The following is a 57,197-nucleotide window of genomic DNA, read 5'->3' on the forward strand; positions in this document are numbered from 1 at the left end:
GAAATCGGTTTTTATCAAGGAGATGGGATATCGCACCTGCGAGTGCCACGCCCAGCCTGTTGTTGCCTCGGAGATGTTCAAGAGTTTCGATACGACACCTATCTGGCAGATCAACTACTCGTCGCCTGATCCTGTGATCAGAGCACGCGAGTACGTGGCTGATGTGTCGCAAGTCTTCGATCAGTTCGCGATATTGGCAACTCACTGGGGGGTATTTATCGAAGAAATCTCCCAAAGCCTGGATCGCCTGCGACTCGCACTGTCGAAAACCGATGACATGGAGACCCTGGGCAGATTGAATTTCAAACTGGCCACTGTTCGGGAGGATGCTGAAGGCGCTATGAGTAAGTTGACTCATCTCGAGACGTGGTTAAGGAAATAAAAAAAGGTCCATTTACATGGACCTTTTTTCTGGATCAGGGGGCTTAAACGTAGAACGATTTCAACGGCGGAAAGCCATTGAACTCAACCGCGCTGTAACTGGTGGTGTACGCACCGGTCGACAGCCAGTACAGGCGATCACCGATCGCCAGGTTCAGCGGCAGACCGTACTTGTAGTTCTCGTACATGATGTCGGCGCTGTCGCAGGTCGGGCCGGCGATGACCACTTCTTCCATCTCGCCTTTCTTCTCGGTCCAGATCGGGAACTTGATCGCTTCGTCCATGGTTTCGATCAGGCCGGAGAATTTGCCCACATCGGTGTACACCCAACGCTCGACCGCTGTGCGCGACTTGCGGGCAACCAGTACCACTTCGCTGACCAGAATGCCGGCGTTGGCGATCAATGAACGGCCCGGCTCGAGAATGATTTCCGGCAGGTCATCACCGAAGTCTTCTTTCAGGAAGCGGATGATTTCTTCGGCGTAGGTTTCCAGGCTGTTGGTGCGGGTGATGTAGTTGGCCGGGAAGCCACCGCCCATGTTGATCAGCTTCAGGTGGATGCCGTCTTCTTCTTTCAAACGCTCGAAGATCACTTTGACCTTGGCGATCGCCGCGTCCCAGACGCTGATGTCGCGCTGTTGCGAACCGACGTGGAACGAGATGCCATAAGGCACCAGGCCGAGGTCGCGAGCGAGGATCAGCAGGTCCATGGCCATGTCGGTCTGGCAGCCGAATTTGCGCGACAGTGGCCAGTCAGCCGTGGTCGAGCCTTCGGTGAGGATACGCACATAGACTTTCGAACCCGGTGCAGCCTTGGCGATGTTGCGCAGGTCGGCTTCGGAGTCGGTGGAGAACAGACGCACGCCCTTCTCGTAGAAGTAGCGGATGTCCTTGGATTTCTTGATGGTGTTGCCGTAGCTGATACGGTCGGCGCTGACGCCGCGATCCATCACCTTGTCCAGCTCGTAGATCGAGGCGATGTCGAAGCTCGAACCTTTCTCTTTGAGCAGGTCGATGATCTCGACGGCCGGGTTGGCCTTGACCGCGTAGTAGACCTTGGCGAATTCGAAACCGGCGCGCAGGTCGTCGTAGGCCTGGCTGATCATCGCGGTGTCGATCACCACGAACGGGGTTTCCTGTTTGTCGGCGAACGCCTTCATTTTGTCGAATGTAGCGCGCGCGAAATAGTCTTCGACCTGGATCGACATGCTGGGAACTCCTACTGGCAAACGTCGTTAATCAATGGGTGCAAATGAACGCCCTCCGTATCCCCACTTTGGTTCGCCTACTTCCCAAGGCATGTCGCCGAAAGCAAAAAGGCCATGGGCGGATTTGCCCTTGGCCTTGCTGTCTCGTCGTCAGTACTTGAGCCGGATGGATCGTTTCCAGCATGGACGTTCGGCGCGAACTTTAGGGCGTGAGGGGCCTGAGATCAACTAAAAATGTCGCGTTTTTGCACGCTTCTGACGTGCGTTGCTTTCAACTCTCTTTGTAGCCGACCGAGATGACGGACAGATGTTCCCCTGGAATTTCGCAGTGTTAAAAATACCTGCACGTTCGCCGCTGTTGTCAGCTAAGTCGTGGGTAAGTGTGATGGCGTCAACATCGGCGACGTTGGCGGCGAGAGGCGGGTGTGAAGGGGATTTTGGCTGTTTCGAGCAGCAGGTTCGGGAACAATTCAGAGGGGCGGGTGTTGAGATTCTTTTCCGCCTTGTAATGACGAAAATTCATACCCGGTTCTGTAGGAGTGAGCCTGCTCGCGATGACATTTTTTCAGTCAACATCTTCATCGACTGAAATTGCCAATCGCGAGCAGGCTCACTCCTACAGGGATTTGTGTTTCCTATCCGAAAATCAGGCGACCACAGCCTCAGCTGGCGAGACGATACTGGTCTTGCCGCCGCGAGATTTGCCGGAGCTCAGATACTCGGCAATCGACTCCTGCGTGACCTCGCCGAGGAACACCCGTTCGGCATCCATCACTGGCAGCCACGCGCGATTGAACTCGTACATGCGCGACAACAGAATGCGCAAATGCTCGTCATACGCGGCGGTGGCGTTGAACTCACGCAGGAACTGCGCGCAAGTGCCGGTCTGGCGGTGCAGGTCGCGGCGACGCACGTAACCCAGCGCCTTGTTATCAGCACAAGTGACGACGACATAACGACGGTCATGTTCGTCCATCAGCTCCAGCGCATCGGCCACCGGGGTTTCCGGACTGACCGACGGCGCGTTGTCCGCCGCGTCTTCTGCTTTTACCAACAGCAGGCGTTTGAGCGTGCTGTCCTGGCCGACGAAGTTGCTGACAAAGTCGTCCGCCGGGTGCGCCAGCAATGTGTCCGGATGATCGATCTGCAGCAGTTTGCCGGCGCGGAAAATTGCAATCTTGTCGCCGAGTTTGATCGCTTCGTCGATGTCGTGGCTGACCATGATCACAGTCTTGTTCAGCGCACGCTGCATCTCGAAGAACTCGTTCTGGATCATCTCGCGGTTGATCGGGTCGACCGCACCGAACGGTTCGTCCATCAGCAACAGCGGTGCGTCGGCGGCCAGTGCGCGGATCACGCCGATGCGCTGTTGCTGGCCACCGGACAATTCACGCGGATAACGATGCAGATACTGCTTGGGCTCCAGCTTGATCATGCTCATCAATTCGCGGGCGCGGTCGTGGCATTTCTGTTTGTCCCAGCCGAGCAGTTTCGGCACGACGACAATGTTTTCTTCGATGGTCATGTTGGGGAACAGACCGATCTGCTGGATCACGTAACCGATATTGCGACGCAGGGTCACTTCGTCGAGATCGGTGGTGTCTTCGCCGTTGATGAGGATCTTGCCCGAGGTCGGTTTGATCAGGCGGTTGATCATTTTCAGCGTGGTGCTTTTGCCGCAACCCGATGGCCCGAGGAACACACAGATTTCGCCTTCATTGACGGTCAGGCTCACCGAGTCCACGGCTTTGACATCTTTGCCGTTGCTTTGGAAAGTTTTGCTGAGGTTTTGAAGTTCGATCATTTGAGGAGTCCTTTTGGAGTCAACGAGCGTTGCAGCCATTGGAGAAACAGGTCAGCGAAAATGGCCAGAAGACTGACCAGCAGTGCACCGACGATCAGCATCGACATGTCACTGCGGCTGATGGAAGCGAGGATCAACACACCGAGGCCGCCAGCGCCGATGGTCGCGGCGATGGTCATCACGCCGATGTTCATCACCACGGCGGTGCGCACGCCAGCGAGGATCACCGGCACGGCGATCGGCAACTCGACCATGCGCAGACGCTGGCCGAAAGTCATGCCGATGCCGCGTGCCGCTTCACGGATGCCCGGCTCTACACCAGTCAAAGCGAGATAGGTGTTGCGCATGATCGGCAGCAGCGAATAAAGGAACACGGCGGTGATTGCCGGCATCGGGCCGAGGCCCTGGCCGAACTTGGAATAGAACGGCAGCAGCAGGCCGAAGAGGGCAATCGACGGCACGGTCAGCAGCACCGTGGCGCTGGCCTGCAAGGGACCGGCGAGGGTCGGGAAGCGCGTCATCAGGATGCCCAGCGGCACGCCGATGAGGATCGCCAACGTCACGGCGATGCCGACGAGGGTGATGTGCTGCCAGGTCAGGTGCATCACCTGCTGCCAGTCGAGATGGGAAAAGGCGTTGAAAAATTCCATGACTTTTCCTCCTTTAGTTCAGCGGATGTTGGCGCAGGAAATCGGCGGCAACGGACGATGGGCTTTCGTGATCGACATCGACCCGCGCGTTGAGCTGGCGCATGGTTTCGTCGTCGAACAGTTCGGCCAGCGGCTTGAGTTGCTCGGCCAGTTTCGGGTTGGCGTCCAGCGTTGCCTGACGCACCACCGGCGCGGCGGTGTAGTCGGGGAAGTAGTGCTTGTCGTCTTCCAGCAACTTCAGGCCGAAGGCGTTGAGGCGACCGTCGGTGGTGTAGACCAGACCGGCAAACACCTGACCGTTGCGTAGCGCCGTGTAGACCAGGCCCGCGTCCATCTGGCGGATGTTCTTGCGGCTCAGGTTCATGTCGTAGAGATCGACCATGCCGATCAGGCCGTCGGAACGGTTGGCAAACTCGGTGTCCAAAGCGACCAGATGATTGGTCTTGGCTTCAGCGCGCAGCACTTCATTGAGCTGGCTGATGTTGTTGATCTGCGGATATTCCTCGGCGACTTTTTTTGGCAGCGCGAGGGCGTAGGTGTTGCTGAACTTCGACGGGGTCAGCCAGATCAGGCCTTTTTTCGCGTCGAGCTCTTTCACTCGAGCGTAGGACTGGGCGCTGTCGAGTTTTTCCGTGACATGGTTGTAGGCCACCAGCGACACGCCGGTGTATTCCCAGAGCATGTCCAGTTGTCCGCTTTCGTGGGCGCTGCGGGCGAGGTTGCTGCCCAGACCGCCGGTGATCTGTGCGTCGTAACCTTTGCTGCGCAGGTATTGCGCGGTGATTTCCGCGAGCAGGGTTTGCTCGGTGAAGACCCGGGCGCCGAGGCGGATAACCGGTTTTTCAGCGGCTTGTGCGATACCTGCGAACAGCAGGGCACTGCTCAGCATCAGGCCTAAGATCAAGCTAAGTCGTTTCATATTCATTCCTTCGCAAAAGCCTTAAGACGGGCGCAAACCGCGTTCCAGCCAGAGACGGCTGGCGAGGGTGACGACGCCATCGAGCAGCAAGGCCAGCAGCGCGGTGCACGCGGCGCCGAGCAGCAGTTGCGGCTGATTGTTCAAGGCGATGCCAGGGAAGATCAGACTGCCGAGGCTGTTGGCGCCGATCAGGAACGCCAGCGGCGCGGTGCCGACGTTGATCGCCAACGCCACGCGCACACCACCGACGATGATCGGCACCGCGTTAGGCAATTCGACTTTCCACAGCACTTGGCGCGGGGTCATGCCAATGCCGACGGCCGCTTCTTTCAGCGAGCCCTGGACATTTTTCAGGCCTTCGTAGGTGTTGCGCACAATCGGCAACAAGGAAGCGAGGAACAAAGCGAAGATCGCCGGGCCACTGCCGATGCCGAGGATGCCCAGGGCAATCGCGAGCACGGCCAACGGAGGCACGGTGTTACCGATATTGAAGATCTGCATGAAGCGTTCGGCGCGTCCGACCATGGTCGGGCGACTGAGGAAGATGCCAGCGGGGATGCCCACGACAAGGGCGGCCAGCATTGAAGCGAGGACGAGAATCAGATGAGCTTGCAGGTAAAACAACAAATCGTCGCGGTAGTGTTCGATCGTGTTGATGCCGATCCAGTGGACCAGCAGGGCCAGGAGCGCGATCACCACCGCACCTCCCATCAGCCCTTTGCCATAGCGGATAGCCACAGGCGGACTCCTTTTTTGTAGTCGGCGAGCGCACTCCCGAGTGGCATGCCAAACCTTGGCCGCCGAGAGCGTCGTTCGCGAAAAGTAGCCGTTTTTCAGGACCGGAAAAGCGGTCTGAAAGCGAGCCATGAGCGCAGCCTCGTCAGGCTAACTTGCTGATTTTTCAGCCCCTGACGAAATGTCGTAACAGGGGATGGACGTCTCCGTGCTTTAAAAGGTTCCCATCTGAGGCAGCATTTGGCCACCCCTAATGTGCTCAACGGTTCGGTTATTGCATCGAGTTGGGCTATAATCGCGGCCCTTTTTTGAATCACCGCCAGGCGATTTCCCATGACCAACCAGGCCGCCGAAGTCGCGAAACGCCGCACTTTCGCCATTATTTCCCACCCCGATGCCGGTAAAACCACGATCACCGAAAAGCTCCTGTTGATGGGCAAGGCGATTGCAGTGGCCGGTACGGTGAAATCCCGTAAATCCGATCGCCATGCGACATCCGACTGGATGGAGATGGAGAAACAACGGGGTATTTCCATTACCACGTCGGTCATGCAGTTCCCGTATCGCGAACACATGATCAACCTGCTCGACACCCCGGGCCACGAAGACTTCTCCGAAGATACCTACCGCACCTTGACCGCGGTGGACTCGGCCTTGATGGTTCTCGACGGCGGTAAAGGTGTCGAGCCACGGACCATTGCACTGATGGACGTCTGCCGTCTGCGTGATACGCCGATCGTCAGCTTCATCAACAAACTCGACCGTGACATCCGCGACCCGATCGAACTGCTCGACGAAATCGAAGCCGTTCTGAAGATCAAGGCCGCGCCGATCACCTGGCCGATCGGTTGCTACCGCGACTTCAAGGGCGTGTACCACCTGGCTGACGACTACATCATTGTCTACACCGCCGGTCACGGTCACGAACGCACCGAAACCAAGATCATCGAGAAGCTCGACTCCGAGGAGGCGCGTGCGCACCTGGGCGACGAGTACGACCGCTTCATCGAGCAGCTGGAACTGGTTCAAGGCGCCTGCCACGAATTCAATCAGCAGGAATTCCTCGACGGTCAGCTGACCCCGGTGTTCTTCGGTACCGCGCTGGGCAACTTCGGTGTTGACCATGTCCTCGACGCTGTCGTTGATTGGGCGCCGCGTCCGCTGGCCCGTGTAGCCAACGAGCGTACTGTCGAGCCGGTGGAAGAAAAGTTCTCGGGCTTCATCTTCAAGATCCAGGCGAACATGGACCCGAAACACCGCGACCGCATCGCCTTCATGCGTATCTGCTCCGGCAAGTACGAAAAAGGCATGAAGATGCGCCACGTGCGTACCGGCAAGGACTTGCGTATCGGCGACGCCCTGACGTTCTTCTCCTCCGAGCGTGAGCAGCTGGAAGAAGCCTTTGCAGGCGACATCATCGGTCTGCACAACCATGGCACGATCCAGATCGGCGACACCTTCAGCGAAGGCGAAGTCCTTGGTTTCACCGGCATCCCGCACTTCGCCCCGGAACTGTTCCGTCGCGTGCGTCTGCGTGATCCGCTGAAGTCCAAGCAACTGCGTCAGGGCTTGCAGCAGTTGGCCGAAGAAGGCGCAACGCAGGTGTTCTTCCCGGAGCGCAGCAACGACATCATTCTCGGCGCCGTCGGTGTGCTGCAGTTCGATGTGGTCGCCAGCCGTTTGAAAGAGGAATACAAGGTTGAGTGCTCGTATGAGCCGATCACCGTGTATTCCGCGCGCTGGATTGAGTGCGCTGACAAGAAGAAGCTTGAGGAATTTTCCAACAAGGCTGTGGAGAACCTGGCGTTGGATGGCGGTGGGCACCTGACCTATCTTGCGCCGACGCGGGTTAACCTGGCGTTGATGGAAGAGCGTTGGCCGGATGTGAAATTCCGCGCGACGCGTGAGCATCATTAAGCGTTGAGCTTTGTGGTTCGAGAGCCCCCAAGGTTTTGGCCTTGGGGGTTTTTTCGAGGAGTTCCGGGTCAAGACTTTGGAGAACCTCGCGGTAGACGGCAGCGGTCTAGTGACTTACTGGCCCCGCCCCGGGTCAAGCTGGCGCTAATGGACAATGGCAGTGAAGGCCTCATCGCGCGCAAGCTCGCCCCCACAGGTTTGAAATTAGTCAGCCTAAAGTGAACGGCAGTCGTCTCTTGGGATGCATGTCCCCTGATAGAAAACCATCTGCCATGCGTTTGGGATCAGCCAATACCGATCTCTTCTTTGAACAGATCCAGAAAACCTTTCAACCGGTCATGGCGAATCTGCGCCAGACGCTGTCCCGTCGCGGTCTGGAAACCATCTGCCAAATGCAGCAACTTGGTCTGAAAATGATCAAGGCAAAATCGTTTGTCGTCGTAGACTCGCTGGCTGGCTTCGGGGTCCTGCGGGTGGTATAGCGCGCGACCTAAGCGTCCGCCAACGTAGAACACGCGTGCGACTCCTACCATGCCTAAGGCGTCCAGGCGGTCAGCGTCTTGCATGATTTTCGCTTCCAGCGAGTTCGGGGCGATGCTGGCTGAAAAACTATGGGCTTCGATGGCATGGGCGACAGTGTTGATTTTTGTGCTCATCCAGCCTATCTCCGCCAACACCTGTGATGCTTTTTGCGCCGCTAGCATTGACGCTCGTGATCGTAGCGGCGAGTTTTTTTCCACTGTCACGCAATCGTGCATCAGCACCGCTGCCAAAAGCACTTCAAGATCGCCACCCTCTTGCGCATGAAGCGAGCGGGCGTTGTTCCACACCCTCTGTAGGTGCGACAGATCGTGAGCACCGTCCTCCGACGGTTCCAGTGCATGAGGCAGCAGCGTATCGGCGAGAGATTGCAACGGAGCAAAAACAGTTGTGATCATCAAATATCCCTTGATTACAAACGTGCTTGTTTTGGGAGGCCTCCATGCGCAAGTCGTCAATCCTGCGATGAATTATCAACGTGCGCAAGGATCTGGGCCCGACGCGGGTTAACCTGGCGTTGATGGAAGAGCGTTGGCCGGATGTGAAATTCCGCGCGACGCGTGAGCATCATTAAGCGTTGAGCTTTGTGGTTCGAGAGCCCCCAAGGTTTTGGCCTTGGGGGCTTTTTTTTGGGGTTGGGTTTGGGGGTATATCCGTTGCTGCGGGTTTGCTGATTACGGTTTCGCCCTTACGGCGACTCACTTTTTTTACAAACGCCTAAAAAAAGTAAGCAAAAAAACGCTTGCTCCAACGTTCGGCCCGCTCGCTAAAGCTCGGGGTTCCTTCGCTGCGGGATCGATCCGGGCGCAGCGCCTCCGGTTTGCTTCGCTGCACCTCCTCTCGCTGTGTTCGACTTCGTCGAACGGTCGCTGCGCTCCCACACCCGGATCAATCCCTCCGCTCAGCCTTCCGACGTCGCCCGTGGATCAAGATCAAAAGCGGTACTCGAGCTTGCGCTCATTGTGTTGAGTGGGGCGGCTTTGCCGCGGGTTGGTGTAGGAGCTGCCGGAGGCTCGGGCCGCGATCGGAGGATCTTTTGATCTTGCTACTGCTTTTCTGTGGGAGCGAGCTTGCTCGCGAAAGCGGTCTGACAGCCGACCTTTCTCTGGCAGATGTACTCGGTCCCTGTGGGAGCTGGCTTGCCAGCGATGGCGGCCTGCACGCAAACCATTCTCTAATTGAATGCACCCAATCCCTGTAGGAGCCAGCCCTGCTGGCGATGGCGGCCTGCAAGCCGACCATTTCCCGACTGACTGCACCCAACCATCCGATCTGCCAAAGGCTGCTCCTACATCGCTCTGTAGGGCGTCTCTGTTTTCGTTGTCTGACGCATTCTGAGGCGCGACAACTGCCTCGCTGGCCGTTAGTGTTCCTGCTCCCCCAAGTCGCTCTGAGAGGTCAATGGAATGACGAGTCGTCTGACTCACCTGCTGCGCCTCGGCGGTTATTTCGGCGTGATGGCCTGGGTGCTCGCGGCGTTGTTGTTCATCAATCGCCTGAGCAGCATGGTCAAGTTGTTCATGGCGTTGTACCTGCGCCAGGAGCTGGGGCTGGCGATCGAGACGGTCGGCTGGTTGCTATCGGCGTACGGTGCGGGGTTGCTGGTTGGGTCGATGCTCGGTGGCTGGCTCAGTGATCATGTGCGCACGGCGCGGCTGACGGCGGCTTTGTTTTTCGTTTCGGTGTGGGTGTTGATTCTGCTGGGGCTGGTGACGCACGTGCCAGGGCTCGCCGCGTTGCTGTTGCTCAGCGGGACCATTGATGGCGCCATTCGCACACTGCATCAGCGCCTGATCATGGAGTATTGCGAGGTGGCGCAGCGTTCGCGTGCGCAGGCGTTGAGTCGGGTGGCGCGCAATCTCGGCATGGCCGCCGCCGGTGTCGCGGGTGGGGTGTTGGCGCAGACGGATTTTCGCTGGGTGTTTTTCGGCAGTGCGGCGATGACGTTGTTGGCGCTGTTATGGTTTGTCCGCACCACGTGGCGGCGGCCGCTGCTGATGGTCGAGGAGAAATCGGCGACCGGCGTGAGTGGCTCGAGTACGCCTTTTCGCGACAAACCCTTCCTCTGGTTGCTGGCAGCGACGGCCGTGCTCGGCATCGCGTTCGACACGGTCTATAGCACGCTGGGCAACTATCTGCGTGATTACTATCAATTGACGACCGAGGCGATCGGCTGGCAGTTCGGGCTCAATGCGCTGCTGGTGATCGCGCTGCAGATTCCGCTGTCGCACTGGGGCGAACGCTGGGGCTCGCGGCGACAAATGGTGGCGGGCAGTCTGCTGCTGGCCTGTGGGCTGGGCATGTTGCCGTTCGGTTCCGGACTGGCGTTTGTCTGCCTGTCGACGCTGATCTGGACCTTGGGCGAGGCGCTGTTCATGCCGCCGCTGAATGTATTGGCCATGCAGTTCGCCCAGCGTGGCAGGAGCGGTCAGTACTTCGGCCTGTTCTTCATGAGCTGGAGTGCCAGCGCGCTGCTGTCGCCGGTGCTCAGTGGTCAGCTGTACGGCAACTTCGGCGGTCATAGCGTGTGGCTGGCCAGTGCTGCGCTGCTGCTGATATCGATCCCTTTGACCTGGCAAGCGACCCGCTCGCTTAGCTGATCCGGTTATTGAGCTTATTCGAAAGCAATCTGTCTGCCGACGGCATTTCTGCGCGCCCGTTAGCGTCCTAACTGGTGAGCCCGGCTGATCGGAACTAGATTTCACACAGCGCCAGTCCGGCACGAATGTCTCACCTGAAAATGGATGGAGTCGGCTATGAAAAGCAGGTTGCTACGGGTTTTATTGCTGTTGAAAGTGATGGTCATGCTGTCCCTCGGCACCGCAACGGCCTGGGCCGAGTGCGAGGATCACGATTCTCAGGCGTTCAACGGGCAGGTCGGGCACAGCGGCTTGATGCTCGCCAAATCGGAGTCCGAGCCAGGCGATCAGGGGCAGGGTGGCAGCGCCGATGACGACGACTCGACCACCGACGAGCCGGACACTGACGATCCGGATGACGAAGGCGACAGCCAGACGTAAATCGCAGGCAAAAGAAAACCCCTTCTGACTCGACTGATGCGCAGTCGAGGTGGAAGGAGTTTGCTCAGTACTTTATTCCGGAATAAACGCGATTTCTGTAGGAGCTGCGGCACGCTGCGATCTTTTGATCTTGATTGTGGAAATCAAAAGATCGCAGCGTGCCGCAGCTCCTACAAGTTTTACATTTACCTCAGAAATACTTACGCCGCGCCGTCGAGGAACTGCTCGGCGTAGTGGCAAGCCACCTGCCGGTTGTCCAGCGGACGCAACAACGGCTCTTCCGTGCTGCAACGCTCAATCGCATACGGGCAGCGCTTGTGGAACGCGCAGCCTGGCGGCGGATTGAGCGGGTTGGGCAGTTCACCGACGATCTTGATTTTCGGCTTGTTCGGGTCCGGGTGAATGGTCGGGGTTGCCGACAGCAGCGCCTGGGTGTACGGGTGCAATGGACGCTCGTAGATGTCGTTCTTCGGACCCATTTCCACCGGGCGCCCGAGGTACATCACCATCACGTCATCGGCCACGTGCTGCACCACCGCGAGGTTGTGCGAGATGAACACGTACGCGGTGTTGAACTCCTGCTGCAGATCCATGAACAGGTTGAGCACCTGCGCCTGAATCGACACGTCGAGCGCCGAGGTCGGTTCGTCTGCCACCAGCACTTTCGGCTGCAACATCATTGCCCGTGCCAGCGCGATACGCTGACGCTGACCACCCGAGAACATGTGCGGATAGCGCTGATAGTGCTCAGGACGCAAGCCGACCTGCTTCATCATCGCCTGGACTTTCTCGCGACGTTCAGCAGCGGAAAGATTGGTGTTGATCAGCAGCGGTTCGCCGAGCTGGTCACCGACTTTCTGCCGTGGGTTCAACGACGCGTACGGGCTCTGAAACACCATCTGCACGTCTTTGCGCAGTTGCTTGCGCTGGGCCTTGTCGGCGCCGGCGACTTCCTGGCCGGCGATTTTCAACGAGCCAGACGACGGGTCTTCAATCAATGTCAAAGCGCGGGCGAGGGTGGATTTGCCGCAGCCCGACTCGCCAACAACGGCGAGGGTCTTGCCGGCTTCCAGTTCGAACGACACGCCGTTGAGTGCGCGTACGGTCGCATGGCCCTTGAACAGGCCACGGGAGACTTCGTAGTGACGGGTCAGGTCGCGGGCGGTAAGTACGACGGCCATTACGCCACCTCCTGGTTCAACGGGTAGAAGCAGCGGGCGAGGCTGTGGGCTTTCGGATCAAGGCCTGGACGCTGCGCGCGGCAGCTGTCTTGCACGTACGGGCAGCGCGGCGACAGCAGGCAGCCTTGCGGACGGTCGTAACGACCCGGGACGATGCCCGGCAGGGTGGCCAGACGAGTCGCGCCGAGGCTGTGCTCGGGAATCGCCTTGAGCAATGCTTCGCTGTACGGGTGTGCCGGGATGTCGAACAGTTGCGGCACTTGGCCGACTTCAACGGCTTGGCCGGCGTACATCACGCAGACGCGCTGAGCGGTTTCCGCCACAACCGCGAGGTCGTGAGTGATCAGCACCAGGCCCATGTTCTGTTCTTTCTGCAACGCCAGCAGCAGATCCATGATCTGTGCCTGAATCGTCACGTCCAGAGCCGTGGTCGGTTCGTCGGCGATCAGCAGTTTCGGCTCGCCGGCAATCGCCATGGCAATTGCAACACGCTGGCTCATACCGCCGGACAGTTGATGCGGGTAGGCATCCATACGGCTGGCGGCGCCGGGGATTTCGACTTTTTCCAGCAGCTCGATCGCACGCTTGCGCGCTTGCTTGCCGGACATTTTCAGGTGCAGGCGCAGCACTTCTTCGATCTGGAAACCGACGGTGTAGCTCGGGTTCAACGCGGTCATCGGGTCCTGAAAGACCATCGACAGGTCTTTGCCGACGATCTGCCGACGCTGGCGGTTGCTCAGTTTGAGCATGTCTTTGCCGTCGAAGCTGAGCGAGTCAGCGGTAACGATGCCGGGATGCTCGATCAGGCCCATCAGCGCCATCATGGTCACGGATTTACCCGAACCCGACTCGCCCACGATGGCCAGCACTTCGCCTTTGTCGACTTTCAGGTCGAGGCCATCGACCACCGGCGTAGCGGTTTTGTCGCCGAAGCGAACGTTGAGATTCTTGATTTCTAGCAGTGACATGGGAATCTCCTCAGGCGGCGTTCTTGAGTTTCGGGTCGAGCGCATCGCGCAGACCGTCGCCCATCAAGTTGATTGCCAGCACGCTGAGCAAAATGGTCAAACCAGGCAGACTTACCACCCACCAGGCGCGTTCGATGTAGTCGCGAGCCGAGGCCAGCATGGTGCCCCACTCAGGGGTTGGCGGTTGTACGCCAAGGCCGAGGAAGCCCAGCGCAGCGGCATCGAGAATCGCCGAGGAGAAGCTCAGGGTCGCCTGCACGATCAGCGGCGCCATGCAGTTCGGCAGCACGGTGATGAACATCAGACGTGGCAGACCGGCACCGGCCAGGCGCGCGGCGGTCACGTAGTCGCGGTTCAGTTCGCCCATCACGGCGGCACGGGTCAGCCGCACGTACGACGGCAACGAAACCACGGCGATAGCGATCACGGTGTTGATCAGGCCAGGGCCGAGGATGGCGACAATCGCCACAGCCAGCAGCAACGACGGCAGGGCCAGCATGATGTCCATCAGACGCATGATGGTCGGGCCGATCATCTTCGGGAAGAAACCGGCGAACAGACCGAGCAGGATCCCCGGAATCAGCGACATCACCACCGACGACAAACCGATCAGCAGCGACAGGCGCGAACCCTGGATCAGGCGCGACAGCAAGTCACGACCCAGTTCATCGGTGCCGAGCAGGAATTGCATCTGCCCGCCTTCCAGCCACGCCGGCGGCGTCAGCAGGAAGTCGCGGTATTGCTCGCTCGGGTTGTGCGGAGCGACCCACGGCGCGAACAGCGCGCAGAAAACCACCAGCAACATGAACAGCAGACCGGCAACCGCGCCTTTGTTCTTCGAGAAGGCTTGCCAGAATTCTTTGTACGGAGACGGGTACAGCAGGCTTTGATCCGCGTTGGTGGCGGACGTCGCTACTGAGGAAGTTGGAGTGCTCATTGAATTGGACCTCAGCGCTGATGACGGATGCGTGGGTTGGCAAAGCCGTAGAGGATGTCCACTACGAAGTTGACCAGAATCACCAGGCAGGCGATTAACAGGATGCCGTTTTGCACAACCGGGTAGTCCCGGGCGCCGATGGCTTCGATCAGCCATTTACCGATGCCGGGCCAGGAGAAAATGGTTTCGGTCAGAACCGCGCCGGCCAGCAATGTGCCGACTTGCAGACCGACCACGGTGAGTACCGGAATCAATGCGTTACGCAGACCGTGAACGAACACCACGCGCGACGGCGACAGGCCTTTGGCCTTGGCGGTGCGGATGTAGTCTTCGCGCAGCACTTCGAGCATCGACGAGCGAGTCATCCGCGCGATCACCGCCAGCGGAATGGTGCCGAGCACGATGGCCGGCAGAATCAAGTGATGCAGGGCATCAAGGAACGCGCCCATGTCATCGGCCAGCAGCGTGTCGATCAGCATGAAACCGGTGCGCGGCTCGATGTCGTAAAGCAGGTCGATGCGCCCGGAAACCGGGGTCCAGCCCAGGCTCACCGAGAAGAACATGATGAGGATCAGGCCCCACCAGAAAATCGGCATCGAATACCCCGCGAGGGAGATGCCCATCACCCCGTGGTCGAACAGGGATCCTCGCTTGAGTGCCGCAATCACCCCGGCCAGAAGCCCGAGAATGCCGGCGAACAGCAGGGCGGCCATGGACAGTTCCAGGGTCGCCGGGAAGAGAGAGGTGAACTCGGTCCAGACGCTTTCACGCGTACGCAGTGATTCGCCGAGATCGCCTTGAGCCAGTTTGCCGATGTAGTCCAGATACTGGGCATACAGTGGCTTGTTCAGACCTAGGCGTTCCATTGCCTGAGCGTGCATTTCGGGGTCGACCCGACGTTCGCCCATCATCACTTCCACGGGGTCGCCCGGAATCATGCGAATCAACGCGAAAGTCAGCAAGGTGATGCCGAAAAACGTGGGGATCAACAACCCCAGTCGGCGGGCAATAAAACTAAACATCTTGTGTGGTACCTCATCAGCCGGTTAGGCGTGCCCGGCGTCCCTGGGGTCAGGGACACCGGGAGTTTCTTATCTACTTCACCTGGGTAGTGGCGAAGTTATTAGTGGTGAGAGGGCTGATGTGATAGCCCTCTACGTTGTTGCGCATTGCGGTAAACATCCTGGTGTGGGCCATGCTGATCCATGGCTGATCCTGATTAAACAGCACTTGCGCCTGTTCGTAGAGTGCGGCGCGTTCGGCCGGATCTACTTTAGCCCGTGCTTCATCCAGGAGTGCCTGGAATTTTTCGTTGCACCAGCGTGCATAGTTCTCGCCGTTCTTGGCCGCTTCACAACTGAGCATAGGCGTCAGGAAGTTATCCGGGTCGCCGTTGTCGCCCGCCCATCCGGCAGACACCATGTCGTGCTCACCGTTCTTGGCGCGCTTGAGCATTTCGCCCCATTCCATCACGCGGATGTCGATCTTGATCCCGACTTTCGCCAGGTCAGCCTGCATCATTTGTGCGCCCAGCATCGGGTTCGGGTTGGTCGGGCCGCCGCCGTTGCGGGTAAACAGAGTAAACACGGTGCCATCCGGAACCCCGGCTTCCTTGAGCAGGGCGCGAGCCTTGTCGAGGTCACGTGGCGGATTCTTCAGGTCATGGTTGTAACCGAGCAAGGTCGGCGGGTACGGGTTGACCGCCACCGAGGCGTTGCCTTTGCCGAACAGCGCGTTGACGTAGGCTGCCTTGTCGAAGGCGATATCGATGGCCTTACGTACGCGCACGTCGCTCATGTATTTGTGCTGGGTATTCATGGCGATGTACGAGACGGTCATCGCGTCCAGTTCGTCGACTTTCAGGTTGCTGTCTTTCTTGATGCTCGGGATGTCATCCGGTTTCGGATACAGCGCGATCTGGCACTCGTTGGCCTTGAGCTTTTGCAGGCGCACGTTGTTATCGGTGGCGATGGCCAGGATCAACGCGTCAGCCGGTGGCTTGCCACGGAAATAGTCCGGGTTGGCCTTGAAGCGTACCTGAGCGTCTTTTGCGTAACGCTGGAAGATGAACGGGCCGGTGCCGACTGGCTTGTTGTTGAGGTCGCCGGTCTTGTTGGCCTTGAGCAACTGGTCGGCGTATTCGGCCGGGTAGATCGAGGAGAACGCCATCGCGATATCGGCCAGGAACGGCGCTTCGCGGCGGGTCAGGGTGAACTTGACGGTGTTGTCGTCGACTTTTTCTACGCTTTTGAGCAGCTCCTTGAAGCCCATGCTCTCAAAGTACGGGAAGCCCACGCTCGACAGTTTGTGCCACGGGTGATTCGGGTCCAGCTGACGCTGGAAGCTCCAGACCACGTCGTCGGCGTTCATGTCGCGGGTCGGCTTGAAGTATTCGGTGGTGTGAAACTTGACGCCTTTGCGCAGGTGGAACGTGTACGTCAGGCCGTCTTCGCTGATGTCCCAGGACTCGGCGAGCGCCGGGATCACTTCAGTGGTGCCGGGCTTGAAATCGGCCAGGCGATTGAAGATGGTTTCGGCCACTGCATCGGCCGTGACTGCAGTTGTGTACTGGACCATATCGAAGCCTTCCGGACTGGCTTCGGTGCAGACCACCAAGGGTTTGGCCGAGACGCCGACAGCGACACTCAGCAACGCAGCCGCGATGGCCGCACGTAGGGGAAGCATTTTCATCGATAACCCTCTGCAATCGGTTGAAGACAAAAAGCCGAACGGCCGACTCGTCATGAGTCAGCCGTCGGCTGGCGTTTTTTACAGGATGTTGAATGGAATCGTGGTCACGAGACGGAACTCGTTGATGCTGCCGTCAGCCTGGTTTTCGCTGGCGCGGTGGGTGGTGTAGGTGCCACGAATGGTGGTCGCCTTGAGCGGGCCGCTTTGTACGGCATAGGTCGCACCGACGCCGTATTCATAATGGTGCTCGCCGTCCATCGCTTGCACGCCGTCGTAGCCGCCACCCTTGTAGTGAGTGCCGTCGATGCCCCAGCCGCGCGCTTGGTAGATATTGAACTTCAGGCCCGGTACGCCGTATTCGGCCATGTTGATGCCGTAGGAAATCTGGAAGGATTTCTCGTTCGGGCCGTTGAAGTCCGAGAGCAGGGAGTTGGCCAGGTAGATGCCGTTGGTTTCGTGCAGGTAGTCGAAGTACTCGTTACCGTTCACTTCCTGATACGAGAAGGTCAGGGTGTGGGCCAGGTGAGTCAGGCCGAACGACAGCGAGTAGGTGTCGTTGTCGATCTCGCCCAGCAGCTTTTTGCCTTCGTCGACAGTCTTGTAGTAGTTCAGGCCGGTGGTCAGGCTCAGCACGGAGCTATCACCCAGTACGTGGGTGGCGCCGAAGTAATACTGGTTCCACAGGTCTTCAGCCTGAGTGCCCCACAGGCTGGTGGTCAGGCTGGCGAACGGCTGGTACGAGATACCGGCGGTGTTCACGTGGTCGGCTTCAGCGTCGATGCTGCCGTATTCGGAGCGGAATTTGCTGAGGCTTTCTTCGGTACGTGGCGAGACGCGGTCGAAAGTGGCCAGGTCGAAGGACAGATTGTTCAGTTCTTCGCTGTGGATCGCGATCCCTTCGAAGCTCGATGGCAGCGGACGGTTGCCGATCACATCGACTTGCGGGCTGCTGAAGTTCATGCGGCCGGCGGTCAGGGTGGTGTTGGAGATACGCGCCTTGACGTTAGCCAGACCCAGTTTGCTCCATTGACCGACAGCGTCACCGCCTTCACGGGTCAGGGTACGGTTGTTGCCCGCGCCCGGACGGGTGCCCGGTGCGCCGCCGTTGTTGGAAGCGAGGTTCTCGCGATCACGCTCCAGCGCGATGGCGTTGTACGCAGCCACTTCGGTGCTGAAGCCGACAGTACCTTCGGTGAAGCCCGAGTTGTACTTGATGATCGTGCCTTGCACCCAGTTGATACGGCGGTCGGTTTCCGCCGATTGGCCGTTCTTGCGGTAAGCGAACTTGCCGCCACGCTTGAGTTGCTCGTTGGCGTACCAGTTACGGGTCGAACCGCTGATCGATTGACCTTCGAGGAAGCCAGTGGCTTCCGCTTGGGCACTTTTCTCGTTGACGGTCACCGGGGTGAACGCCTGACTTTGGTTTTCTGCGTACGCCGTGGCGGTGACGCTGCTGATGGCCAGGGCCAGTATCGCGGTGCTGCTCAGTTTCATGGGTGAAGCTCCTTTACTTTCTTTTTATGCCGGCTTTTTTTGATATGCCGGTTATTGGTTTAGAACTCATTCACACATCGCAAACGTTTGCAAAAGGCCGTTTTGGCGAATTTCGGCAAAGCGCTTGCGTGAGGGGATAGACAGCTCCCCTCAGCGTTGCGGCTAATCGGTTGGTTTAATCGATACTGACACCCGAGAACACGTTGCGGCCGAACGGGCTGACTTTGAACCCTTCAACCTTGGTGTTTAACGGTTGGTTGACCGTCGAGTGAGCGACAGGCGTGATCGGCACTTGCTGTTTAAGCAATTGCTGGGCCTGTTTATAGAGCACGGTGCGCTGGTCGCGGTCGGTGACGACCTTGGCCTCTTTGATCAGCTTGTCGTAAGCCGGATCGCACCACATGGAGTAGTTGTTGCCGCCGATGGCATCGCAGCTGTACAGCGTGCCGAGCCAGTTGTCCGGGTCCCCATTGTCACCGGTCCAGCCGATCAGGCTGATGTCGTGTTCACCATTTTTGGTGCGCTTGATGTACTCGCCCCATTCGTAGCTGACGATCTTCACTTTCAGACCGATCTTGGCCCAGTCGGCCTGGAGCATTTCGGCCATCAGCTTGGCGTTCGGGTTGTACGGGCGCTGCACCGGCATCGCCCACAAAGTGATTTCGGTGCCTTCCTTGACGCCGGCAGCCTTGAGCAGCTCTTTGGCTTTTTCCGGGTTGTAGGCGGCGTCCTTGATGGTGTCGTCGTAGGACCACTGGGTCGGCGGCATGGCGTTGACCGCCAGTTGGCCGGCGCCTTGATAAACGGCGTTGAGAATCCCTTGTTTATTCACCGCCATGTCCAGCGCCTGACGCACTTCGAGCTGGTCGAATGGCTTGTGGCGCACGTTGTAGGCGATGTAGCCGAGGTTGAAACCAGGCTTGGTGATCAGTTGCAGTTTCGGATCATTCTTCAACGCTTCAACATCGGCCGGGCGCGGGTGCAGGGTGATCTGGCACTCATTGGCCTTGAGTTTCTGCACGCGCACTGAGGCGTCGGTGTTGATCGCGAAAATCAGGTTGTCGAGTTTGACCCGGCTCGGGTCCCAGTATTGTTTATTACCGGTGTAACGGATGTTCGAATCTTTCTGATAACTCTTGAACACGAACGGGCCGGTGCCGATCGGCTTCTGATTGATGTCGCTCGGCTTGCCTTCGGCCAGCAGTTTGTCGGCGTATTCGGCGGACAGGATGGCGGCGAAGCTCATGGCGATGTTCTGAATAAACGCGGCGTCGACGCTGTTTAGCGTGAATTCAACAGTCAACGGCCCGGTCTTTTCGACCTTGGCGATGTTCTTGTTCAGGCTCATCCCGTTGAAGTACGGGAACTCGGTCGGATAAGCCTTTCGGAAAGGCTGCTGTGCATCAAGCATGCGGGTAAACGTGAAAACCACGTCATCGGCGTTGAAATCGCGGCTTGGCTTGAAGTACGGCGTTGTATGAAATTTCACACCTTCACGCAGGTGAAAAGTGTACTTGAGACCATCCTCGGAAATGTCCCACGTGGTGGCCAGACCCGGTACGACATTGGTCGCGCCTTTTTCGAACTCGACCAGACGGTTGTAGATCGGTTCGGCGGCGTCGTTATCGGTCGCTGTCGTGTATTGCGCGGTATCGAAACCCGCCGGGCTGCCTTCGGAGCAGAACACCAGGCTTTTGCTGGCGGCGAAACTCGCGGACGAAGCGGCCAACAGGCCGGCGCCCAGCAATGCGGAAAAAACCAAGGTATGGCGCATGACGCTCCCTCTTTTTTAGTGTTGTTCAATGCGCCGCGATCTCATCCAGAGAAGGGGCGGCGCATTGATCTCAATCCAGTACGCAGGCAAACCGGGGGCCCACGCAGAAACTGGTCAGAACCGACGGTAGTGGCCGTTGGTCTGGCAGTAAATGCGTAATTGCCTTAAACATCGTAGGAAAAGTCGACGCGTCCTATTCCTCAGCAGTAATCCGCTGCGGAACTGGATGTAAGAAAATTCCTAACTTCCCGGCAGGAAAAACGGCGGCAACGTTCAAAACGTTGCCGCTGCAGTGCCTTATTTGCTGACGCTGACGCCGTAGAAGGAGTTCAAGCCGAATGGGCTGATCTTGAAATCCTGCACGTTGGCGCGCATGGGTTGGTACACCGTCGAGTGAGCGATAGGTGTCATAGGGACTGCATCTTTGAGGACGTGTTGTGCCTCTTTGTACAGTTCGGTGCGCTTACCTTGGTCGGTTGTGCGCTTGGCTTCTTTGACGAGGCCGTCGAACTTCTTGTCGCACCACTTGGAGAAGTTGTTGCCGCTGAGCGAGTCGCAGCCGAACAGCACGTTCAGCCAGTTGTCCGGGTCACCGTTATCACCGCTCCAGCCAATGATCATGGCCTGGTTCTCGCCACCTTTGGAGCGCTTGATGTACTCGCCCCACTCGTAGCTGGTGATTTTCACTTTCAAGCCGATCTTGGCCCAGTCGGACTGGAGCATTTCGGCCATCAGTTTGGCGTTCGGGTTGTACGGGCGCTGAACCGGCATCGCCCACAGCACGATTTCGGTACCTTCCTTGACGCCGGCTTCCTTGAGCAGCTGTTTGGCTTTCTCAGGATCGTACTTGGCGTCTTTGATAGTGGTGTCGTAAGACCACTGGGTCGGTGGCATGGCGTTAACGGCCAGTTGGCCCGCGCCCTGGTAAACCGAGTCGATGATCTGTGGCTTGTTCACAGCCATGTCCAGCGCCTGACGGACGCGCAGGTCAGCCAGCGGGTTAGCCTCGTTGCTGCCCTTGACCTTGTCCATCACGTTGTAGGCGATGTAGCCGAGGTTGAAGCCAGCCTGGTCAGGCATCTTCAGGGCTTTGTCTTCTTTCAGTGCCTTCAGATCTGCCGGACGCGGGAACAGGGTGACCTGGCACTCGTTCTTTTTCAGCTTCTGAATACGCACCGACGGGTCGGTGGTGATGGCGAAGATCAGGTTGTCGATCTTCACGTCTTCAGGCTTCCAGTAATCCTTGTTGCCGGTGTAGCGGATATTGGAGTCTTTCTGGTAGCTCTTGAACACGAACGGGCCAGTGCCGATCGGCTTCTGGTTGATGTCGGCAGCCTTGCCGTCCTTGAGCAGCTGGGCCGCGTACTCGGCGGACTGTACCGACGCGAAGCTCATGGCCATGTTCTGGATGAACGCGGCGTCAACTTCTTTCAGGGTGAACTTGACGGTGTGGTCGTCGACTTTATCGATCTTGGTGATGTTGGTGTCCATCCCCATGTCGGTGAAGTACGGGAATTCGGTCGGGTACGCCTTACGGAACGGGTCATCCTTGTTAATCATGCGATTAAAGGTGAACAGCACGTCGTCGGCGTTGAACTCACGAGTCGGCTTGAAATACGGGGTGGTGTGGAACTTGACGCCTTCACGCAGGTGGAAGGTGTAAGTCAGGCCATCATCGGAAATGTCCCACTTGGTCGCCAGGCCAGGAATCACGGCGGTGCCGCCGCGCTCGAACTGGGTCAGACGGTTGAACATGGTTTCGGCTGAGGCGTCGAAGTCGGTTCCGGTGGTGTACTGGCCTGGGTCGAAACCGGCCGGGCTGCCTTCGGAGCAGAACACCAGGTTAGTCGCAGCGGATGCGAAAGGTGCGGAGGCTAACAAGCCTGCGCCGACTAAAAACGGAATGACCGCGTGTTTAAGCATGTTGGCCTCATGATTTGTTGTCATTTTTTAGTTGTGAGGTACGACCTCGTGAGTCGTGCCTGCGGATACTTATGCAGGGGCCATACCCATTGCAAGATCCAGAGTGACTGCCGGCCTCAAAGCGTGGCACGAACGTACCTTAATGTCGCATCTGTATAACTTCTGACGCATTTGACCGTTTGCGAGTGGTTTTTACGGTGCAAATGAAGCCCCAAAACGGTGCGCTGGTCACGTTGTGCGCGCCGCCTTGGGGCTCGGTGTTACTTATTTATACCCACGCCATAGAAGGGGGTTAGACCGAAAGGGCTGATACGGAAATCAGTGACTTCCTTGCGCAGCGGCTGGAACACCGTGGAGTTGGCAATCGGTGTAATCGGCACTTGCTGTTTAAGGATCAGTTGCGCCTGTTGATACAGTTTTACCCGTTGCTGTTTGTCAGTGGACAGCTTGGCCTGTTGCACCAGGTTGTCGTAGGCCGGATCGCACCATTTGGCGTAGTTGCTGCCTTTTACCGCTGCGCAGCTGTACAGCACGCCGAGCCAGTTGTCCGGGTCACCGTTGTCACCGGTCCAACCGTAAATCATGGCGTCGTGTTCGCCATTTTTCGCCCGTTTGATGTACTCGCCCCATTCATAGCTGACGATGTTGGCCTTGATGCCGACCTTTTCCCAATCCTGATGAATCATCTGCGCCGACATGCGCGCATTCGGGTTGGAGGCGCGTTGCACTGTCATTGCCCAAAGGTTGATGGTTGTACCCGGCGCAACCCCTGCTTCTTTCAGTAGCACCTTGGCTTTTACCGGATCGTAGGGAGCGTCCTTGATGTTCGGGTCATAGGACCATTGCGCCGGCGGCAGGGCGTTTTGCGCCAACTGTCCGGCGCTCTGGTAAACGGCTTTGATGATCGCCGGTTTGTCGATGGCCATGTCCAGTGCCTGACGCACTTTGAGCTGGTCGAGTGGCGCGTGGGTGGTGTTGTAGGCGAGGAAGCCAAGGTTGAAACCGGCCTGTTTGAGCACGCGCAGGTTCGGGTCTTTCTCCATCACTTCGATGTCGGCGGGGCGTGGGTAGCCGCTGACTTGGCATTCGCCGGCCTTGAGTTTTTGCAGGCGCACGGCAGCGTCCGGGGTGATCGAGAAAATCAGGTTGTCGATCTTCACGTCCTCGGGTTTCCAGTAGGCCGTGTTGGCGACGTAGCGGATCTGCGAGTCCTTTTGGTAGCGCTTGAACACGAACGGGCCGGTGCCGATGGGCTTTTGGTTGAGGTCGGCGGCTTTGCCCTCCTTTAACAGTTGCGCGGCGTATTCGGCCGATTGCACCGATGCGAAGCTCATGGCGAGGTTTTGTACGAACGCGGCGTCGACGTTGTTGAGGTTGAAGCGCACGGTCTGGTCGTCGAGTTTTTCCACTGATTTGATCGTGGTGTTCAGGCCCATGTCGGTGAAGTACGGGGATTCGGCGGGGTAGGCCTTGCGGAAGGCGTTGTCCGGGTCGAGCAGGCGCTGGAAGGTGAATACGACGTCGTCGGCGTTGAAGTCGCGGGTGGGTTTGAAGTAGTCGGTGGTGTGGAATTTTACGTTTTGGCGCAGGTGGAAGGTGTATTGCAGGCCGTCCGGGGAGACGTCCCATTTTGTCGCCAGGCCGGGTTCGATGTCGGTTCCGCCGCGTTTGAATTGGGTGAGGCGGTTGAAGACGGTTTCGGCGGAGGCGTCGAAGTCGGTGCCGCTGGTGTATTGGCTGGGGTCGAAGCCTGCGGGGCTGGCTTCGGAGCAGTAGACCAGGGTGGTGGCGGCGTTGGCGATTGGGGTTATGGCTGTCAGGGCGAGGGAGATCAAGAGCGGTTTCATGGTGGATCTTGGCATGGGGTCCCCGGGGAATCGGCGGTGGTTGTTGGTTGAGGTTAGCGGGGATTTGGGGATGTTCGGAAATATCGTTTTTTCTGTTGGAGTGTCTATCTCGGTATATGTGGGTGCTTTTGTAGGGGGGCATATCCGTTGCTGCGGTAACGGCGGCTTAGGGTTTCGCCCTTACGGCGACTCACTTTTTTTCAAACGCCAAAAAAAGTAAGCAAAAAACGCTCGCTCCTACGTGCGGCCCGCTCGCTGGGGCTCGGGGTTCCTTCGCTGCGGGATCGATCCGCTCAGCCTTCCGATGTCGCCCGTGGATCAAGATCAAGAGCTGCAGCCGAGCTTGCGCTCATCCTGCGAGTGGTGCGGCTGCGCCGCGGGCTTGATGTAGGAGCTGCCGAAGGGGCGGGGTGTTTAAAAGGGTTTTTAAATGGGTGAACCTTCCCACAAGGTTTTCAGGTTGTCCGTCGGACGCGGGCTCTCTAGGCTCTGGGTGTCGCTGAATGTTCAGTGATCGGGTGTGAGAACCTGGGAAAAATTAGTGATTCGGTCCCTGTATCCGCATAATTGCCGCCAGCTTATTCGCTGTCTGCAAATGCGCTATGGCGGCTGTGTGTGGGCAGGCTTCGGTCTGGCCGGTTTTCCTATTTTTCCGGTTTCTCACCCCGCACATAGCTGCCACCCCTCTTCGCCGCGTGAGAAACGGCAAGGGCTGGCTCCCATTTGCAAAATAGGGTTTCCAATGACTAAGCCAGTTCCCGATCCACCCCTCGAATCCACAACCCCGCTCGAAGACGCCATCCGCGCCGACGATCAGATCAAGAACCGCGAAGCGATCAAGCGCGCGCTGGATTTCTACCTCAGCCCCGAACCGTGTAAACCGCGATCCCCCTCCGCGATGTTTCTTGTTCACCCGAACATCGACACGGAAAGTCTGCTCGCGCATGCCTGCGAATCGCTGGCTTCGGCGAATGTCATGGCGGGTGATTTCGCTGATCAGCTCAGTCGCCCGCAGCGCAGCACGGCGTTGGCGATTCAGCAGATTGTGATGCTGGCGGAGTTGGCGGTGAACCGGGCGCTGGATCGGGTTGATCCACAGACCTGATTGGTCGGGTACCGCGTTATCGTTCATCGCGGGCAAGCCCGCTCCCACAGGGTTATATGCAATTTTCAAAACACCGCAGAACCTGTGGGATGCTGGCTTGCCAGCGATGGCGGCAGATCATTCACCCCAAAATTCGGGCACAAAAAAACCGGCGACCATTCACTGATCGCCGGTCTTTCATTCAGCCCACATCAAATCACTGCATCAACACTTCAATCGAGCCATCAGCGGTCATGCTCACCTGGCTGGTGCCGGCTTCTACTTCAGGTGTCACCGGTGCCGAGTCCATCGCTGCCGCTTTCATCATCATCGGTGCGCGCAGGTACGGTTGTGGGTAGCCGTTGCTGTTGAGGTTCAGGTTGACGATTTTGTAGCCTTTGCCGCCCAGTGCATCGGTGGCCAGTTGGGCGCGGGCCTTGAAGGCGCTCACGGCTTCTTTGAGCAACTGATCTTCGCTGGTTTTGCGGGTCGGGTCGGCGATGGCGAAGTCCATGCCACCCATTTTCAGGTCGCCGAGCAGTTCGCCGGTGAGTTTGGACAGGGCGGCGAAGTCGGAGCTTTCCAGGCGCAGCTCGGCGCGTTCACGCCAGCCGGTGATCTTCTGGCCTTTGGTGTCGTAGATCGGGTAGCTGTTGCGGCTGCCTTGGCGCAGGGTGATGTCTTTGACTTGCTTGGCCTGGGCCAACGCCTTGTTCATGGTGGTGCTAACGTCGGCGGCGAGTTTGCCCGGGTCGGTGTTTTGCTCTTCGGTGTAGAGGGTGACGATCATCAGATCGCGGGCGACTTCCTGGCTAACTTCGGCGCGCAGGGAAATCTGGTTGTAGTGCAGCTCATCGGCGGCCAGGGCCGGAAGGCTGGCGATGCTGCCGACGGTCAGGGCGAGAAGAGCGGCGCTGCGGCGAAAGGTGTGCATGAAGGCTCCTTGAATAGGGCGCAGGTGATGGTTCGGGGGCCTGCGTGAAACCATCAGACTCTATAAAGCAGCGTCAAGTTGCAAGCGTCGAGCTGCAAGCTAAAAGCTTTTACTTGTAGCTTGTAGCTGGAAACTTGCAGCTTCCGGGCTGTGGTCGTTTGCCGCACTTTCGCCTCTAGGGCGCGTGGCTTGGTTATACTCCGTGCGATCCGCCTGGAGCGCTCATCAGGAGAGCTCATGCTCGCCCCCGTACAACTGACTTCCGCCACTCGCCAGAACCTCTGGCGGCTGACTTTCATCCGCACGCTGGTGCTTGCCGCGCAGGCCGGCTCCGTAGGCCTGGCTTATTGGCTGCAACTGTTGCCGTTGCCGTGGGTGCAACTGGCGATGACCCTCGGCTGCTCGACGCTGCTCTGCGTGTTCACCGCCGTGCGTTTGCGCACCTCGTGGCCGGTGACCGAACTTGAGTATGCGCTGCAACTGGCCTGCGACCTGGTGATTCACAGTGCGCTACTGTATTTCTCCGGCGGTTCGACCAACCCGTTCGTTTCTTATTATCTGGTGCCCTTGACCATCGCGGCGGTGACGTTGCCGTGGCGTTATTCGGTGATCCTGTCCGGTATCGCGCTGGCGCTGTACACGGTGATGCTGACGCGCTTCTACCCGCTGGAAACCTTGCCGGTCGCCCGCGAAAACCTGCAGATCTACGGCATGTGGCTGAGCTTTGCCCTGGCCGCTGCGGTGATCACATTCTTCGCCGCACGCATGGCTGAAGAGCTGCGCCGTCAGGAAGAATTGCGCGCGATCCGCCGCGAAGAAGGTCTGCGCGATCAGCAATTGCTGGCCGTCGCCACCCAAGCCGCCGGTGCCGCCCATGAACTGGGTACACCGCTGGCGACCATGAGCGTGCTGCTCAAGGAAATGCAGCAGGATCATCCCGACCCGATGCTGCAGGACGATCTGAAGGTGCTGCAGGATCAGGTCAAACTGTGCAAAGAGACTTTGCAGCAACTGGTTCGCGCCGCCGAGGCCAATCGTCGCCTGGCTGTCGAGATGCAGGACGTCACCGACTGGCTCGACGAAGCACTCAACCGCTGGCACCTGATGCGCCCGGAAGCCAGCTATCGCTTCCATCGCCTCGGCCAAGGCACCGTGCCGCGCATGGCGCCGCCGCCGGATCTGACGCAGGCACTGTTGAATCTGCTCAACAACGCTGCCGATGCCTGCCCGGAAAACCTCCAGGTCACGCTCGACTGGGATGCGGAAACCCTGACCATCAGCATTCGTGACCACGGCGCCGGTGTGCCGCTGGCCATCGCCGAGCAGATCGGCAAACCGTTTTTTACCACCAAGGGCAAAGGTTTCGGCCTGGGCCTGTTTTTGAGCAAGGCCAGCGTGACACGCGCCGGCGGCTCAGTGAAACTCTATAGTCATGAGGAAGGCGGCACGCTCACCGAGCTGCGCCTGCCCCATGGCGCCCGAGGAGACCAACATGAGTGACGAAATCCAAGTCGAAGGCGAAGAACTGCCGCATTTGCTGCTGGTCGACGACGACGCAACGTTCACCCGCGTCATGGCCCGTGCCATGGCCCGTCGTGGCTTTCGCGTCAGCACCGCCGGCTCCGCCGAAGAAGGCCTGACCATCGCCCAGGCCGATCTGCCGGACTACGCCGCGCTCGACCTGAAAATGGACGGCGACTCCGGTCTGGTCTTGCTGCCCAAGCTGCTGGAGCTGGATCCGGAAATGCGCGTAGTGATCCTCACCGGTTACTCGAGCATTGCCACCGCTGTCGAAGCGATCAAGCGCGGCGCCTGCAACTACCTGTGCAAACCGGCCGACGCCGACGATGTGCTGGCCGCGTTGCTGTCCGAGCACGCCGACCTCGACAGTCTGGTGCCGGAAAACCCGATGTCGGTCGATCGCCTGCAGTGGGAACACATTCAGCGCGTGCTCACTGAACACGAAGGCAACATCTCCGCCACTGCCCGCGCCTTGGGCATGCACCGCCGCACCCTGCAGCGCAAACTGCAGAAGCGCCCGGTTCGTCGCTGAACCTGCGCTGAACGACTATCGGCAGCCCTCGCGATAAAACGCACCGATCTACTATGATCGGTGCGTGTCTGTTCTTTTCTATATCGAGCCTTATCCATGAATCAGAACGCTGAATATTCCGCGGTCAACGATGCTGTGCGCGGGCAGTTTTTTCGCAAGGTGTGGGCGATGACCACGCCCTACTGGCGCAGCGAAGAGAAGGGCAAGGCCTGGACATTGCTGATTGCCGTGATCGCGCTGTCGCTGTTCAGCGTGGCGATTTCGGTTTGGATCAACAGTTGGTACAAAGACTTCTACAACGCGTTGCAGAAGAAAGACGAGGCGGCGTTCTGGCAGTTGATCCTGTATTTCTGCGGCATCGCCACGGTGGCGATCCTCGGTGCGGTGTATCGCTTGTACCTGACGCAGATGCTGACCATCCGCTGGCGGGCGTGGCTGACCGAGAACCACTTCAAGCGCTGGCTCGGCAACAAAAACTACTATCAGCTGGAGCAGGGCGGTTACACCGATAACCCTGACCAGCGGATTTCCGAAGACCTCAACACCTTTACCGCCAACACCCTGAGCCTGGGTCTTGGGCTGATCCGCACGGTGGTCAGTCTGGTGTCGTTCTCGATCATTCTGTGGGGCGTGTCGGGCAGTATCGAAGTATTCGGCATCGAGATTCCCGGCTACATGTTCTGGTGTGCGCTGATTTATGCCGCTGTCGGTAGCTGGCTGACCCACCTGATCGGTCGGCGTTTGATCGGCCTGAACAACCAACAACAACGTTTCGAAGCTGACCTGCGTTTCTCCATGGTCCGCGTGCGTGAGAACGCCGAAAGCATTGCGCTGTACAACGGCGAGCCGAACGAAAATCGCCGCTTGAGCAATCGTTTCGGGCTGGTCTGGCACAACTTCTGGGACATCATGCGCGTGTCCAAGCGCCTGACGTTCTTCACCTCCGGTTACGGCCAGATCGCAATCATCTTCCCGTTCATTGTTGCGGCGCCGCGTTATCTGGCGGGCAAGATCGAACTGGGCGAGCTGATGCAAATCAACTCGGCGTTCGGCAACGTGCAGGAAAACTTCAGCTGGTTCATCAGCGCGTATTCGGACCTCGCGGCGTGGCGCGCCACCTGTGATCGTCTGCTCAGTTTCCGCCAGGCGATGACCGATAACGAAGAGCGCACGCCGGCCATCGACGTGCAGAATCAGGGCAACGCGTTGAAGGTGCACAACCTCGGACTGGATCTGGCCGACGGTCGTCATCTGTTGACCAATGCCGACATGACCGTCGAGCCGGGTGATCGTGTCATGCTCAGTGGTCGTTCCGGCAGTGGCAAGTCAACCCTGCTGCGGGCGATGGGGCATTTGTGGCCGGCGGGCCACGGCAACATTCGTCTGCCAGCGGCGCGTTACCTGTTCCTGCCGCAGAAACCTTATCTGCCGATCGGCACCCTGCGCGAGGCGCTGAGTTATCCACAACCGGGCGACACCTACGCGCCGGAACGTTATGCACAAGTGCTGGAAACCTGCCGCCTGCCGCATCTGGTCGCGCGGCTTGACGAGGCCAATCACTGGCAGCGCATGCTCTCGCCGGGTGAGCAGCAACGACTGGCCTTCGCCCGCGCAATGCTTTATGCGCCGCAGTGGTTGTATATGGACGAAGCCACGTCGGCGATGGATGAGGAAGACGAAGCGACCTTGTATCAAGCGCTGATTGATCAGTTGCCTGGGCTGAGCATTGTCAGCGTCGGCCATCGCAGCAGCTTGAAACGCTTTCATCCACGGCATGTACGGATCGACAGCGGTCATCTGGTGGAGCAAACCGTAACCGCCTGATCAGCACCATCCCATGTGGGAGCTGGCTTGCCAGCGATGGCGTTGGTTCAGTCGACATTTTCATCGACTGGTATGGCCTCATCGCTGGCAAGCCAGCTCCCACAGGTTTTGTATGGAAATGGAAAGTGATCGTACAACCCGCTTGAGCTATCATGCCCACAAGCCGAATTTTCGAGACAAGATGCAGACCATGGAAAACCTGATCGACACCCCGCGTCTCCCGCGCAAGCGCCGCAGCCTGGCCCAGGAACTGGTGACGGTGCTAAGCGAGCAGATCCGCGACGGCTTGCTCAAGCGCGGCGACAAGCTGCCGACCGAGTCGGCGATCATGGAAGCTCATGGCGTTAGCCGCACCGTCGTGCGCGAGGCGATCTCCCGTTTGCAGGCTGCCGGCCAGGTGGAAACTCGCCACGGCATCGGCACCTTCGTTCTCGACACGCCGAGCCCGAGCGGTTTCCGCATCGACCCGGCCACCGTCGTTACCCTGCGTGACGTGCTGGCGATTCTCGAATTGCGCATCAGCCTTGAAGTGGAATCCGCCGGTCTCGCCGCGCAACGTCGCAGCCCCGAGCAACTGGCAACCATGCGTGCTGCCCTCGATGCGCTGAACGACAGCGTTTCCCATGCCAGTGATGCAGTCGCATCGGACTTCGCCTTCCACCTGGAAATCGCGCTGTCCACCGGCAACCGTTATTTCACCGACATCATGACCCACCTGGGCACCAGCATCATTCCGCGTACACGGCTGAATTCCGCGCGACTGGCCCATGATGATCAGCAGCACTACATGAACCGCCTGAGCCGCGAGCACGAAGAAATCTACGAAGCGATTGCCCGTCAGGATTCCGATGCGGCCCGCGCGGCGATGCGTCTGCATCTGACCAACAGCCGCGAACGACTGCGCCATGCCCATGAAGAGGCGCAGGCGCAGGGGTGATGAGCGTTTTATAGGTTGGCGCACCGCTTCGACGAACGGTGTTAGCCAATATCAGGCTTCGATTTGCAGCCGCAACGGCGCCGAATACGGCTCCATGCTCGACTCATCCTGAAACTTGTAGCGCAGTTCGATGGTTGTATTCAGGAAGGGCAGGAGTGCTTCTTTCGGAATCTGCAGCTCAATGCCCGTGAGTTTTTCCATCTCGTCTTCAGCGTCATCCCATGTCCCGGTGTCGACTTCTTCACCTATCCAATCGGGTTGCTCGGGGTCGTTGCCAAGAATCGGGTAAACGCTCCAGTTCGGCGCAAAGTCGCTGGAGTCCGGAACACGCACGATCAGGATTTCGGGCAGGAGCGATAACTGCAGGGTGGTTTGCTCAGGGTGGAGTGATGACAGTTGCGCGAGGGTAGGGGCGGCGTAATTCATCAACATTTCATTCTCCTTCGAAAGGTCCGCCACGATCCTTCGTGGCAGTCGTCACACCTTACCCGGCGTTTCGCAGGCGCTCAGTAAACGAATCTTGACCAGACATTTCCGCGATTCAGCCCAGTCATTACGGGCCTTTGCGCATATCCCTCGTGCGTTTTAAACACAATTGTCCGACAAAAAAACACCTTCAACGATGAAATGCAGTTGACGGTTATCTTTTAAGTTGTACGATGACCTACAACTTCAGCGAAGGCTGAACGGACCAATCACAAAAACGTTGCTACCAGGGTGTTCGAATAATGAATCCACAAGAACTGAAGTCCATCCTCTCTGCCGGCCTGCTGTCCTTCCCGGTGACCGATTTCAACGCGCAGGGCGATTTCAACCGCGCGGGCTACATCAAACGCCTGGAATGGCTGGCTCCGTATGGCGCTTCAGCCTTGTTCGCCGCCGGTGGCACGGGTGAGTTCTTCTCCCTGGCCGCCAGCGAATACTCGGAAATCATCAAGACTGCCGTCGACACCTGTGAAACCAGCGTGCCGATTCTGGCCGGTGTCGGCGGTTCGACCCGTCAGGCCATCGAATACGCACAAGAAGCCGAGCGTCTGGGCGCCAAAGGTCTGTTGCTGCTGCCGCACTACCTGACCGAAGCGAGCCAGGACGGTGTTGCCGCTCACGTTGAAGCCGTGTGTAAATCGGTCAACATCGGCGTGGTCGTTTACAACCGCAACGTTTGCCGCCTCAACGCGCCGCTGCTGGAGCGTCTGGCCGAGCGCTGCCCGAACCTGATCGGTTACAAGGACGGTCTGGGCGATATCGAGTTGATGGTGTCGATCCGTCGCCGCCTCGGTGATCGCTTCAGCTACCTGGGTGGTCTGCCGACCGCCGAAGTCTACGCCGCTGCCTACAAGGCGCTGGGCGTGCCGGTTTACTCCTCGGCGGTGTTCAACTTCATCCCGAAAACCGCGATGGACTTCTACCACGCGATCGCTCGCGAAGATCACGCCACCGTCGGCAAGATCATCGACGACTTCTTCCTGCCGTACCTGGATATCCGTAACCGCAAGGCCGGTTATGCCGTGAGCATCGTCAAGGCAGGCGCAAAAATCGCCGGCTACGACGCGGGTCCTGTACGTGCACCGCTGACCGATCTGACTGGCGAAGAGTACGAAATGCTCGCCGCGCTGATCGACAAGCAAGGTGCGCAGTAACACCCGACAAAAACGCGGCCGCTGAGTAATCAGCGGCTTTTTGCGTAAAGGCTTTTAGTTTTGAGGGCTGCTCTGTGACAACTGCAAAACGCTACGATAACTACATCAACGGTGAATGGGTTGCCGGTGCCGACTACTCGGCCAACATCAACCCTTCCGAACTGAGCGACACCATCGGTGATTACGCCAAGGCTGATCTGACTCAGGTTCACGCCGCCATCGACGCCGCCCGCGCAGCATTCCCGGCGTATTCGACTTCGGGCATTCAAGCTCGTCACGATTCGCTGGATAAAGTCGGCACGGAAATCCTCGCCCGCCGCGAAGAACTCGGCACCTTGCTGGCCCGGGAAGAGGGCAAGACCCTGCCCGAAGCCATCGGTGAAGTGACCCGCGCCGGCAACATCTTCAAGTTCTTTGCCGGTGAATGCCTGCGTCTGTCCGGCGACTACGTGCCGTCGGTGCGCCCGGGCGTCAACGTCGAAGTGACCCGCGAAGCACTGGGCGTGGTCGGTCTGATCACCCCGTGGAACTTCCCGATCGCGATTCCTGCGTGGAAAATTGCCCCGGCGCTGGCCTACGGTAACTGCGTGGTGTTGAAGCCGGCCGATCTGGTTCCGGGCTGCGCCTGGGCGCTGGCGGAGATCATCTCCCGCGCAGGCTTCCCGGCCGGCGTGTTCAACCTGGTGATGGGCAGTGGTCGTGTGGTTGGCGATGCGCTGGTGCAGAGCCCGAAAGTCGATGGCATCAGCTTCACCGGTTCGGTGGGCGTGGGTCGGCAGATCGCGGTCAATTGCGTGTCGCGCCAGGCCAAGGTTCAGCTGGAAATGGGCGGCAAGAACCCGCAGATCATTCTCGACGACGCCGACCTCAAGCAAGCGGTCGAGCTGTCGGTACAGAGCGCGTTCTACTCCACCGGCCAGCGTTGCACTGCGTCGAGCCGTTTGATTGTTACTGCGGGCATTCACGACAAGTTCGTTGAAGCGATGGCCGAGCGCATGAAGTCGATCAAGGTCGGCCACGCCCTGAAATCCGGCACCGACATCGGTCCAGTGGTTTCCCAGGCGCAGCTTGAGCAGGACATGAAGTACATCGACATCGGCCAGTCCGAAGGTGCACGTCTGGTCAGCGGCGGTGGTGTGGTGACCTGCGACACCGAAGGCTACTTCCTCGCGCCAACGCTGTTTGCCGACAGTGAAGCGTCGATGCGTATCAGTCGCGAAGAAATCTTTGGCCCGGTGGCCAACATTGTTCGCGTGGCCGATTACGATGCGGCGCTGGCAATGGCCAACGACACCGAGTTCGGTCTGTCGGCGGGTATCGCGACCACTTCGCTGAAATACGCCAACCACTTCAAACGCCATTCGCAAGCCGGGATGGTCATGGTCAACCTGCCGACCGCTGGTGTCGATTATCACGTTCCGTTCGGTGGCCGTAAGGGTTCATCCTATGGATCACGTGAGCAAGGCCGCTATGCGCAAGAGTTTTACACGGTCGTGAAGACCAGCTACATCGGATCGTAACCCGCTGCACCCGCGCCGGGCCTTCGCCTGAGGCCCTGCGCGGCACAAGACCAAAGAATGTTTTACCCGCATAAAAATAATCAGTGGGAGTACATCTACATGCAATCGTCCAAGCCGACTCACGTCCGCTATTTGATCCTGCTCATGCTGTTTCTGGTGACCACGATCAACTACGCCGACCGCGCCACGATCGCCATCGCCGGCTCCAGCCTGCAAAAAGATCTGGGCATCGACGCGGTCACCCTCGGCTATATCTTCTCCGCATTCGGTTGGGCCTACGTGGCCGGGCAAATCCCCGGTGGCTGGCTGCTCGATCGCTTCGGCTCGAAAAAAGTCTATGCCCTGAGCATTTTCACCTGGTCGCTGTTCACCGTGCTGCAAGGCTTTGTCGGTGAGTTCGGCATGTCCACCGCCATCGTTGCGCTGTTCATGCTGCGCTTCCTCGTCGGTCTGGCTGAAGCGCCTTCGTTCCCCGGCAACGCGCGCATCGTAGCCGCTTGGTTCCCGACCGCTGAACGCGGCACCGCCTCGGCGATCTTCAACTCGGCGCAATACTTTGCCACCGTGTTGTTCGCACCGCTGATGGGCTGGATCGTTTACTCCTTCGGCTGGGAACACGTGTTCATCGTCATGGGCCTGTTCGGTATCGTCTTCTCGGGTATCTGGCTGAAGGTTATCCACAGCCCGCGCCAACACCCGATGGCCAACGAAGCCGAAGTGCAGTTCATTGCCGACAACGGCGGCATGGTCGACATGGACGTGAAGAAGGGCAAAAAGGCTGACGGCCCGAAATGGGATTACATCCGTCAGTTGCTGACCAATCGCATGATGCTCGGCGTGTATCTGGGCCAGTACTGCATTAACGGCATCACCTATTTCTTCCTGACCTGGTTTCCGGTGTACCTGGTGCAAGAGCGTGGCATGACCATTCTCAAGGCTGGTTTCATCGCCTCGTTGCCGGCAATCTGCGGCTTCATCGGTGGTGTACTCGGCGGGGTGATTTCCGACTACCTGCTGCGCAAGGGCCATTCGCTGACCTTCGCCCGCAAAGCGCCGATCATTGCCGGCCTGCTGGTTTCCAGCAGCATCGTTGCCTGCAACTATGTCGATGTTGAATGGATGGTCGTCGGCTTCATGGCCCTGGCCTTCTTCGGCAAAGGCGTTGGCGCACTGGGCTGGGCAGTGGTCTCCGACACCTCGCCTAAACAGATCGCCGGTCTGAGCGGTGGCCTGTTCAACACCTTCGGCAACATCGCTTCGATCACCACGCCGATCGTGATTGGCTACATCATCAGCTCCACCGGTTCGTTCAAATGGGCGCTGGTGTTCGTCGGTGCCAACGCACTGGTCGCGGTGTTCAGCTATCTGGTCATCGTTGGCCCGATCAAACGTGTGGTCCTCAAAGAGCCGCCAACCAACGGCGGTGTTGAAGCCACCGGTAAATTGTCTCAAGCGCATTCCTGAGGAGCGGCGTCATGCAGTTGATTGAACATTCCGACTCGCCGCGCCACATCCGCCTGCACGAGCGGGACAATGTGGTGGTAGTGGTCAACGACCAGGGCGCACCGGCCGGCACTGAATTTGCCGATGGCCTGGTGACGCTGGAATTTGTGCCGCAGAGCCACAAGGTCACCCTCGAAGACATCCCCGAGGGCGGCCAGGTGATTCGCTACGGTCAGGTGATTGGCTACGCATTGCAGCCGATTCGCCGTGGCAGTTGGGTCAAGGAAGATCAACTGCGCATGCCGACCGCGCCGCCGCTGGACAGCTTGCCGCTGTCCACCGACGTGCCGGACGCGCAGGCACCGCTGGAAGGCTTCACCTTCGAGGGTTATCGCAACGCTGACGGCACCGTCGGCACGCGCAATATTCTTGGCATCACCACCACGGTGCAGTGCGTCACCGGCGTGCTCGATCACGCGGTAAAACGCATCAAGGAAGAGCTGCTGCCGAAGTACCCGCACGTCGATGATGTGGTGGCGCTGACCCACAGTTACGGTTGCGGCGTGGCGATTACCGCCACCGACGCTTACATCCCGATTCGCACCGTGCGCAATCTGGCGCGCAACCCGAATCTCGGTGGCGAGGCGTTGGTGATCAGTCTGGGCTGCGAGAAATTGCAGGCCGGGCAGGTGATGCACGAGGACGACGCGTCGGTGGATCTCAGCGATCCATGGCTGTATCGCTTGCAGGATTCCAGTCACGGTTTCACCGAAATGATCGAGCAGATCATGGAACTGGCCGAGGTTCGTCTGAAGAAGCTCGACCAGCGCCGCCGCGAAACCGTGCCGGCGTCCGAGCTGATTTTGGGCATGCAGTGCGGCGGCAGCGATGCGTTCTCCGGGATCACCGCCAACCCGGCGTTGGGTTATGCCTCGGACTTGCTGTTGCGTGCAGGGGCGACGGTGATGTTTTCCGAAGTCACCGAAGTGCGCGATGCGATTTATCTGCTGACCTCACGCGCCGAAAGCAAAACCGTGGCTGAAGAGCTGGTGCGTGAGATGGACTGGTACGACCGTTACCTGGCCAAAGGTGAAGCGGATCGCAGCGCCAACACCACGCCGGGCAACAAGAAGGGCGGGTTGTCGAACATTGTCGAGAAGTCGCTGGGCTCGATCGTCAAATCCGGCAGCAGCGCGATCAATGGCGTGCTCGGCCCCGGCGAGCGTTTCAAGCAGAAGGGGCTAATTTTCTGTGCGACCCCGGCGAGCGATTTTGTTTGCGGGACGTTGCAGTTAGCGGCCGGGATGAACCTGCATGTGTTCACCACCGGGCGAGGCACGCCGTATGGTTTGGCGATGGCGCCGGTGGTGAAGGTTTCGACCCGTACGGAGTTGGCGCAGCGCTGGCCGGATCTGATCGATATCGACGCCGGGCGGATTGCCACCGGGCGCGCGACCATCGAGGAGCTGGGCTGGGAGTTGTTTCACTACTATCTGGATGTTGCCAGCGGCAAACAGCAGACCTGGGCGGAGAAGCACAAGCTGCATAACGACATTACGTTGTTCAACCCGGCGCCGATTACCTGATACCGCGCGATTGATCGTTCCCACGCTCCGCGTGGGAATGCAGCCCGGGGCGCTCCGCGTCCCAAAAGCGTGACGCGGAGCATCACAGGAGGCGTTCCCACGCAGAGCGTGGGAACGATCAGGGTGAAAGTGGCTTATCATTAGCCCCCTAACGACGCTCACCCAAGGCTCCCCGGCATGCTGGCAATCTTCCTCGAAACCCTGAACATCACCGCGCCGGTGTTTGCCATGCTGTTTCTCGGTGTGCTGCTCAAGCGTATCGACTGGATCAACGACAACTTCATCCACACCGCCTCGTCGCTGGTCTTCAACGTGACCATGCCGGCGCTGCTGTTCCTCGGCATTCTGCACGCCGACTTGCACGCGGCACTGCAACCGTCCCTGCTGATCTACTTCTCCCTCGCCACCCTGGTGAGTTTCGCTGTGGCCTGGGGCTGGGCGATTTTCAAATGTCCGCGTGAAGATCGCGGCATCTACACCCAAGGTGCCTTTCGCGGCAACAATGGCGTGATCGGTCTGGCGCTGGCCGCGAGCATGTACGGCGATTACGGGATCTCCCTCGGCGCGATTCTCGCGGCGCTGGTGATTCTGTTCTACAACACGCTGTCGACCATCGTCCTGGCGGTGTACAGCCCGGTGATCAAGTCCGATCCGTGGAGCATCTGCAAAAGCGTGTTCAGCAATCCGTTGATCATCAGCGTGATAGCGGCGGCGCCGTTTGCCTATTTCAAGATCGGTTTGCCGGGATGGCTGGAGACGTCCGGGCAATATCTGGCGCAGACCACCTTGCCGCTGGCGTTGATCTGCATTGGCGGAACCTTGTCGCTGGCGGCGTTGCGCAAGAGCGGCAACATGGCGCTCAGTTCGAGCCTGGTGAAGATGGTCGGTTTGCCGGTGCTGGCGACGCTGGGCGCGTGGTTGTGGGGTTTCCGCGGCGCTGAGCTGGGAATTCTGTTTCTGTACTTCGGCAGCCCGACGGCTGCAGCGAGTTTTGTCATGGCCCGCGCGGCGCAGGGCAATCACGAACTGGCGGCGGCGATTATTGTGCTGACCACGTTGATGGCGGCGATCACCACCAACGTCGGGATCTTCGTTTTGCAGTGGGGTGGGTGGATCTGAATTTGATTTTTGCGGTGTTGCTTAGGGCCTCATCGCTAGCAGGCTAGCTCCCACAGGGATTATCAGTGTTGATGAAATTTGCTGAATAACACCAAACCTGTGGGAGCTAGCCCTGCTAGCGATAGCTGTTTCCGCAGCACTGAATCACTCAGGCTTTTGATAGGTATCAATCACTTCCTGCGCCGCGCGAAACGCATCAATCGCCGCCGGCACGCCGGCATACACCGCGCAATGCAGCAACGCCTCGCGAATCTCGTCCACGGTGCAGCCGTTGTTCAACGCGCCGCGCACATGGCCCTTCAGCTCTTGCGGGCACTTCAATGCGGTCAGCGCCGCCAGCGTAATCAAACTGCGAGTCTTCAGCGGCAGACCTTCGCGATTCCACACGCCACCCCACGCGTGTTCATTGACGAAATCCTGTAGCGGCTGGCTGAAATCGGTGGCGTTGCCCAAGGCGCGATCAACAAACGCATCGCCCATTACCTGGCGGCGGACATCGACCCCGGACTTCTTCGATTCGGTCATGGCATATCACTCTTGTGGTGTTGGCGGCGCCAGGCGCGGATCGACGTGAACAACAAATACGCCAACAGCGGCGGCAGGACATAAAACAGCATCAGGCGCTCCAGTTTGCCGGCCAGCGGCATGCCGGTGGTGAACGACACCACATGCAGCCCATAGACCAGATACAGACCGAGCAGCAGCAAACCTTCGACACGGGTCACGCGGTAGCCGGAATAGAACACCGGCAGGCACAGCGCGGCGACACCGAGCATCACCGGCAAGTCGAAATCCAGCGCGTTCGGCGACACCGACAACGGCGTCGGCGCGATCAACGCAGTCAGGCCGAGCACGCCGAGCAGGTTGAACAGGTTGGCGCCGATCACGTTGCCCACGGCGATATCGCGTTGTCCGCGCAGTGCAGCGATCAGCGAGGTCGCCAGTTCCGGCAGCGACGTGCCGACGGCGACCACGGTCAGACCGATCACCCGTTCGGAGAAACCCAGATCCGTCGCCACCACCACCGCCGCGCCGAGCAACAGATGTCCGGCGAAAACCAACATCGCCAGACCGACGATGATCATCAGCGAGCTGCCAATCCAGGACTTCTGCGCGGCGTCTGTCTGTGCTGAATGCGGACGCGTCGAGTGCCGCGACTGACGCAACAGCAGAGCGAGGTACAGCGCCAACGCAGCCAGCAAAAGGATGCCGTCGAAGCGCCCGATTTCTTCATTCCACGCCAACACGAACACCAGCAGGCTGGCGCCGATCATCAGCGGAATGTCGAGGCGCACCAGTTGCCGCGACACGCGCAACGGGATGATCAGCGCCGACAGGCCGAGGGTTACAAGGATGTTGAAAATGCTGCTGCCAACCACGCTGCTGACGGCGATGTCGGGGTTGTGCGCCAACGCCGCTTGCACACTGACCGCCATCTGTGGCGCGCTGTTGCCGAGGGCGACGATGGTCAGGCCGATGATCAGAGGGCGAACGTGCAGACGTTCGGCCAGGCGCACTGCGGCGCGCACCATCAGTTCGGCACCAAAGATCAGCAGGCACAGGCCGGCGAGCAGTTCGATCACGCTGATCAGCGGTAAATCGCTCAGTCCGTAAATGGTCAGCGCTCCATCAGTCGAGAGCCTGCACGCGAACCCGCGCGGTGCCGCTGCGCAGCATGCCAAGCTGTTCGGCGGCCTCGCGGGAAACGTCAATCAGACGCCCACGGGTGTGAGGGCCGCGGTCGTTGATGCGGACCACAACAGATTCATCGTTTTTCAAGTTGGTGACCTTCACCCGCGTGCCGAACGGTAGTTGGCGGTGGGCGGCGGTCAGGGAGTTCTGGTTGAACGCTTCGCCACTGGCGGTGCGTTTACCGTGGTGCCTGGCACCGTAATAAGAGGCGACGCCGGTCTGGTCGTAACCGTGCGGGTCGATGATGTCGGTGCTGGCGCAACCGGCCAGTAAAGAGAGCAGGGCGCAGGCGCCGAGCAGACGTTTCATTCAGATACTCCAAAGTGATCGTTCCCACGCTCCAGCGTGGGAATGCATCCCGTGACGCTCTGCGTCACACCGCAATGGACGCGGAGCGTCCGGGGCGGCATTCCCACGCAGAGCGTGGGAACGATCCCCGAGCGCGGGGCCAGAATCAGCCTTCGAGCTTGCTTTTCAGCAGTTCGTTCACTTGCTGCGGGTTGGCTTTGCCTTTGGACGCTTTCATCGCCTGGCCAACAAAGAAGCCGAACATCTTGCCGCGCTTGGCTTCATCAGCCGCACGATATTGTTCAACTTGCTCGGCGTTGGCCGCGAGCATTTCGTCCAGCACCGCCGAGATCGCGCCGCTGTCGGTCACCTGCTTCAGACCGCGTTTTTCGATGATCTCGTCTGCGCTGCCTTCACCGTTGGCCATCGCTTCGAACACCACTTTGGCGATCTTGCCGGAGATGGTGTTGTCCTTGATGCGCAGCAGCATGCCGCCCAACAGTTCAGCGGAAACCGGCGACTCGTCGATGTCCAGGCCTTGCTTGTTGAGCAGGCTGCCCAACTCGACCATCACCCAGTTCGCCGCCAGTTTGGCGTCGCCGCCAATGCTCGCGACTTTCTCGAAGTAATCGGCTTGCTCACGGCTGGTGGCCAGCACGCTGGCGTCGTAGACCGACAGACCGAATTGCTCCTGGAAGCGCTCGCGTTTTTGCGGTGGCAGTTCCGGCAGGGTGGCGCGCACCTCGCCGAGGAACGACTCTTCGATGACCACAGGCAGCAGGTCCGGGTCGGGGAAGTAACGGTAGTCGTTGGCTTCCTCTTTCGAACGCATCGGACGGGTCTCGTCCTTGTTCGGATCGTAAAGACGGGTCTGCTGGATCACTTTGCCGCCGTCTTCGATCAGCTCGATCTGCCGCTGGATCTCGGAGTTGATCGCCTTCTCGATGAAGCGGAACGAGTTGACGTTCTTGATCTCGCAGCGAGTACCGAACTCGACCTGACCTTTCGGACGGATCGACACGTTGCAGTCGCAACGCAGCGAACCTTCGGCCATGTTGCCGTCGCAGATACCCAAGTAACGCACCAGCGCGTGGATCGCCTTGACGTAAGCCACGGCTTCCTTGGCGCTGCGCATGTCCGGCTCGGAAACGATTTCCAGCAGCGGCGTGCCGGCACGGTTCAGGTCGATGCCGGTGGCACCGTTGAATTCTTCGTGCAGGCTCTTGCCGGCGTCTTCTTCCAGGTGCGCGCGGGTGATGCCGACACGTTTAACGGTGCCGTCTTCCAGCGCGATGTCCAGGTGGCCCTTGCCGACAATCGGCAATTCCATCTGGCTGATCTGATAGCCCTTCGGCAGATCCGGATAGAAGTAGTTTTTGCGGGCGAACACGTTGTGCTGACCGATCTCGGCGTCAATCGCCAGACCGAACATCACTGCCATGCGCACCGCTTCCTGGTTCAGCACCGGCAGAACACCAGGCATGCCCAGATCGATCAGGCTGGCCTGGGTATTCGGCTCGGAACCGAAGGTGGTGGAACTACCGGAAAAGATTTTCGACCGGGTAGTGAGCTGAGTGTGAATCTCCAGCCCGATCACGACTTCCCATTGCATGTGTGTCTCCTCAGAAGCCGGTTGGGGTGCGGGTGTGCCAGTCAGTGTTGAGCTGATACTGGTGCGCAACATTGAGCAAACGGCCTTCCTGGAAATACGGCGCAAGCAGTTGCACGCCAACCGGCAGACCGTCGACAAAACCGGCCGGCATCGACAGGCCCGGCAGGCCCGCGAGGTTGGCGGTGATGGTGTAGACGTCTTCCAGATAGGCAGCAACCGGGTCACTGTTCTTGGCGCCAAGCTTCCAGGCCGGGTTCGGCGTGGTTGGGCCGAGGATGATGTCGACTTCATTGAAGGCAGCCATGAAATCGTTCTTCACCAGACGACGGATCTTCTGCGCTTTCAGGTAGTAGGCGTCGTAGTAACCGGCGGACAGCGCGTAGGCACCGACCATGATCCGGCGCTGCACTTCCGGGCCGAAGCCTTCGCCACGGGAGCGTTTGTACAGGTCGATCAGGTCTTTCGGTTGCTCGCAGCGATGGCCGAAACGCACGCCGTCGAAACGCGACAGGTTGGAAGAGGCCTCAGCTGGCGCGATCACGTAGTACGCAGGAATCGCGTGCTGCATGTTTGGCAGGCTGATTTCCTTGATCACGGCACCGAGCTTCTGCAGCTCTTTAATGCTGTTCTGGATCAGCTCGGCGATGCGCGGGTCGAGACCGGCGCTGAAGTATTCCTTCGGCACGCCAATACGCAGACCTTGCAGCGATTCGCCGAGGCTGGCGGAGTAATCCGGAACCGGTTCATCGATGCTGGTGGAGTCGTTCTGATCGAAGCCGGCCATACCTTGCAACAAAATTGCGCAGTCTTCGGCAGTGCGCGCCAACGGGCCGCCCTGATCGAGGCTGGAGGCGTAAGCGATCATGCCCCAGCGCGAAACGCGACCGTACGTCGGTTTCAGGCCGGTGAGGTTGGTGAAGGCCGCCGGCTGACGGATCGAACCGCCAGTGTCAGTCGCCGTTGCCGCCGGCAACAGACGCGCGGCAACCGCCGCCGCCGAACCGCCGGACGAACCGCCCGGTACGTGTTCCAGGCTCCACGGGTTTTTCACCGCGCCGTACCAGCTCGACTCGTTGGCCGAACCCATGGCGAATTCGTCCATGTTGGTCTTGCCCAGAGTCACGGCGCCGGCAGCCGCCAGTTTCGCAACAACAGTGGCGTCGTACGGGGCTTTGAAGTTGTCGAGCATCTTCGAACCGCAGCTGGTGCGGATACCCTGGGTGCAGAACAGGTCTTTGTGGGCGATCGGCGCGCCGAGCAGGGCGCCGCTCTCACCGTTGGCGCGGCGCGCATCGGCGGCTTTCGCCTGCTCGAGGGCCAGCTCTTCGGTGAGGCTGATGAAACTGTTGAGCTGCGGATCGAGCTGGGTAATACGCGCCAGCAGGACTTTGGTCAGCTCTTCGGAGGAAAACTTTTTATCGGCGAGACCGCGGGCGATCTCGGCCAGAGTCATTTGATGCATTGCAGGCTCTTTCCCTTTAGTCGATGACTTTCGGAACCAGATACAGGCCGTTTTCGACCGCTGGTGCGATGGACTGGTAAGCCTCGCGGTGATTGGTCTCGGTCACGACATCGGCGCGCAGGCGCTGACTGGCTTCCAGCGGGTGGGCCAGAGGCTCGATACCGTCGGTATTGACCGCCTGCATTTCGTCGACCAGCCCGAGAATGCTGTTGAGGGCGGAAGTAATGTGTGGAAGATCGGCATCATTGAGGCCAAGGCAGGCCAGATGTGCGATTTTTTCCACGTCGGAGCGTTCTAGCGCCATCGGGATTCTCCTGTGGAAAACAGAACGGACGACGTCCGTGTGTTAGATTGTCGGAACACTACCGCACTTCTACGGTCATAAGGCCGCGATTGTGGGGCTTGGTGCACAGAAAAGCGGCCAATTTAACATATTGGCGCCTTGCCCAAAATCCCTGTCGTTGTTAGAGTTTGCCGCACTTTTTTACCCACGCGTTGCCTAGGGTCCCTTTCCCATGTTCAAGAAACTGCGTGGCATGTTTTCCAGCGATCTTTCCATTGACCTGGGCACTGCCAACACCCTTATTTACGTGCGCGAGCGCGGTATCGTCCTGAATGAGCCATCGGTTGTGGCCATTCGGACACACGGTAACCAGAAAAGTGTCGTTGCTGTCGGCACCGAGGCCAAGCGCATGCTCGGCCGTACGCCGGGCAACATTGCTGCCATTCGTCCGATGAAGGATGGCGTGATCGCCGACTTCAGCGTCTGCGAAAAGATGCTGCAATACTTTATTAACAAGGTTCACGAAAACAGCTTTCTGCAGCCTAGCCCTCGTGTGCTGATCTGCGTTCCATGCAAATCCACCCAGGTTGAGCGTCGTGCCATCCGTGAATCGGCCCTTGGTGCCGGTGCCCGTGAAGTATTCCTGATCGAAGAGCCAATGGCTGCTGCGATCGGTGCCGGCCTGCCGGTAGAAGAAGCACGCGGCTCGATGGTCGTGGATATCGGTGGTGGTACTACCGAAATCGCGCTGATCTCCCTGAACGGTGTGGTCTATGCCGAATCCGTCCGCGTTGGCGGCGACCGCTTCGACGAAGCGATCATCACTTACGTGCGTCGTAACTACGGCAGCCTGATCGGTGAATCCACCGCTGAGCGCATCAAGCAAGAAATCGGCACAGCCTACCCGGGCGGCGAAGTTCGCGAAGTCGACGTTCGCGGTCGCAACCTGGCCGAAGGCGTTCCACGCGCATTCACCCTGAACTCCAACGAAGTGCTGGAAGCTCTGCAAGAGTCCCTGGCCACTATCGTTCAGGCCGTGAAAAGCGCCCTGGAGCAATCGCCGCCGGAACTGGCTTCCGACATCGCCGAGCGTGGCCTGGTGCTGACCGGTGGTGGCGCGCTGCTGCGTGACCTCGACAAGTTGCTGGCCCAGGAAACCGGTCTGCCAGTGATCGTTGCCGAAGATCCGCTGACCTGTGTTGCTCGCGGCGGTGGCCGTGCATTGGAAATGATGGATAAGCACACCATGGATCTGCTCTCCAGCGAATAAGTGCTGGGTTGCAATACGTGGGTGAACGCGCGCAGGCAGCACTTTGCAGTGCTGCCTGTTGGCGTTTATCTTCTGTCAGTCTTCATCCAGGCCGGTTTGATGCCGTATGAATAAACAGAACATTTGCCTGGGAGGAGCGGCTTATTAAACCGCTTTTCGCCAAGGGCCCTTCGTTGGGTGTGCGCCTGTTGGTGCTGGCCGTGCTGTCGGTCGCGCTGATGGTGGTCGATGCCCGCTTTGATCTGCTCAAGCCTGCGCGCAAACAAGCGTCGCTGGTGCTGATGGATGCCTACTGGATCACTGACCTGCCCGGACGTTTGTGGGAAGGGATTGCCAGCCAGTTCGGCAGCCGCACCGAGCTTGTCGCCGAAAACGAAAAACTCAAGACCGAAAACCTGCTGCTGCAGGGTCGCATGCAGAAGCTTGCCGCCCTCACCGAGCAGAACGTTCGGCTGCGCGAGTTGCTCAATTCTTCCGCACTGGTCAACGAAAAGGTCGAAGTGGCCGAGTTGATCGGCATGGACCCCAACCCCTTCACTCATCGCATCATCATCAATAAAGGTGAGCGTGATGGCGTGGTGCTCGGTCAGCCGGTGCTTGATGCTCGCGGTCTGATGGGTCAGGTGGTCGAGTTGATGCCTTACACCTCGCGTGTATTGCTGTTGACCGACACCACTCACAGCATTCCTGTGCAGGTGAACCGCAATGGTCTGCGTGCGATCGCCAGTGGCACCGGTAACCCGGAGCGTCTCGAGTTGCGTCACGTCGCCGACACCGCGGATATCAAGGAAGGCGATCTGCTGGTCAGTTCCGGTCTTGGCCAGCGCTTCCCGGCGGGTTACCCGGTCGCCACGGTGAAAGAAGTCATCCACGATTCCGGTCAGCCGTTTGCGATCGTTCGCGCGGTGCCGACTGCTGCGTTGAACCGCAGCCGCTACCTGCTGCTGGTGTTCAGCGACAACCGTACGGCCGAAGAGCGCGTCAACGATGCCGCCCAGGCTCAGGAAAATCTCGATGCCTTTGGCGGCGGCCCCGTCATTCCGGCCACGTTGCCGAAAAACGTGACTGCGCCTGCCGTCGCGCCGACCCCGGCGCCGACTGCCACGCCTGCTGCGACCACTGCACCAGCCAAACCGGCTGCAAGCAAACCACCGGCAGCGACGCCGGCGGCCAGCAAACCTCCAGCTGCCCAGCCAGCGGCGCGACCAGCGACGAAACCGCCAGTCAGTGCCCCGGCTACTACCGGGAGACAAGAATAATGGTCGGCGCTACCGCATCGCGAAACGGCTGGATTGTCTGGCTGACATTTCTTGTTGGCTTGCTGCTCAGCGTCTCACCGTTGCCGATTTTCATGGAGATCCTGCGCCCATTGTGGCTGGCCTTGCTCCTGACATTCTGGGCGCTGTACATGCCGCACACGGTCGGTATGGTCACGGCGTTTTGCCTGGGCCTGGCCGAAGACGTGCTGCAGGGCGACCTGTTCGGTCAGAACGCGTTGATCCTGACGCTGATCACTTTCCTCGTGCTGTCGTTGCAGCAACGCCTGCGGATGTTTCCGATGTGGCAGCAATGTCTGGTGATCCTGGTGATCTTCGGCCTCGCGCAACTGGTGCAATTGTGGCTCAGTGCTTTGACCGGTAACCGTCAACCAACCCTGGCGCTGGTGCTGCCGGCACTGGTCAGCGCCTTGCTCTGGCCTTGGGTCAGCTTTGCCTTACGCGGATTACGCCGACGCTACAGAATCAATTGAGCCGGTGAAGCAGGGCACTGAACAGGGAGATGTTTTGATGAAGCCGCTTTACCTCGCCTCCGGATCGCCGCGTCGACGTGAATTGCTCACGCAGATCGGCGTTCCGTTCTCCGCCATCAGCGCGGATATCGATGAAACCCCATTCCCCGAAGAATCGCCCTCGGCCTATGTCGAACGCCTGGCGCGTGGCAAAGCCGAGGCCGGGCGGCGCACGGTCGTGGCCGCGCAGACGTTCTGTGTCCTTGGGGCCGATACCGCCGTGGTGCTCGACGGCAAAATTCTCGGTAAACCGGTGGACGAAGCCGACGCATGCGCCATGCTGATGATGTTGTCCGGCAAGGAACATGAAGTGCTGACCGCCATTGCGGTGCTCGAAGGCGAGCGCTGCGAGTCGCGGGTAGTCCGCAGTCTGGTGCGGTTCCGGCCGATCAGCCGCGAGGAAGCCGCCGCCTACTGGGCCAGCGGCGAGCCGCGCGACAAGGCTGGCGGTTATGGCATTCAAGGCCTCGGCGCGGTGTTCGTTGCCGGGCTCAATGGCAGCTATTCGGCAGTGGTCGGGTTGCCTGTTTGCGAAACCGCAGAACTGTTGGGCCATTTCGGCATACCCTGTTGGCAAAACCTGAACGCGCAATAAGCGTCGTACGAACCCAGATGCGGCCATTATCGTGAACATGCCTGAACGAGATCCTGCCATGAGTGAAGAGATTCTGATCAACATCACGCCGATGGAGTCGCGCGTGGCGGTGGTCGAAAACGGTGTGCTGCAAGAAGTCCACGTCGAGCGCACGCAAAAACGCGGGATCGTCGGCAACATCTATAAAGGCAAGATTGTCCGGGTGCTGCCGGGTATGCAGGCGGCATTTGTCGACATCGGCCTGGATCGTGCCGCGTTCATTCACGCCGCTGAAATCTCCCTGCGCGAAGGCCCGGCGGTGGAAAGCATCAGTGCGTTGGTGCACGAAGGCCAAAGCCTGGTGGTGCAAGTCACCAAGGATCCGATCGGTTCCAAAGGTGCGCGCCTGACCACGCAGCTGTCGATCCCGTCGCGCTATCTGGTGTACATGCCGCGAACCGCCCATGTCGGCATCTCGCTGAAAATCGAAGACGAAGCCGAGCGCGAACGGCTCAAGCAAGTGGTCAGCGATTGCGTGGCCAAAGAGGGGATCAAGGAGGCCGGCGGCTTCATTCTGCGTACGGCCGCCGAAGGCGCTGGCGCTGATGAAATTCTCATGGACATCCGCTACCTGCGACGCCTGTGGGATCAGATCAACGAGCAGATCAAAACCATTACCGCGCCGAGCGTGATTTACGAAGACCTCGGTCTGGCGCTGCGCACGCTGCGTGATCTGGTCAACCCGAAGATCGAAAAGATCCGCATCGACTCGCGGGAAACCTTCCAGAAAACCACGCAATTCGTCGCCGAACTGATGCCGGAAATCGCCGATCGTCTGGAACACTATCCAGGTGAACGTCCGATTTTCGATCTGTACGGTGTCGAAGACGAAATCCAGAAAGCCCTCGAGCGCAAGGTGCCGCTGAAATCCGGCGGCTATCTGGTGGTCGATCCGGCGGAAGCCATGACCACCATCGACGTCAACACCGGCGCCTTCGTTGGTCATCGCAATCTTGAGGAAACCATCTTCAAGACCAACCTCGAAGCCGCGACGGCGATTGCCCGGCAACTGCGCCTGCGCAACCTGGGCGGGATCATCATCATCGACTTCATCGACATGGAAGACGAAGAGCATCAGCGTCAGGTGCTGCGCACCCTGGAAAAACAGCTGGAGCGCGATCACGCCAAGACCAACATCATCGGTATTACCGAACTGGGTCTGGTGCAGATGACCCGCAAGCGCACCCGCGAAAGCCTTGAGCAAGTCCTGTGCGAGCCGTGCAGCAGTTGCCAGGGGCGGGGCAAGCTGAAAACTCCGGAAACCATCTGTTACGAGATCTTCCGCGAGATTCTGCGTGAGGCTCGCGCCTATCAGGCCGAAGGCTATCGTGTACTGGCGAACCAGAAAGTCGTCGACCGTTTGCTCGACGAAGAATCCGGTAACGTCGCCGAACTCGAAGGGTTCATTGGCCGCACCATACGCTTCCAGGTGGAAACCATGTACTCCCAGGAACAATATGACGTGGTGCTGCTCTGAACCCCTGCATCACCCCTTTTTCACCGCGGCTGGCCTCAGCTTTTCGCAGTATTTTTGCCATGGGAGCCAACTGACATGGAACGTCTGACACGCATTTTGGCCGCAATCACCCGCTGGGGGCTGGGCCTGTGCGCGTTGGTTTTGGTGTTGATGGCGTTGTACGTCAGCCTCGGCCGAGAGCTGACGCCGCTGGTGGCCGAATACCGTGCCGAGATCGAAGACAAGGCCAGCGCGGCCCTCGGGATGCCGTTGCAGATCGGCGAGCTGGAAGGCAACTGGAGTGGTTTTGCACCGATCCTGCTGGCTCATGATGTGACGCTCGGCGACGGCGCCAATGCCCTGCGCCTGGATCGGGTACGAGCGGTGCCGGACCTGTGGGCCAGTTTGTTGGCTCGTGAAGTGCGTATCGCACATCTGGAACTCAATGGCCTGAAGATCAGCCTCAAAGAAGCCGAGGACGGCCGCTGGGCGCTGGAAGGTCTGCCGATGCAGAATGATCAGCCGCTCGATGCGCAGCAGTTGTTCAATCGTTCGCAAATGATTCAGCAACTTTCGGTGCTCGACAGTCAGGTCACCCTGCAGCCGCAGGATCACGCGCCGATGACCCTGACCTATGTCGGCCTCAATCTGAAGACCGGTGCCAGTCGCCAGCGCCTTGATGCCCGTTTGACTTTGCCTGACGGTCAGCCGGTGGCCATCAACCTGCGCACGCGCATCCGCCCGGAGCAATGGCAGGACAGCACGGTCGAGGGCTACGCCAGTCTGCCGCAAAGCGACTGGGCGAAATGGCTGCCCGAACGCCTGACCCAGCAATGGAATTTCACCGAGCTCAAGGCCGGTGGTGAAGTCTGGATCGATTGGGCCAAGGGCACGCTGCAAAACGCCGTCGTGCGCTTGAATGCCCCGCAACTGACGGGCGCTTATGGTGAGCGCAAGCCGATCCGGATCAACAACCTCGCCATTAATGCGTACTACCACGACAGTGGCGATGGGGCGACGGTTACCTTTGATTCGCTGGCGATGAACTTCGGTGAAAACCGCTGGGAATCGCACATCCAGCTGCAACAGACCCGTGCCACCGACAAGGTTGAAGAGCTCTGGCACCTGCAGGCTGATCGCCTCGATCTGACGCCGATCACGCCGCTGCTCAATGCGCTTGGACCGCTGCCAAAGGGTTTCGCTGAGGTGGTCGATCATTTGAACGTGACCGGCGGCCTGCGCAACGTGCTGCTGGATTTCCGGCCTGCGGCCACTGACGGCACAAAATTCAGCTTTGCCGCCAATCTCGATCAGGTCGGCTTCGATGCCTATCACGGCGCTCCGGCGGCAAGAAATGTCAGCGGCAGCCTCACCGGTAACCTCGACGGTGGCGAGTTGCGCATGGACAGCAAGGATTTCGTCCTGCACCTCGACCCGATCTTTGCCAAGCCGTGGCAATACCTGCAGGCCAATGCGCGCCTGACCTGGAAGCTCGATAAAGAAGGCTTCACCCTGATCGCGCCGTACCTGAAGGTGTTGGGCGAGGAGGGCAAGATTGCCGGTGACTTCCTGATCCGCCTGCATTTCGATCACAGCCAGGAAGACTACATGGACCTGCGGGTCGGTCTGGTCGATGGCGACGGTCGCTACACCGCCAAATACCTGCCTGAAGTCTTGAGCCCGGCGCTCGACGAGTGGCTGCGTACAGCGATTCTAAAAGGCGCGGTCGATCAGGGCTTCTTCCAGTACCAAGGTTCGTTGAACAAGAATGCGGGCGAGGCTGACCGCAGTATCAGTCTGTTCTTCAAAGTGCATGACGCCGAACTGGCGTTCCAGCCGGGCTGGCCGCATGTCAGCAAGGTCAGCGGCGATGTGTTCATCGAAGACAGCGGTGTGCGCATCTGGGCCAGCAAAGGCCAGTTGCTCGACACTCAGGTCAAAGATGTCTTCGTCAATATTCCCCATGTGCCGAGCGGGCAGAACACTCACATGTTCCTTGACGGGGCGTTTGCCGGTGGTTTGGGTGACGGGCTGAAAATTCTCCAGGAAGCACCGATCGGCACGGCGGACACCTTCGCTGGCTGGGAAGGTGCAGGCGATCTGCAAGGCAAGCTCAAACTGGATGTGCCGCTGGCCAAGGGCGATCAACCGAAGATCCTCGTCGACTTCAAGACCGCCAATGCGCGGCTGAAACTGGCCGAGCCGAAGCTGGAACTGACTCAGCTCAAAGGTGATTTCCGCTTCGACAGCGCCAAGGGCCTCAGTGGGCAGAACATCGCCGCGCGCGCTTTCGACAAACCGGTCACTGCGCAGATTTTTGCCGACGGCAGTCCCGGCAAGCTCAAGACTCGCGTAGCCGCGTCGGGGCAAGTCGAGGTGAAGAAACTCACCGATTGGTTGGGCGTGACGCAGCCACTGCCGGTTTCCGGGACGATTCCGTATCAGTTGCAGCTGAACCTCGACGGTGCGGACAGCCAGTTGATGGTCAGCTCCAGCATGCAGGGGGTGGCGGTCGATCTGCCGGCGCCGTTCGGCATGACGGCGGAAACGGGGCGCGACACGGTGTTCCGCATGACGTTGCAAGGGCAGGAGCGGCGTTATTGGGTCAACTATGACCAACTGGCTAATTTCACCTTTGCCGCGCCGCCAAGCAATTTTGCCGACGGTCGTGGCGAATTGTTCCTCGGCGCCGGCGAGGCTGTGCTGCCGGGGACCAAAGGCTTGCGGATTCGCGGCGTGCTGTCAGAGCTGGACGTGGCGCCGTGGCAAGATCTGGTTAGCAAATACGCCGGACAGGATCCGGGCGGCAGCGCAGGTAAGTTGCTTAGCAGTGCAGACTTCAAGGTCGGCAAACTGACGGCGTTCGGCACCACGCTGGATCAGGCTTCGGTGCAGTTGAATCGCAAACAGGCGGCGTGGAATCTGGCGCTCGACAGTCAGCAGGCCAAAGGCACGGCCAGTCTGCCGGATGCCAAGGGCACGCCCATTGCGGTGAACCTGCAATACGTGAAACTGCCGGCGCCGGATCCTACGGTGCAGGCTGACGAGAACGCTCCTGATCCTCTGGAGTCGGTCGATCCGACCAAGATTCCGGCGCTGGATATCACCATCAATCAGCTGTTCCAGGGCCAGGATCTGGTCGGAGGCTGGTCGCTCAAGGTGAGACCGACAGCCAAAGGCATCGCGCTGAACAATCTCGATATGGGCCTCAAAGGTATCCTGTTGCAAGGCAATGGCGGCTGGGAAGGGGCGCCGGGCTCGACCAATAGCTGGTTCAAGGGGCGGATTGGCGGCAAGAACCTCGCCGACGTGCTCAAGGGTTGGGGGTTTGCGCCGAGTGTGACCAGCGAAGAGTTCCACATGGACGTCGATGGTCGCTGGCCGGGCTCGCCGGCGTGGCTGGCGACCAAGCGTTTCTCCGGCACCCTTGATGCGTCACTGAACAAGGGGCAATTCGTTGAAGTGGAGGGCGGTGCGCAAGCATTGCGGGTGTTCGGTCTGCTCAACTTCAACTCCATTGGCCGACGCCTGCGCCTGGATTTCTCCGACTTGTTCGGCAAAGGCTTGAGCTACGACCGGGTCAAAGGCCTGCTGGTGGCGACCAACGGTGTTTACGACACCAAAGAACCGATTCGCCTGACCGGGCCGTCGAGCAATATTGAGCTCAACGGCAAGCTGGATCTGGTGGCGGAACAGGTCGACGCCAAGTTGCTGGTGACCTTGCCGGTGACCAACAACCTGCCGATTGCCGCGTTGCTTGTGGGCGCCCCTGCGGTCGGCGGTGCGTTGTTCCTGATCGACAAGTTGATCGGTGATCGCGTGGCGCGCTTTGCCAGTGTGAAATACACCGTCAAAGGCCCGTGGAAAGAGCCGAAAATCACCTTCGACAAGCCTTTTTAACTAGCAGACACTACCCCGGTAGGTGCCGAAGGCTGCGATCTTTTGATTTTGTTTTTTAAGAGCCAGATCAAAAGATCGCAGCCTGCGGCAGCTCCAACAAGGTTGTGTGCAGACTCCGAGGAGCGGGCATGTCTTTAGCGGTGATTCAAATGGTCAGCCAGAGCGACGTGCTGGCCAATCTGGCTCAGGCCCGACGCCTGCTCGAACAGGCGGCGGCGGGTGGCGCGAAGCTTGCGGTACTGCCGGAAAACTTCGCCGCCATGGGCCGTCGCGACGTCGCCGACATCGGCCGTGCCGAGGCTATGGGCGAGGGGCCGATCCTGCCATGGTTGAAACAGACCGCCCGCGACCTCACGTTATGGATAGTGGCCGGGACTTTGCCGTTGCCGCCGGTGGATCAGCCGACAGCCAAGGCCAATGCCTGCTCGTTGCTAATCAATGAACACGGCGAAATCGTTGCACGCTATGACAAGTTGCATCTGTTCGATGTCGATGTGGCGGACAATCGCGGCCGTTACCGCGAATCCGATGACTATGCTTATGGCAGTGGCGTAGTGGTCGCGGACACTCCGGTCGGCAAACTGGGTCTGACCGTGTGTTACGACCTGCGCTTTCCGGAGCTGTACAGCGAATTGCGCGCTGCCGGTGCCGAATTGATTACCGCACCGTCGGCGTTTACTGCGGTGACCGGCGCAGCCCATTGGGATGTGCTGATTCGGGCGCGGGCCATCGAGACTCAATGCTATGTGCTGGCCGCAGCGCAGGGCGGGATCCATCCGGGACCGCGGGAAACCTTCGGGCATGCGGCGATCGTCGACCCGTGGGGCCGCGTGCTGGCGCATCAGGATCAAGGCGAAGCGGTGTTGTTGGCCGAACGCGACAGTATTGAACAAGCGTCCATCAGGGCGCGAATGCCGGTGACGCGTCATCGGCGGTTTTTCTCGCAGGGCGCACAGCGACCTGCTTCAGAACACGAATTTAAGGCGTAAACCTATGAGCGAGTTGTTGTCCTCAGTCAGTGATCATCTTCTGGCGCCCGGTGGCGTGACGATCGAGAGCCTGCAAGGCGTGCTCGGCGATCTGGCCGGGCCTGGCATCGATGCCGCCGACCTGTATTTTCAGGGTCAGATTTCCGAGTCGTGGGCGCTGGAAGACGGCATCGTCAAGGAAGGCAGCTTCAACCTCGACCAAGGTGTTGGCGTGCGTGCGCAGTCCGGTGAAAAAACCGGGTTTGCCTACAGCAACGCGATCACCCTCGAAGCTTTGGGAGCCGCGGCCCGCGCCGCACGTTCGATCTCCCGCGCCGGGCAAAACGGCACGGTGCAGGCGTTCACCACTCAAGACGTAGCGCAGTTGTACGCGCCGGATAACCCACTCGAAGTCCTGACTCGCGCTGAGAAAGTCGAGCTGCTGAAACGCATCGATGTCGCGACCCGTGCGCTCGATCCTCGCATTCAACAAGTCAGCGTGAGCATGGCCGGGGTCTGGGAACGCATTCTGGTGGCTTCCACTGACGGTGGCCTGGCGGCCGATGTACGACCGTTGGTGCGCTTCAATGTCAGCGTGATCGTTGAACAAAATGGCCGTCGCGAGCGCGGCGGGCATGGCGGCGGCGGGCGTACCGACTACCGCTATTTCCTCGCCGAAGACCGCGCCATGGGTTACGCCCGTGAAGCGTTGCGTCAGGCGCTGGTGAACCTCGAAGCGATTCCTGCGCCGGCCGGTACGTTGCCGGTGGTGCTGGGCTCGGGCTGGTCTGGCGTGTTGTTGCACGAAGCGGTCGGCCACGGTCTGGAAGGCGACTTCAACCGCAAAGGCAGTTCCGCCTACAGCGGACGCATGGGCGAAATGGTTGCCTCGAAACTCTGCACGATTGTCGATGACGGCACTTTGAGCGGTCGTCGCGGCTCGCTGAGTGTCGACGACGAAGGCACCCCGACCGAGTGCACTACGCTGATCGAAAACGGCGTGCTCAAGGGTTACATGCAAGACAAGCTCAACGCGCGTCTGATGGGCGTGGCCCGTACCGGTAACGGTCGTCGTGAGTCTTACGCGCATCTGCCGATGCCGCGCATGACCAACACTTACATGCTCGGCGGCGAAAGCGATCCGGCGGAAATCATTGCTTCGGTGAAGAAAGGCATTTACTGCGCCAACCTCGGTGGTGGTCAGGTCGACATCACCAGCGGCAAGTTCGTGTTCTCCACCAGCGAGGCGTATCTGATCGAAGACGGCAAGATCACCGCCCCGGTGAAAGGCGCCACGTTGATCGGCAATGGCCCCGAGGCGATGAGCCGGGTGTCGATGGTCGGTAACGATCTGTCGCTGGACAGCGGTGTGGGCACGTGTGGCAAGGATGGGCAATCGGTGCCGGTGGGTGTCGGTCAGCCGACGCTGAAGATCGATGCGATCACCGTCGGTGGGACGGGCGCATAAACAGAGGTGGAGCTTCGGGTGGCGCGCAGTGCGGCCACCCGTTGACGAATCTCAGCGCAGACCGCGTTGAGTATCGTCCAGCTCGCGGATGTACTTGAAGATTTTACGGCTGGAAGCGGGAGGTTTGTTTTGCGCAACCTCGTGCTGAGCCTGACGGATCAGGGAACGCAGTTGCTGGCGGTCGGCGTCCGGGTACTCGACGACGAATTTCTCCAGCACGGCATCATCGCCCGCGATCAAGCGGTCACGCCAGCGTTCGAGATTGTGGAAACGCTCGTTGTACTGACGAGTGGAGGCATCGAGTTGATCGAGCAGCGTGAGAATCGCGTCAGTGTCCTGATCGCGCATCAGCTTGCCGATGAACTGCAAGTGCCGTTTACGCGCGATGTTCGCGGTGTGCTTCGGCGCATCGGCCAGCGCCCGGCGCAAAGCGTCGGTCAATGGCAGTTTTGCCTGCAAGTCGGGCTTGAGTGTTGTAAGGCGCTCGCCAAGGTCAACCAGAGCATGCAGCTCGCGTTTGACCTGAGATTTGCTTTTTTCTCCCGTATCGAGGGAGTCGTCGTAAGAATCAACCATGGTGGCAGTCCGCAAAGAAACGCCGCCATGATAACCAGTCGGGGGCCGCTTGTCCGGCCCGGTCGCTCGATGACCCTAGCCGAAAGCAGAATTTGAGTGGAGATGAGCATGAGTGCAGTTGAAAGCGTCGGCCCGCAGGCATTGCCGGCACTGCAGGGTCAAGTCGAGCAGATCATCGCCGAAGCCAAGCGTCAGGGCGCCAGTGCCTGCGAAGTCGCGGTGTCGCTGGAGCAGGGCCTGTCGACGTCGGTGCGTCAGCGCGAGGTCGAGACGGTCGAGTTCAACCGCGATCAGGGTTTCGGCATCACGCTGTACGTCGGTCAGCGGAAGGGCTCGGCCAGCACTTCCGCCACCGGACCTGATGCCATTCGTGAAACCGTCGCCGCCGCACTGGCGATTGCCAAGCACACCTCGGAGGATGAGGCCTCGGGCCTGGCTGATGCAGCGCTGATGGCCCGCGAGCAACAGGATTTCGATCTGTTCCACGAATGGGACATCACCCCGGAGCAGGCCATCGAGAAGGCGTTGCTCTGTGAAGCGGCCGCTTTTGACGCCGATGCGCGGATCAAGAACGCCGATGGCACCACGCTCAGCACCCATCAGGGCTGCCGGGTTTATGGCAACAGCCACGGGTTTATCGGCGGCTATGCATCGACCCGACACAGCCTGAGTTGCGTGATGATTGCCGAGGCCGATGGCCAGATGCAGCGCGATTACTGGTACGACGTGAGCCGTCAGGGCACTTTGCTGGCCGATCCGGTAAGCATTGGTCAGCGTGCAGCGCAACGCGCGGCGAGCCGTCTGGGCGCGCGTCCGGTGCCGACTTGTGAAGTGCCGGTGCTGTTTTCTGCAGAACTGGCGGGCGGCTTGTTCGGCAGTTTCCTCTCGGCGGTTTCCGGCGGCAGTCTGTATCGCAAGTCGTCGTTTCTTGAAGGCACACTGGGGCAGAAGCTGTTCCCGGAATGGCTGACCATCGATGAGCGTCCGCACCTGATGCGCGCCATGGGCAGCGCCTCTTGCGACGGTGATGGTCTGGCGACGTACGCTAAACCGTTCGTCGAAAAAGGTGAGCTGGTCTCGTACATTCTCGGCACCTACTCCGGGCGCAAACTCGGCATGCCGAGCACGGCCAATGCTGGCGGCGTGCATAACCTGTTCGTCACCCATGGCGACGAAGACCAGGCGGCGCTGTTGAAGCGTATGGGTCGTGGCTTGTTGGTGACTGAATTGATGGGCCATGGCCTGAACATGGTCACTGGCGATTACTCGCGTGGGGCGGCGGGTTTCTGGGTCGAGAACGGTGAAATCCAGTTCGCGGTGCAGGAAGTGACCATCGCCGGCAACATGCGCGACATGTTCAAGCAGATCGTTGCGGTGGGTAATGACCTGGAACTGCGCAGCAACATTCGCACCGGTTCGGTGTTGATTGAGCGGATGACTGTCGCGGGCAGCTAAAGCTCAGCCGTCCTACACAAAAGGCGCGCTACCTCATCGGGTGGCGCGCCTTTTTTATTGGCTCCACACAAATCCAATGTGGGAGCGAGCCTGCTCGCGAAAGCGATTTCACGGCCGACCGCGTTGGTGACCGGCACGACGCCTTCGCGAGCAGGCTCGCTCCCACAATGGACTCTGTGTAATTCGGCGCTCTTGTTTTGGTTCTCATTATCATC

Annotated in this window: 47 protein-coding genes and 1 pseudogene (1 of these 48 cut by a window edge); 24 read left to right on the top strand and 24 right to left on the bottom strand. The window is 59.4% G+C overall.

Features of this window, described 5'->3' with window-relative positions:
• Positions 1-382 carry the final stretch of a hypothetical protein gene (locus AC3Y64_RS03980; RefSeq protein ID WP_489986520.1) on the top strand. It extends 491 nt beyond the left edge of the window, so only the last 382 of its 873 coding nucleotides appear in the window; its start codon lies beyond the left edge, outside the window; its stop codon occupies positions 380-382.
• Positions 383-425: 43 nt separating this feature from the next.
• Here the strand turns inward: AC3Y64_RS03980 and AC3Y64_RS03985 are convergent, their stop codons facing one another.
• The 5 genes from AC3Y64_RS03985 to AC3Y64_RS04005 all read right to left on the bottom strand — a co-directional run bounded on the left by AC3Y64_RS03985 (position 426) and on the right by AC3Y64_RS04005 (position 5,673).
• Complete coding sequence (locus AC3Y64_RS03985; protein ID WP_016986476.1) at positions 426-1,589, bottom strand: type III PLP-dependent enzyme; 1,164 nt, start codon at positions 1,587-1,589, stop codon at positions 426-428.
• 646 nt (positions 1,590-2,235) lie between these two features.
• Positions 2,236-3,393, bottom strand: a complete 1,158-nt coding sequence (locus AC3Y64_RS03990; protein ID WP_489986521.1) for an osmoprotectant ABC transporter ATP-binding protein OsmV — start codon at positions 3,391-3,393, stop codon at positions 2,236-2,238.
• Entirely contained in the window at positions 3,390-4,043 is a 654-nt protein-coding gene (locus AC3Y64_RS03995; protein WP_158959591.1) for an ABC transporter permease, read from the bottom strand. Before AC3Y64_RS03995 ends, AC3Y64_RS03990 begins: the two co-directional genes overlap by 4 nt.
• A gap of 13 nt (positions 4,044-4,056) precedes the next feature.
• Complete coding sequence (locus AC3Y64_RS04000) at positions 4,057-4,962, bottom strand: glycine betaine ABC transporter substrate-binding protein (RefSeq protein ID WP_158959592.1); 906 nt, start codon at positions 4,960-4,962, stop codon at positions 4,057-4,059.
• A 21-nt stretch (positions 4,963-4,983) separates the two neighbouring features.
• Positions 4,984-5,673 (bottom strand): ABC transporter permease, encoded by a 690-nt coding sequence (locus AC3Y64_RS04005; protein WP_172667905.1) that lies wholly within the window; start codon positions 5,671-5,673, stop codon positions 4,984-4,986.
• A gap of 357 nt (positions 5,674-6,030) precedes the next feature.
• On the opposite strand from AC3Y64_RS04005, the gene AC3Y64_RS04010 reads away from it, so the two are divergent.
• Positions 6,031-7,614, top strand: coding sequence for a peptide chain release factor 3 (locus AC3Y64_RS04010; protein ID WP_489986522.1), 1,584 nt, complete (start codon positions 6,031-6,033; stop codon positions 7,612-7,614).
• A 284-nt stretch (positions 7,615-7,898) separates the two neighbouring features.
• On the opposite strand, the gene AC3Y64_RS04015 is transcribed toward AC3Y64_RS04010, so the two are convergent.
• Entirely contained in the window at positions 7,899-8,552 is a 654-nt protein-coding gene (locus AC3Y64_RS04015; RefSeq protein ID WP_489986523.1) for an HD domain-containing protein, read from the bottom strand.
• A 92-nt stretch (positions 8,553-8,644) separates the two neighbouring features.
• Here AC3Y64_RS04015 and AC3Y64_RS04020 point away from each other — a divergent pair.
• The 3 genes and pseudogenes from AC3Y64_RS04020 to AC3Y64_RS04030 all read left to right on the top strand — a co-directional run.
• Positions 8,645-8,728: pseudogene (locus tag AC3Y64_RS04020) on the top strand (hypothetical protein); the annotation flags it as partial.
• An 832-nt stretch (positions 8,729-9,560) separates the two neighbouring features.
• Positions 9,561-10,754 (top strand): MFS transporter, encoded by a 1,194-nt coding sequence (locus AC3Y64_RS04025; protein ID WP_489986524.1) that lies wholly within the window; start codon positions 9,561-9,563, stop codon positions 10,752-10,754.
• Between the two features lie 156 nt (positions 10,755-10,910).
• On the top strand, positions 10,911-11,174 hold the full coding sequence (locus tag AC3Y64_RS04030) for a hypothetical protein (protein ID WP_064387907.1): 264 nt from the start codon (positions 10,911-10,913) through the stop codon (positions 11,172-11,174).
• A 200-nt stretch (positions 11,175-11,374) separates the two neighbouring features.
• Here the strand turns inward: AC3Y64_RS04030 and AC3Y64_RS04035 are convergent, their stop codons facing one another.
• The 9 genes from AC3Y64_RS04035 to AC3Y64_RS04075 form a co-directional block, all read right to left on the bottom strand.
• Complete coding sequence (locus tag AC3Y64_RS04035) at positions 11,375-12,355, bottom strand: peptide ABC transporter ATP-binding protein (protein WP_489986525.1); 981 nt, start codon at positions 12,353-12,355, stop codon at positions 11,375-11,377.
• A complete protein-coding gene (locus tag AC3Y64_RS04040) occupies positions 12,355-13,323 on the bottom strand; it encodes an ABC transporter ATP-binding protein (protein WP_160055829.1) in 969 nt (322 codons plus the stop codon). The genes AC3Y64_RS04035 and AC3Y64_RS04040 overlap by 1 nt, the downstream gene beginning before the upstream one ends.
• Positions 13,324-13,333: 10 nt before the next feature.
• Positions 13,334-14,260, bottom strand: coding sequence for an ABC transporter permease subunit (locus AC3Y64_RS04045; protein ID WP_122595180.1), 927 nt, complete (start codon positions 14,258-14,260; stop codon positions 13,334-13,336).
• Between the two features lie 11 nt (positions 14,261-14,271).
• Positions 14,272-15,282, bottom strand: coding sequence for an ABC transporter permease subunit (locus AC3Y64_RS04050; protein WP_042557626.1), 1,011 nt, complete (start codon positions 15,280-15,282; stop codon positions 14,272-14,274).
• Positions 15,283-15,355: 73 nt separating this feature from the next.
• Positions 15,356-16,951: an ABC transporter substrate-binding protein gene (locus tag AC3Y64_RS04055; RefSeq protein ID WP_489986526.1), complete on the bottom strand. Its 1,596-nt coding sequence runs from the start codon at positions 16,949-16,951 to the stop codon at positions 15,356-15,358.
• Positions 16,952-17,029: 78 nt separating this feature from the next.
• Positions 17,030-18,445 carry an OprD family porin gene (locus tag AC3Y64_RS04060; protein ID WP_489986527.1) on the bottom strand — a complete coding sequence of 472 codons (1,416 nt, stop codon included), beginning with the start codon at positions 18,443-18,445 and terminating at the stop codon, positions 17,030-17,032.
• A 175-nt stretch (positions 18,446-18,620) separates the two neighbouring features.
• Positions 18,621-20,219 (bottom strand): ABC transporter substrate-binding protein, encoded by a 1,599-nt coding sequence (locus tag AC3Y64_RS04065; protein ID WP_489986528.1) that lies wholly within the window; start codon positions 20,217-20,219, stop codon positions 18,621-18,623.
• A 297-nt stretch (positions 20,220-20,516) separates the two neighbouring features.
• Complete coding sequence (locus AC3Y64_RS04070) at positions 20,517-22,142, bottom strand: ABC transporter substrate-binding protein (protein ID WP_489986529.1); 1,626 nt, start codon at positions 22,140-22,142, stop codon at positions 20,517-20,519.
• Between the two features lie 260 nt (positions 22,143-22,402).
• Positions 22,403-24,004, bottom strand: coding sequence for an ABC transporter substrate-binding protein (locus tag AC3Y64_RS04075; protein WP_489986530.1), 1,602 nt, complete (start codon positions 24,002-24,004; stop codon positions 22,403-22,405).
• Positions 24,005-24,731: 727 nt separating this feature from the next.
• Here AC3Y64_RS04075 and AC3Y64_RS04080 point away from each other — a divergent pair.
• Positions 24,732-25,094 carry a DUF6124 family protein gene (locus AC3Y64_RS04080; protein WP_489986531.1) on the top strand — a complete coding sequence of 121 codons (363 nt, stop codon included), beginning with the start codon at positions 24,732-24,734 and terminating at the stop codon, positions 25,092-25,094.
• Between the two features lie 196 nt (positions 25,095-25,290).
• Here AC3Y64_RS04080 and AC3Y64_RS04085 read toward each other — a convergent pair whose 3' ends face one another.
• Entirely contained in the window at positions 25,291-26,007 is a 717-nt protein-coding gene (locus AC3Y64_RS04085) for an SIMPL domain-containing protein (protein ID WP_489986532.1), read from the bottom strand.
• A gap of 237 nt (positions 26,008-26,244) precedes the next feature.
• Here AC3Y64_RS04085 and AC3Y64_RS04090 point away from each other — a divergent pair, with 237 nt between their 5' ends.
• The 4 genes from AC3Y64_RS04090 (at position 26,245) to AC3Y64_RS04105 (ending at position 30,821) form a co-directional block, all read left to right on the top strand.
• Complete coding sequence (locus tag AC3Y64_RS04090) at positions 26,245-27,507, top strand: ATP-binding protein (RefSeq protein WP_489986533.1); 1,263 nt, start codon at positions 26,245-26,247, stop codon at positions 27,505-27,507.
• On the top strand, positions 27,500-28,060 hold the full coding sequence (locus tag AC3Y64_RS04095) for a response regulator transcription factor (protein WP_003221630.1): 561 nt from the start codon (positions 27,500-27,502) through the stop codon (positions 28,058-28,060). Before AC3Y64_RS04090 ends, AC3Y64_RS04095 begins: the two co-directional genes overlap by 8 nt.
• A gap of 96 nt (positions 28,061-28,156) precedes the next feature.
• Positions 28,157-29,884, top strand: a complete 1,728-nt coding sequence (locus AC3Y64_RS04100; protein WP_489986534.1) for an ABC transporter ATP-binding protein/permease — start codon at positions 28,157-28,159, stop codon at positions 29,882-29,884.
• A 190-nt stretch (positions 29,885-30,074) separates the two neighbouring features.
• Positions 30,075-30,821, top strand: coding sequence for a FadR/GntR family transcriptional regulator (locus AC3Y64_RS04105; protein WP_178113736.1), 747 nt, complete (start codon positions 30,075-30,077; stop codon positions 30,819-30,821).
• Positions 30,822-30,872: 51 nt separating this feature from the next.
• Here AC3Y64_RS04105 and AC3Y64_RS04110 read toward each other — a convergent pair whose 3' ends face one another.
• A complete protein-coding gene (locus tag AC3Y64_RS04110; RefSeq protein ID WP_489986535.1) occupies positions 30,873-31,253 on the bottom strand; it encodes a hypothetical protein in 381 nt (126 codons plus the stop codon).
• A 296-nt stretch (positions 31,254-31,549) separates the two neighbouring features.
• Here AC3Y64_RS04110 and kdgD point away from each other — a divergent pair, with 296 nt between their 5' ends.
• The 5 genes from kdgD (at position 31,550) to AC3Y64_RS04135 (ending at position 38,129) form a co-directional block, all read left to right on the top strand.
• Positions 31,550-32,461, top strand: coding sequence for a 5-dehydro-4-deoxyglucarate dehydratase (kdgD, locus tag AC3Y64_RS04115; RefSeq protein ID WP_093435890.1), 912 nt, complete (start codon positions 31,550-31,552; stop codon positions 32,459-32,461).
• Positions 32,462-32,535: 74 nt separating this feature from the next.
• The gene (locus AC3Y64_RS04120; protein ID WP_158959607.1) at positions 32,536-33,981 is read left to right on the top strand and encodes an aldehyde dehydrogenase family protein; all 1,446 of its coding nucleotides are present in this window, start codon (positions 32,536-32,538) and stop codon (positions 33,979-33,981) included.
• Between the two features lie 99 nt (positions 33,982-34,080).
• Positions 34,081-35,445, top strand: a complete 1,365-nt coding sequence (locus tag AC3Y64_RS04125; protein ID WP_489986536.1) for an MFS transporter — start codon at positions 34,081-34,083, stop codon at positions 35,443-35,445.
• Positions 35,446-35,456: 11 nt separating this feature from the next.
• Entirely contained in the window at positions 35,457-37,010 is a 1,554-nt protein-coding gene (garD, locus tag AC3Y64_RS04130; protein WP_095119494.1) for a galactarate dehydratase, read from the top strand.
• A gap of 177 nt (positions 37,011-37,187) precedes the next feature.
• Positions 37,188-38,129, top strand: coding sequence for an AEC family transporter (locus AC3Y64_RS04135; RefSeq protein WP_489986537.1), 942 nt, complete (start codon positions 37,188-37,190; stop codon positions 38,127-38,129).
• 144 nt (positions 38,130-38,273) lie between these two features.
• Here the strand turns inward: AC3Y64_RS04135 and AC3Y64_RS04140 are convergent, their stop codons facing one another.
• The 6 genes from AC3Y64_RS04140 to gatC all read right to left on the bottom strand — a co-directional run bounded on the left by AC3Y64_RS04140 (position 38,274) and on the right by gatC (position 43,487).
• Positions 38,274-38,654: a carboxymuconolactone decarboxylase family protein gene (locus tag AC3Y64_RS04140; RefSeq protein ID WP_489986538.1), complete on the bottom strand. Its 381-nt coding sequence runs from the start codon at positions 38,652-38,654 to the stop codon at positions 38,274-38,276.
• Entirely contained in the window at positions 38,651-39,712 is a 1,062-nt protein-coding gene (locus AC3Y64_RS04145) for a calcium/sodium antiporter (protein ID WP_489986539.1), read from the bottom strand. Before AC3Y64_RS04145 ends, AC3Y64_RS04140 begins: the two co-directional genes overlap by 4 nt.
• Before the next feature lie 46 nt (positions 39,713-39,758).
• The gene (locus tag AC3Y64_RS04150) at positions 39,759-40,130 is read right to left on the bottom strand and encodes a septal ring lytic transglycosylase RlpA family protein (protein WP_489986540.1); all 372 of its coding nucleotides are present in this window, start codon (positions 40,128-40,130) and stop codon (positions 39,759-39,761) included.
• Positions 40,131-40,275: 145 nt separating this feature from the next.
• Positions 40,276-41,721, bottom strand: coding sequence for an Asp-tRNA(Asn)/Glu-tRNA(Gln) amidotransferase subunit GatB (gatB, locus tag AC3Y64_RS04155; RefSeq protein ID WP_008085412.1), 1,446 nt, complete (start codon positions 41,719-41,721; stop codon positions 40,276-40,278).
• A 10-nt stretch (positions 41,722-41,731) separates the two neighbouring features.
• Positions 41,732-43,183: an Asp-tRNA(Asn)/Glu-tRNA(Gln) amidotransferase subunit GatA gene (gene gatA, locus AC3Y64_RS04160; RefSeq protein WP_489986541.1), complete on the bottom strand. Its 1,452-nt coding sequence runs from the start codon at positions 43,181-43,183 to the stop codon at positions 41,732-41,734.
• A gap of 16 nt (positions 43,184-43,199) precedes the next feature.
• Positions 43,200-43,487 (bottom strand): Asp-tRNA(Asn)/Glu-tRNA(Gln) amidotransferase subunit GatC, encoded by a 288-nt coding sequence (gene gatC / locus AC3Y64_RS04165; protein ID WP_007901429.1) that lies wholly within the window; start codon positions 43,485-43,487, stop codon positions 43,200-43,202.
• A gap of 211 nt (positions 43,488-43,698) precedes the next feature.
• On the opposite strand from gatC, the gene mreB reads away from it, so the two are divergent.
• The 8 genes from mreB to tldD all read left to right on the top strand — a co-directional run bounded on the left by mreB (position 43,699) and on the right by tldD (position 54,951).
• Positions 43,699-44,736 carry a rod shape-determining protein MreB gene (gene mreB, locus AC3Y64_RS04170; protein WP_002555108.1) on the top strand — a complete coding sequence of 346 codons (1,038 nt, stop codon included), beginning with the start codon at positions 43,699-43,701 and terminating at the stop codon, positions 44,734-44,736.
• Positions 44,737-44,879: 143 nt separating this feature from the next.
• Entirely contained in the window at positions 44,880-45,995 is a 1,116-nt protein-coding gene (mreC, locus tag AC3Y64_RS04175) for a rod shape-determining protein MreC (RefSeq protein WP_489987922.1), read from the top strand.
• On the top strand, positions 45,995-46,486 hold the full coding sequence (mreD, locus tag AC3Y64_RS04180; protein ID WP_122595161.1) for a rod shape-determining protein MreD: 492 nt from the start codon (positions 45,995-45,997) through the stop codon (positions 46,484-46,486). The genes mreC and mreD overlap by 1 nt, the downstream gene beginning before the upstream one ends.
• A 37-nt stretch (positions 46,487-46,523) precedes the next feature.
• A complete protein-coding gene (locus AC3Y64_RS04185; protein ID WP_489986542.1) occupies positions 46,524-47,120 on the top strand; it encodes a Maf family protein in 597 nt (198 codons plus the stop codon).
• Positions 47,121-47,178: 58 nt separating this feature from the next.
• On the top strand, positions 47,179-48,636 hold the full coding sequence (rng, locus tag AC3Y64_RS04190) for a ribonuclease G (protein ID WP_158959617.1): 1,458 nt from the start codon (positions 47,179-47,181) through the stop codon (positions 48,634-48,636).
• A gap of 75 nt (positions 48,637-48,711) precedes the next feature.
• Positions 48,712-52,515 (top strand): YhdP family protein, encoded by a 3,804-nt coding sequence (locus tag AC3Y64_RS04195; RefSeq protein ID WP_489986543.1) that lies wholly within the window; start codon positions 48,712-48,714, stop codon positions 52,513-52,515.
• Between the two features lie 128 nt (positions 52,516-52,643).
• Positions 52,644-53,504: a carbon-nitrogen hydrolase family protein gene (locus AC3Y64_RS04200; RefSeq protein ID WP_489986544.1), complete on the top strand. Its 861-nt coding sequence runs from the start codon at positions 52,644-52,646 to the stop codon at positions 53,502-53,504.
• Positions 53,505-53,508: 4 nt separating this feature from the next.
• The gene (tldD, locus tag AC3Y64_RS04205) at positions 53,509-54,951 is read left to right on the top strand and encodes a metalloprotease TldD (protein WP_158959620.1); all 1,443 of its coding nucleotides are present in this window, start codon (positions 53,509-53,511) and stop codon (positions 54,949-54,951) included.
• A gap of 51 nt (positions 54,952-55,002) precedes the next feature.
• Here tldD and yjgA read toward each other — a convergent pair whose 3' ends face one another.
• Complete coding sequence (yjgA, locus tag AC3Y64_RS04210) at positions 55,003-55,527, bottom strand: ribosome biogenesis factor YjgA (RefSeq protein ID WP_025109468.1); 525 nt, start codon at positions 55,525-55,527, stop codon at positions 55,003-55,005.
• 102 nt (positions 55,528-55,629) lie between these two features.
• On the opposite strand from yjgA, the gene pmbA reads away from it, so the two are divergent.
• Entirely contained in the window at positions 55,630-56,982 is a 1,353-nt protein-coding gene (pmbA, locus tag AC3Y64_RS04215; protein WP_489986545.1) for a metalloprotease PmbA, read from the top strand.
• Positions 56,983-57,197 lie beyond the last annotated feature (215 nt).

Source organism: Pseudomonas sp. 4CAES_32.4, from assembly GCF_058136335.1.

What these genes read in the sequence shown, in the direction of transcription:
- AC3Y64_RS04030 (WP_064387907.1), top strand. Translation starts at nt 10,911, where the DNA reads ATGAAAAGCAGGTTGCTACGGGTTTTATTGCTGTTGAAAGTGATGGTC.
- AC3Y64_RS04045 (WP_122595180.1), bottom strand. Translation starts at nt 14,260, where the DNA reads ATGAGCACTCCAACTTCCTCAGTAGCGACGTCCGCCACCAACGCGGAT.
- AC3Y64_RS04100 (WP_489986534.1), top strand. Translation starts at nt 28,157, where the DNA reads ATGAATCAGAACGCTGAATATTCCGCGGTCAACGATGCTGTGCGCGGG.
- AC3Y64_RS04050 (WP_042557626.1), bottom strand. Translation starts at nt 15,282, where the DNA reads ATGTTTAGTTTTATTGCCCGCCGACTGGGGTTGTTGATCCCCACGTTT.
- AC3Y64_RS04035 (WP_489986525.1), bottom strand. Translation starts at nt 12,355, where the DNA reads ATGGCCGTCGTACTTACCGCCCGCGACCTGACCCGTCACTACGAAGTC.
- rng (WP_158959617.1), top strand. Translation starts at nt 47,179, where the DNA reads ATGAGTGAAGAGATTCTGATCAACATCACGCCGATGGAGTCGCGCGTG.
- AC3Y64_RS04065 (WP_489986528.1), bottom strand. Translation starts at nt 20,219, where the DNA reads ATGCGCCATACCTTGGTTTTTTCCGCATTGCTGGGCGCCGGCCTGTTG.
- AC3Y64_RS04010 (WP_489986522.1), top strand. Translation starts at nt 6,031, where the DNA reads ATGACCAACCAGGCCGCCGAAGTCGCGAAACGCCGCACTTTCGCCATT.
- AC3Y64_RS04105 (WP_178113736.1), top strand. Translation starts at nt 30,075, where the DNA reads ATGGAAAACCTGATCGACACCCCGCGTCTCCCGCGCAAGCGCCGCAGC.
- AC3Y64_RS04200 (WP_489986544.1), top strand. Translation starts at nt 52,644, where the DNA reads ATGTCTTTAGCGGTGATTCAAATGGTCAGCCAGAGCGACGTGCTGGCC.
- AC3Y64_RS04070 (WP_489986529.1), bottom strand. Translation starts at nt 22,142, where the DNA reads ATGCTTAAACACGCGGTCATTCCGTTTTTAGTCGGCGCAGGCTTGTTA.
- AC3Y64_RS04015 (WP_489986523.1), bottom strand. Translation starts at nt 8,552, where the DNA reads ATGATCACAACTGTTTTTGCTCCGTTGCAATCTCTCGCCGATACGCTG.
- AC3Y64_RS03995 (WP_158959591.1), bottom strand. Translation starts at nt 4,043, where the DNA reads ATGGAATTTTTCAACGCCTTTTCCCATCTCGACTGGCAGCAGGTGATG.
- AC3Y64_RS04060 (WP_489986527.1), bottom strand. Translation starts at nt 18,445, where the DNA reads ATGAAACTGAGCAGCACCGCGATACTGGCCCTGGCCATCAGCAGCGTC.
- AC3Y64_RS04040 (WP_160055829.1), bottom strand. Translation starts at nt 13,323, where the DNA reads ATGTCACTGCTAGAAATCAAGAATCTCAACGTTCGCTTCGGCGACAAA.
- AC3Y64_RS04090 (WP_489986533.1), top strand. Translation starts at nt 26,245, where the DNA reads ATGCTCGCCCCCGTACAACTGACTTCCGCCACTCGCCAGAACCTCTGG.
- AC3Y64_RS04005 (WP_172667905.1), bottom strand. Translation starts at nt 5,673, where the DNA reads ATGGGAGGTGCGGTGGTGATCGCGCTCCTGGCCCTGCTGGTCCACTGG.
- garD (WP_095119494.1), top strand. Translation starts at nt 35,457, where the DNA reads ATGCAGTTGATTGAACATTCCGACTCGCCGCGCCACATCCGCCTGCAC.
- mreD (WP_122595161.1), top strand. Translation starts at nt 45,995, where the DNA reads ATGGTCGGCGCTACCGCATCGCGAAACGGCTGGATTGTCTGGCTGACA.
- gatC (WP_007901429.1), bottom strand. Translation starts at nt 43,487, where the DNA reads ATGGCGCTAGAACGCTCCGACGTGGAAAAAATCGCACATCTGGCCTGC.
- yjgA (WP_025109468.1), bottom strand. Translation starts at nt 55,527, where the DNA reads ATGGTTGATTCTTACGACGACTCCCTCGATACGGGAGAAAAAAGCAAA.
- AC3Y64_RS04025 (WP_489986524.1), top strand. Translation starts at nt 9,561, where the DNA reads ATGACGAGTCGTCTGACTCACCTGCTGCGCCTCGGCGGTTATTTCGGC.
- AC3Y64_RS04135 (WP_489986537.1), top strand. Translation starts at nt 37,188, where the DNA reads ATGCTGGCAATCTTCCTCGAAACCCTGAACATCACCGCGCCGGTGTTT.
- kdgD (WP_093435890.1), top strand. Translation starts at nt 31,550, where the DNA reads ATGAATCCACAAGAACTGAAGTCCATCCTCTCTGCCGGCCTGCTGTCC.
- AC3Y64_RS04125 (WP_489986536.1), top strand. Translation starts at nt 34,081, where the DNA reads ATGCAATCGTCCAAGCCGACTCACGTCCGCTATTTGATCCTGCTCATG.
- gatB (WP_008085412.1), bottom strand. Translation starts at nt 41,721, where the DNA reads ATGCAATGGGAAGTCGTGATCGGGCTGGAGATTCACACTCAGCTCACT.
- AC3Y64_RS04110 (WP_489986535.1), bottom strand. Translation starts at nt 31,253, where the DNA reads ATGTTGATGAATTACGCCGCCCCTACCCTCGCGCAACTGTCATCACTC.
- AC3Y64_RS04055 (WP_489986526.1), bottom strand. Translation starts at nt 16,951, where the DNA reads ATGAAAATGCTTCCCCTACGTGCGGCCATCGCGGCTGCGTTGCTGAGT.
- pmbA (WP_489986545.1), top strand. Translation starts at nt 55,630, where the DNA reads ATGAGCATGAGTGCAGTTGAAAGCGTCGGCCCGCAGGCATTGCCGGCA.
- AC3Y64_RS04095 (WP_003221630.1), top strand. Translation starts at nt 27,500, where the DNA reads ATGAGTGACGAAATCCAAGTCGAAGGCGAAGAACTGCCGCATTTGCTG.
- AC3Y64_RS03985 (WP_016986476.1), bottom strand. Translation starts at nt 1,589, where the DNA reads ATGTCGATCCAGGTCGAAGACTATTTCGCGCGCGCTACATTCGACAAA.
- tldD (WP_158959620.1), top strand. Translation starts at nt 53,509, where the DNA reads ATGAGCGAGTTGTTGTCCTCAGTCAGTGATCATCTTCTGGCGCCCGGT.
- AC3Y64_RS04185 (WP_489986542.1), top strand. Translation starts at nt 46,524, where the DNA reads ATGAAGCCGCTTTACCTCGCCTCCGGATCGCCGCGTCGACGTGAATTG.
- AC3Y64_RS04085 (WP_489986532.1), bottom strand. Translation starts at nt 26,007, where the DNA reads ATGCACACCTTTCGCCGCAGCGCCGCTCTTCTCGCCCTGACCGTCGGC.
- AC3Y64_RS04140 (WP_489986538.1), bottom strand. Translation starts at nt 38,654, where the DNA reads ATGACCGAATCGAAGAAGTCCGGGGTCGATGTCCGCCGCCAGGTAATG.
- AC3Y64_RS03990 (WP_489986521.1), bottom strand. Translation starts at nt 3,393, where the DNA reads ATGATCGAACTTCAAAACCTCAGCAAAACTTTCCAAAGCAACGGCAAA.
- AC3Y64_RS04075 (WP_489986530.1), bottom strand. Translation starts at nt 24,004, where the DNA reads ATGCCAAGATCCACCATGAAACCGCTCTTGATCTCCCTCGCCCTGACA.
- AC3Y64_RS04000 (WP_158959592.1), bottom strand. Translation starts at nt 4,962, where the DNA reads ATGAAACGACTTAGCTTGATCTTAGGCCTGATGCTGAGCAGTGCCCTG.
- mreB (WP_002555108.1), top strand. Translation starts at nt 43,699, where the DNA reads ATGTTCAAGAAACTGCGTGGCATGTTTTCCAGCGATCTTTCCATTGAC.
- AC3Y64_RS04080 (WP_489986531.1), top strand. Translation starts at nt 24,732, where the DNA reads ATGACTAAGCCAGTTCCCGATCCACCCCTCGAATCCACAACCCCGCTC.
- AC3Y64_RS04150 (WP_489986540.1), bottom strand. Translation starts at nt 40,130, where the DNA reads ATGAAACGTCTGCTCGGCGCCTGCGCCCTGCTCTCTTTACTGGCCGGT.
- gatA (WP_489986541.1), bottom strand. Translation starts at nt 43,183, where the DNA reads ATGCATCAAATGACTCTGGCCGAGATCGCCCGCGGTCTCGCCGATAAA.
- AC3Y64_RS04195 (WP_489986543.1), top strand. Translation starts at nt 48,712, where the DNA reads ATGGAACGTCTGACACGCATTTTGGCCGCAATCACCCGCTGGGGGCTG.